Source organism: Streptomyces sp. NPDC058525, from assembly GCF_042719495.1.
GTDB lineage: Bacteria > Actinomycetota > Actinomycetes > Streptomycetales > Streptomycetaceae > Streptomyces.
Genome location: NZ_JBHXNP010000021.1, coordinates 1 through 57146, shown reverse-complemented (window position 1 = coordinate 57146; position 57146 = coordinate 1). Strand labels below are relative to the sequence as shown.

General features: G+C 71.8%; 46 protein-coding genes, 1 tRNA gene and 1 riboswitch (1 of these 48 running past the window's edge). Of the genes, 20 read left to right on the top strand and 27 right to left on the bottom strand.

All coding sequences use genetic code 11. From position 1 onward, the window contains the following. Positions 1–712, top strand: partial view of a slipin family protein gene (locus ACFWP3_RS13310; protein ID WP_384219829.1) — the 3' portion only. Its footprint begins 242 nt before the window's first position; 712 of the gene's 954 nt are visible here — the last part of the coding sequence; its start codon lies off the left edge, out of view; the stop codon is at positions 710–712. Positions 713–937: 225 nt separating this feature from the next. Here ACFWP3_RS13310 and ACFWP3_RS13305 read toward each other — a convergent pair whose 3' ends face one another. From ACFWP3_RS13305 to ACFWP3_RS13270, 8 genes are all read right to left on the bottom strand, one after another. Beyond that, a complete protein-coding gene (locus tag ACFWP3_RS13305) occupies positions 938–2638 on the bottom strand; it encodes a proline--tRNA ligase (protein WP_384219761.1) in 1701 nt (566 codons plus the stop codon). 66 nt (positions 2639–2704) lie between these two features. Further along, positions 2705–3247 (bottom strand): GNAT family N-acetyltransferase, encoded by a 543-nt coding sequence (locus tag ACFWP3_RS13300; RefSeq protein ID WP_384219759.1) that lies wholly within the window; start codon positions 3245–3247, stop codon positions 2705–2707. Between the two features lie 50 nt (positions 3248–3297). Further along, entirely contained in the window at positions 3298–4143 is an 846-nt protein-coding gene (locus ACFWP3_RS13295; RefSeq protein WP_384219757.1) for a GNAT family N-acetyltransferase, read from the bottom strand. 139 nt (positions 4144–4282) lie between these two features. Further along, a complete protein-coding gene (gene ispG / locus ACFWP3_RS13290) occupies positions 4283–5440 on the bottom strand; it encodes a flavodoxin-dependent (E)-4-hydroxy-3-methylbut-2-enyl-diphosphate synthase (RefSeq protein WP_384219755.1) in 1158 nt (385 codons plus the stop codon). A gap of 174 nt (positions 5441–5614) precedes the next feature. Beyond that, positions 5615–6916, bottom strand: coding sequence for a M50 family metallopeptidase (locus ACFWP3_RS13285; RefSeq protein ID WP_384219752.1), 1302 nt, complete (start codon positions 6914–6916; stop codon positions 5615–5617). Further along, on the bottom strand, positions 6913–8166 hold the full coding sequence (gene dxr, locus ACFWP3_RS13280; RefSeq protein ID WP_384219749.1) for a 1-deoxy-D-xylulose-5-phosphate reductoisomerase: 1254 nt from the start codon (positions 8164–8166) through the stop codon (positions 6913–6915). The genes ACFWP3_RS13285 and dxr overlap by 4 nt, the downstream gene beginning before the upstream one ends. 21 nt (positions 8167–8187) lie before the next feature. Continuing rightward, entirely contained in the window at positions 8188–9549 is a 1362-nt protein-coding gene (locus ACFWP3_RS13275; protein ID WP_384219746.1) for a hypothetical protein, read from the bottom strand. A gap of 38 nt (positions 9550–9587) precedes the next feature. Continuing rightward, positions 9588–11591: an acyl-CoA dehydrogenase family protein gene (locus tag ACFWP3_RS13270; protein ID WP_384219744.1), complete on the bottom strand. Its 2004-nt coding sequence runs from the start codon at positions 11589–11591 to the stop codon at positions 9588–9590. A 250-nt stretch (positions 11592–11841) separates the two neighbouring features. On the opposite strand from ACFWP3_RS13270, the gene ACFWP3_RS13265 reads away from it, so the two are divergent. Together ACFWP3_RS13265 and ACFWP3_RS13260 are read left to right on the top strand one after the other, a co-directional pair. Beyond that, entirely contained in the window at positions 11842–12837 is a 996-nt protein-coding gene (locus ACFWP3_RS13265) for a helix-turn-helix domain-containing protein (protein ID WP_384219741.1), read from the top strand. 166 nt (positions 12838–13003) lie between these two features. After that, positions 13004–15022 (top strand): PKD domain-containing protein, encoded by a 2019-nt coding sequence (locus ACFWP3_RS13260; RefSeq protein WP_384219739.1) that lies wholly within the window; start codon positions 13004–13006, stop codon positions 15020–15022. 90 nt (positions 15023–15112) lie between these two features. Here the strand turns inward: ACFWP3_RS13260 and ACFWP3_RS13255 are convergent, their stop codons facing one another. From ACFWP3_RS13255 to ACFWP3_RS13245, 3 genes are all read right to left on the bottom strand, one after another. After that, positions 15113–16558, bottom strand: a complete 1446-nt coding sequence (locus ACFWP3_RS13255) for an aldehyde dehydrogenase family protein (protein ID WP_361753438.1) — start codon at positions 16556–16558, stop codon at positions 15113–15115. A gap of 133 nt (positions 16559–16691) precedes the next feature. Next, on the bottom strand, positions 16692–18272 hold the full coding sequence (locus ACFWP3_RS13250; RefSeq protein WP_384219737.1) for a PucR family transcriptional regulator: 1581 nt from the start codon (positions 18270–18272) through the stop codon (positions 16692–16694). Between the two features lie 130 nt (positions 18273–18402). Further along, entirely contained in the window at positions 18403–20502 is a 2100-nt protein-coding gene (locus ACFWP3_RS13245) for an ATP-binding protein (protein WP_384219735.1), read from the bottom strand. A 250-nt stretch (positions 20503–20752) separates the two neighbouring features. Between ACFWP3_RS13245 and gabT the strand changes: the two genes are divergently transcribed. Together gabT and ACFWP3_RS13235 are read left to right on the top strand one after the other, a co-directional pair. Further along, positions 20753–22087: a 4-aminobutyrate--2-oxoglutarate transaminase gene (gene gabT / locus ACFWP3_RS13240; protein ID WP_384219732.1), complete on the top strand. Its 1335-nt coding sequence runs from the start codon at positions 20753–20755 to the stop codon at positions 22085–22087. A gap of 394 nt (positions 22088–22481) precedes the next feature. Further along, positions 22482–23018, top strand: a complete 537-nt coding sequence (locus tag ACFWP3_RS13235) for a phosphatase PAP2 family protein (protein ID WP_384219731.1) — start codon at positions 22482–22484, stop codon at positions 23016–23018. Here ACFWP3_RS13235 and ACFWP3_RS13230 read toward each other — a convergent pair. The 8 genes from ACFWP3_RS13230 to ACFWP3_RS13195 form a co-directional block, all read right to left on the bottom strand. Beyond that, entirely contained in the window at positions 22975–24789 is a 1815-nt protein-coding gene (locus ACFWP3_RS13230) for a chitinase (RefSeq protein ID WP_384219728.1), read from the bottom strand. The genes ACFWP3_RS13235 and ACFWP3_RS13230 overlap by 44 nt on opposite strands. A 94-nt stretch (positions 24790–24883) precedes the next feature. Then, positions 24884–25348, bottom strand: coding sequence for a hypothetical protein (locus ACFWP3_RS13225; RefSeq protein WP_384219725.1), 465 nt, complete (start codon positions 25346–25348; stop codon positions 24884–24886). Positions 25349–25480: 132 nt separating this feature from the next. After that, positions 25481–26899: an NAD(P)/FAD-dependent oxidoreductase gene (locus tag ACFWP3_RS13220; protein WP_384219723.1), complete on the bottom strand. Its 1419-nt coding sequence runs from the start codon at positions 26897–26899 to the stop codon at positions 25481–25483. A 23-nt stretch (positions 26900–26922) separates the two neighbouring features. Then, on the bottom strand, positions 26923–27717 hold the full coding sequence (locus ACFWP3_RS13215) for an ABC transporter permease (RefSeq protein WP_384219720.1): 795 nt from the start codon (positions 27715–27717) through the stop codon (positions 26923–26925). Next, a complete protein-coding gene (locus ACFWP3_RS13210) occupies positions 27717–28655 on the bottom strand; it encodes an ABC transporter permease (protein WP_384219718.1) in 939 nt (312 codons plus the stop codon). Before ACFWP3_RS13210 ends, ACFWP3_RS13215 begins: the two co-directional genes overlap by 1 nt. Beyond that, positions 28652–29818, bottom strand: coding sequence for an ABC transporter ATP-binding protein (locus ACFWP3_RS13205; RefSeq protein ID WP_384219716.1), 1167 nt, complete (start codon positions 29816–29818; stop codon positions 28652–28654). Before ACFWP3_RS13205 ends, ACFWP3_RS13210 begins: the two co-directional genes overlap by 4 nt. Before the next feature lie 127 nt (positions 29819–29945). Further along, a complete protein-coding gene (locus tag ACFWP3_RS13200; protein ID WP_384219713.1) occupies positions 29946–31196 on the bottom strand; it encodes a spermidine/putrescine ABC transporter substrate-binding protein in 1251 nt (416 codons plus the stop codon). A 70-nt stretch (positions 31197–31266) separates the two neighbouring features. Then, entirely contained in the window at positions 31267–32784 is a 1518-nt protein-coding gene (locus tag ACFWP3_RS13195) for a gamma-aminobutyraldehyde dehydrogenase (protein WP_384219828.1), read from the bottom strand. Positions 32785–32978: 194 nt separating this feature from the next. On the opposite strand from ACFWP3_RS13195, the gene ACFWP3_RS13190 reads away from it, so the two are divergent. The 3 genes from ACFWP3_RS13190 (at position 32979) to ACFWP3_RS13180 (ending at position 35627) form a co-directional block, all read left to right on the top strand. Next, positions 32979–33527 carry an NADAR family protein gene (locus ACFWP3_RS13190; protein ID WP_384219711.1) on the top strand — a complete coding sequence of 183 codons (549 nt, stop codon included), beginning with the start codon at positions 32979–32981 and terminating at the stop codon, positions 33525–33527. A 78-nt stretch (positions 33528–33605) separates the two neighbouring features. After that, positions 33606–33667 (top strand) — tRNA-Ser (locus ACFWP3_RS13185). 361 nt (positions 33668–34028) lie between these two features. Further along, a complete protein-coding gene (locus tag ACFWP3_RS13180) occupies positions 34029–35627 on the top strand; it encodes a TROVE domain-containing protein (protein ID WP_384219709.1) in 1599 nt (532 codons plus the stop codon). Positions 35628–35649: 22 nt separating this feature from the next. On the opposite strand, the gene ACFWP3_RS13175 is transcribed toward ACFWP3_RS13180, so the two are convergent. Then, positions 35650–36387 (bottom strand): DUF4190 domain-containing protein, encoded by a 738-nt coding sequence (locus tag ACFWP3_RS13175; protein ID WP_384219706.1) that lies wholly within the window; start codon positions 36385–36387, stop codon positions 35650–35652. 110 nt (positions 36388–36497) lie between these two features. Between ACFWP3_RS13175 and ACFWP3_RS13170 the strand changes: the two genes are divergently transcribed. Together ACFWP3_RS13170 and ACFWP3_RS13165 are read left to right on the top strand one after the other, a co-directional pair. Next, complete coding sequence (locus ACFWP3_RS13170; RefSeq protein ID WP_384219704.1) at positions 36498–37523, top strand: adenosine deaminase; 1026 nt, start codon at positions 36498–36500, stop codon at positions 37521–37523. Positions 37524–37560: 37 nt separating this feature from the next. Beyond that, on the top strand, positions 37561–38265 hold the full coding sequence (locus tag ACFWP3_RS13165; protein ID WP_384219702.1) for a glycerophosphodiester phosphodiesterase: 705 nt from the start codon (positions 37561–37563) through the stop codon (positions 38263–38265). A 33-nt stretch (positions 38266–38298) separates the two neighbouring features. Here the strand turns inward: ACFWP3_RS13165 and ACFWP3_RS13160 are convergent, their stop codons facing one another. The 3 genes from ACFWP3_RS13160 to ACFWP3_RS13150 all read right to left on the bottom strand — a co-directional run bounded on the left by ACFWP3_RS13160 (position 38299) and on the right by ACFWP3_RS13150 (position 41607). Then, a complete protein-coding gene (locus ACFWP3_RS13160) occupies positions 38299–38820 on the bottom strand; it encodes a hypothetical protein (RefSeq protein WP_384219699.1) in 522 nt (173 codons plus the stop codon). A 75-nt stretch (positions 38821–38895) separates the two neighbouring features. Further along, complete coding sequence (locus tag ACFWP3_RS13155; protein ID WP_384219697.1) at positions 38896–40074, bottom strand: PotD/PotF family extracellular solute-binding protein; 1179 nt, start codon at positions 40072–40074, stop codon at positions 38896–38898. Positions 40075–40167: 93 nt separating this feature from the next. Further along, the gene (locus tag ACFWP3_RS13150; protein WP_384219695.1) at positions 40168–41607 is read right to left on the bottom strand and encodes a gamma-aminobutyraldehyde dehydrogenase; all 1440 of its coding nucleotides are present in this window, start codon (positions 41605–41607) and stop codon (positions 40168–40170) included. A 170-nt stretch (positions 41608–41777) separates the two neighbouring features. On the opposite strand from ACFWP3_RS13150, the gene ACFWP3_RS13145 reads away from it, so the two are divergent. The 10 genes from ACFWP3_RS13145 (at position 41778) to ACFWP3_RS13100 (ending at position 51674) form a co-directional block, all read left to right on the top strand. Beyond that, positions 41778–42281: an Lrp/AsnC family transcriptional regulator gene (locus ACFWP3_RS13145; protein WP_069922162.1), complete on the top strand. Its 504-nt coding sequence runs from the start codon at positions 41778–41780 to the stop codon at positions 42279–42281. Between the two features lie 3 nt (positions 42282–42284). Continuing rightward, positions 42285–43646, top strand: coding sequence for an aspartate aminotransferase family protein (locus ACFWP3_RS13140; protein WP_384219693.1), 1362 nt, complete (start codon positions 42285–42287; stop codon positions 43644–43646). Positions 43647–43827: 181 nt separating this feature from the next. Then, positions 43828–44601 (top strand): ABC transporter ATP-binding protein, encoded by a 774-nt coding sequence (locus ACFWP3_RS13135; protein ID WP_384219690.1) that lies wholly within the window; start codon positions 43828–43830, stop codon positions 44599–44601. After that, positions 44583–45653, top strand: a complete 1071-nt coding sequence (locus tag ACFWP3_RS13130; protein WP_384219688.1) for a hypothetical protein — start codon at positions 44583–44585, stop codon at positions 45651–45653. The genes ACFWP3_RS13135 and ACFWP3_RS13130 overlap by 19 nt, the downstream gene beginning before the upstream one ends. Before the next feature lie 26 nt (positions 45654–45679). Next, positions 45680–46786 carry an LOG family protein gene (locus tag ACFWP3_RS13125; protein ID WP_384219685.1) on the top strand — a complete coding sequence of 369 codons (1107 nt, stop codon included), beginning with the start codon at positions 45680–45682 and terminating at the stop codon, positions 46784–46786. A gap of 80 nt (positions 46787–46866) precedes the next feature. Further along, positions 46867–47772, top strand: a complete 906-nt coding sequence (locus ACFWP3_RS13120; RefSeq protein WP_384219682.1) for a hypothetical protein — start codon at positions 46867–46869, stop codon at positions 47770–47772. Positions 47773–47908: 136 nt separating this feature from the next. After that, on the top strand, positions 47909–48565 hold the full coding sequence (locus tag ACFWP3_RS13115; protein ID WP_384219681.1) for a hypothetical protein: 657 nt from the start codon (positions 47909–47911) through the stop codon (positions 48563–48565). Positions 48566–48687: 122 nt separating this feature from the next. Continuing rightward, positions 48688–48945 (top strand): ferredoxin, encoded by a 258-nt coding sequence (locus tag ACFWP3_RS13110; protein ID WP_384219677.1) that lies wholly within the window; start codon positions 48688–48690, stop codon positions 48943–48945. After that, on the top strand, positions 48942–50348 hold the full coding sequence (locus ACFWP3_RS13105; protein ID WP_384219675.1) for an NAD(P)/FAD-dependent oxidoreductase: 1407 nt from the start codon (positions 48942–48944) through the stop codon (positions 50346–50348). Before ACFWP3_RS13110 ends, ACFWP3_RS13105 begins: the two co-directional genes overlap by 4 nt. A 75-nt stretch (positions 50349–50423) precedes the next feature. Beyond that, positions 50424–51674 carry a cytochrome P450 gene (locus tag ACFWP3_RS13100; protein WP_384219672.1) on the top strand — a complete coding sequence of 417 codons (1251 nt, stop codon included), beginning with the start codon at positions 50424–50426 and terminating at the stop codon, positions 51672–51674. Here the strand turns inward: ACFWP3_RS13100 and ACFWP3_RS13095 are convergent. From ACFWP3_RS13095 to rlmN, 4 genes are all read right to left on the bottom strand, one after another. Further along, positions 51671–52762, bottom strand: a complete 1092-nt coding sequence (locus ACFWP3_RS13095; RefSeq protein WP_384219670.1) for an ABC transporter ATP-binding protein — start codon at positions 52760–52762, stop codon at positions 51671–51673. The two genes, ACFWP3_RS13100 and ACFWP3_RS13095, sit on opposite strands and share 4 nt — an antisense overlap. After that, positions 52762–54378 (bottom strand): ABC transporter permease, encoded by a 1617-nt coding sequence (locus tag ACFWP3_RS13090; RefSeq protein WP_384219826.1) that lies wholly within the window; start codon positions 54376–54378, stop codon positions 52762–52764. The genes ACFWP3_RS13095 and ACFWP3_RS13090 overlap by 1 nt, the downstream gene beginning before the upstream one ends. A gap of 95 nt (positions 54379–54473) precedes the next feature. Then, on the bottom strand, positions 54474–55574 hold the full coding sequence (locus ACFWP3_RS13085; RefSeq protein WP_384219668.1) for a thiamine ABC transporter substrate binding subunit: 1101 nt from the start codon (positions 55572–55574) through the stop codon (positions 54474–54476). A gap of 84 nt (positions 55575–55658) precedes the next feature. Continuing rightward, positions 55659–55768: riboswitch (TPP riboswitch) on the bottom strand. Positions 55769–55826: 58 nt separating this feature from the next. Continuing rightward, positions 55827–56942, bottom strand: a complete 1116-nt coding sequence (rlmN, locus tag ACFWP3_RS13080) for a 23S rRNA (adenine(2503)-C(2))-methyltransferase RlmN (RefSeq protein WP_384219665.1) — start codon at positions 56940–56942, stop codon at positions 55827–55829. Between the last annotated feature and the right edge of the window lie 204 nt (positions 56943–57146).

The following is a 57146-nucleotide window of genomic DNA, read 5'->3' as shown; positions in this document are numbered from 1 at the left end:
CAACGTCACGGTCCGGGTGGACGCCGTCGTGTACTTCAAGGTCGTCGACCCGGCGAACGCGATCGTGGCGGTGGAGGACTACCGGTTCGCCGTCTCGCAGATGGCGCAGACCTCGCTGCGGTCGATCATCGGCAAGTCGGACCTGGACGACCTGCTGTCCAACCGGGAGATGCTCAACCAGGGGCTGGAGCTGATGATCGACAGCCCGGCGGTGGGGTGGGGCGTGCAGATCGACCGGGTCGAGATCAAGGACGTGTCCCTGCCGGAGACGATGAAGCGGTCGATGGCACGGCAGGCGGAGGCGGACCGGGAGCGGCGGGCGCGGGTCATCAACGCGGATGCCGAGCTCCAGGCCTCGCACAAGCTGGCCGAGGCGGCCGGGGTGATGGCGGAGCAGCCGGCGGCTCTGCAGTTGCGGTTGCTGCAGACCGTGGTCGCGGTGGCCGCGGAGAAGAACTCGACGCTGGTACTGCCGTTTCCGGTGGAGCTCCTGCGCTTCCTGGAACGCGCCGCGCCGACCCCTGCGGGGAGCCAAGCCCCTCCCGCCTCCCCGACCGGCCCGGGCCCGTCGGCTCCGCCCTCCCGACCCCCGGCCCTGACCGAAGCCCCGGCCCCGGCCCCGGCCGACGCCGATCCCCCACCCCCGCCGGCCGACTTCGCCCTGGACGGCCCGCCCCCGCCCCCGGAGGACCCGGACAACCTCCGCGCCTAGGCGTGGGGGCAAAGACCTGGGGCTCCGCCCCAGACCCCGCGCCTCAAACGCCGGCGAGGCTGAAATTGCGCTCCGCGCAATCCAGCTCGCCAGGCGGCACCCGTGAGCGCACATCAGCCAAATCCAGCCCCGCCGGCGTTTGAGGCGTGGGGGTCCCCCCGGACGGAGTCTGGGGGAGGGTCCGGGGCGGAGCCCCGATTCGTAAGCCGCACCCGGGGGCCTGGGTCAGGTCAGGTGGGTGAGGGCTTCGGGGAGGGGGAGTTCCTCGCGGTGGCCCGTCGCGCGGTGTTGGAGTTCGACGATGCCCTCGGCCGAGCGCCGGCCCGCGACCAGGATCCACGGCACGCCGATCAGCTCCGCGTCGGTGAGCTTCACGCCGGGCGACAGCCCGGCCCGGTCGTCCAGCAGGACCCGCCGCCCCGCCTCCGCGAGGGCCTGCGCCGCCTGCTCGGCCAGCGCCAGCGCCAGCGGCACGGCCTTGCCCGCCGCCACCACGTGCACGTCGGCCGGAGCCACGGCCGCCGGCCAGGACAGGCCCCGCTCGTCCGCCGTCTGCTCGGCCAGCGCCGCCACCGCCCGGGAGACGCCGATGCCGTACGAGCCCATCGTGACCCGGACCGGCTTGCCCTCCTTGCCGAGCACGTCCAGGCCGAAGGCGTCGGCGTACTTGCGGCCCAGCTGGAAGATGTGGCCGATCTCGATCGCGCGGTCCAGCCGGAGCCCCGCGCCGCAGGACGGGCAGGGGTCGCCGGGCTCCACGACGACCACGTCCAGGTACCGGTCCACCTCGAAGTCCCGGCCGCAGACCACGTTGCGCGCGTGCGTGTCGGCCTTGTTGGCCCCCGTCACCCAGGCCGTGCCGGGCGCCACCCGGGGATCGGCCAGGTAGCGGACCTTGTCCAGGCCCTGCGGGCCCACGTAGCCGCGTACCAGATCGGGCCGGTCCTCGAAGTCCTCGGCGGTGACGAGCTCGACGGCAGCGGGGGCCAGGTGTTCGCCCAGCTTGCCGAGGTCCACCTCGCGGTCGCCCGGCACGCCCACGGCCACGATCTCGCCGTCCACCTTGACCAGGAGGTTCTTCAGCGTCGCCGAGGCCGGGACGCCGAGATGCGCCGCCAGGGACTCGATCGTCGGGGTGTCGGGGGTGTCCAGCTCCTCGACCGGGCCGTGGTCTGCGGCGGCCGGGACCAGCGCGAAGGTCACCGCCTCGGTGTTCGCCGCGTAGTCGCAGGAGGGGCAGTCCGCGAAGGTGTCCTCGCCGGCCTCCGCGGGCGCCAGGAACTCCTCGGATGCCGAGCCGCCCATCGCCCCCGACACGGCCGAGACGATCCGGTGGTCCAGGCCGAGCCGGGTGAAGATGCGCTGGTACGCGGCGCGGTGCAGCGCGTACGACTCCGCGAGGCCCTCGTCGGACACGTCGAAGGAGTAGGAGTCCTTCATCTGGAACTCGCGGCCCCGCAGCACGCCGGACCGGGGCCGCGCCTCGTCCCGGTACTTCGTCTGGATCTGGTAGAGCATGACCGGCAGGTCCTTGTACGAGGTGCACTGGTCCTTCACCACCAGGGTGAAGATCTCCTCGTGGGTGGGGCCGAGCAGGTAGTCCGCGCCCTTGCGGTCCCTGAGCCGGAACAGCAGGTCCCCGTACTCCGACCAGCGCCCGCTGACCTCGTACGGCTCCTTCGGCAGCAGCGCGGGGAGCAGCACCTCCTGGGCCCCGATCGCGTCCATCTCCTCGCGGACGATGCGCGAGACGTTGTCCAGGACCCGCTTGCCGAGCGGCAGCCACGTCCACACGCCCGCCGAGGTGCGCCGGACGTAGCCGGCGCGGACCAGCAGCCGGTGGCTGAGGGTTTCGGCGTCGGCCGGGTCCTCGCGGAGGGTCTTGGCCATGAGACGGGACATGCGCTGCACGTGGTGAGTGGACATGCCGGGAGATTACCGGCGGCCGCACGGGCCTGGGTACCGCGTTTCTCCGGAGGCGCGGGCCGCGGCTCAGGGCCTGGGCAGGGGCAGCGGGGCGCCCATGACGGCGTACGGGAGGCTCGCGCTCGGGAAGTGGACCTGGCGGGCGAGGTCCGCGTAGCCGAGGGCCCGGTAGAGGCCGCGGGCGGGGCTGTCGGTGTCGATGGCGGAGAGGATCGAGCGGGGTTCGGCGGCGCTGTCGGTGATCTCGGTGATCAGCGCGCGGCCGACGCCGTGGCCCTGGAACCCGGGGTGGACGTGCAGTTCGGTGATCACGAAGGAGCCGTCGAGCCAGTCCTCGTGGCCGCCCGCCCGCAGGTAGGGCTCGACGATGGTGGACCACCAGTGGGTGCGGTCGTTGGGCATCCCGTAGACGAATCCGGTGAGGGCGCCGTCCTCGGCGAAGGCTCCCAGCGCGCGGGCGCCGCGGCAGGTCATGTGGCGCTGCACGATGTAGCGCCGGATGCCCACCTCCTCCTCGCTGAGGCCGAAGGCGACGGCCTGCACGCGCAGGGCCTCGTCCACCCGGGCGGCGAGGTCGAGGGGGCCGATGCGGACTCCGGAAGGCAGCATGCGGCGACCTTACTTCGCGGTAGGGAGGGGCCGGAACGGGTTGGGCGGGTTCAGAACAGGACGCTCATGAAGGCGCCGACCTCGCGGAAGCCCACCCGCCGGTACGAGGCCCGGGCGGCGGTGTTGAAGTCGTTCACGTAGAGGCTGACCACGGGTGCCACGTCGCGCAGCGCGTAGGCGACGACGGCGGCCATCCCGGTCTCCGAGTAGCCGCGGCCGCGGAACTCGGGGGCCACCCACACGCCCTGGATCTGGCAGGCGCCGGCGGTGGCGGCGCCGATCTCGGCCTTGAAGACGATCTTCCCGTTCTCGATGCGGGCGAAGGAGCGGCCGCTGCCGACGAGTTCGGCGACCCTGGCCTGGTAGAGCAGTCCGCCGTCACCGGCCATCGGCGAGATGCCGACCTCCTCGGTGAACATGGCCACGCAGGCGGGCATGATCAGGTCCATCTCGTCCTTGCGGACGCGGCGGACCAGCGGGTCGGCCGCGACCGTGGCGGACGGGCTCTCGATGATCATGAGCGGCTGGTGGGAGCGCACGTCGCGGGCGGGTCCCCAGCTGGGCTCCAGGAGCTGCCACAGCAGCCGGGTGGGCTCGGAGGGGCCCACGATGGAGGAGCAGCGGCGGCCGGTGCGGCGGGCGCGGTCGGCGAAGGCGCGGACGGCGTCGGGTTCCGCGCACACGGGGACCAGGTTGGCGCCCGCGTAGCAGAGGGACCGGAGCTCGCCGTCGGCGTACCACCCCCACATCTCGCCGCCCAGGCGCCACGGGTCGAGCCCGGCGACCTGGACCCGGGAGGTGACGAACGCGTTCTCGACCGGCTCGCGTCCGAGGACGTCGAGCGCGGCGTCGAGATCACCGGGCTCAAGGACCCGGGTGGTGGTCTGCGTCAACACTGGGGCCTCACCGTACAAGTCTGCTGATCTCCGCACTGTACCCGCCGGGGCGGACGGATGCCCGGTCTCCCAGGTCACGAAAAAGCCCCGGCCCCGCCCGCGAGCTGCGGGAACGGGGCCGGGGCACTGCTCGTGCGGATCAGACGCCGATGGCGACCGTCGGCTCGCCCGATGCCACGCCGTCCTTCTCCATCTGCTCTGCGATCTTCATCGCCTCTTCGATGAGGGTCTCGACGATCTTCGACTCGGGGACGGTCTTGATGACCTCGCCCTTCACGAAGATCTGGCCCTTGCCGTTGCCGGAGGCCACGCCCAGGTCGGCCTCGCGGGCCTCGCCGGGGCCGTTGACGACGCAGCCCATGACCGCGACGCGCAGCGGGACCTCCATGCCCTCCAGGCCGGCCGTGACCTCTTCGGCCAGCTTGTAGACGTCGACCTGGGCGCGTCCGCAGGACGGGCAGGAGACGATCTCCAGGCGGCGCGGCTTGAGGTTCAGCGACTCCAGGATCTGGTTGCCGACCTTGACCTCCTCGACCGGCGGCGCGGAGAGGGAGACGCGGATGGTGTCGCCGATGCCCTCGGAGAGCAGGGCGCCGAAGGCGACGGCGGACTTGATGGTGCCCTGGAAGGCGGGGCCGGCCTCGGTGACGCCGAGGTGCAGCGGGTAGTCGCAGGCGGCGGCGAGCTGGCGGTAGGCGTTGACCATGACGACCGGGTCGTTGTGCTTGACCGAGATCTTGATGTCGCCGAAGCCGTGCTCCTCGAAGAGGGAGGCCTCCCACAGCGCGGACTCGACCAGCGCCTCGGGGGTGGCCTTGCCGTACTTCTTCAGCAGCCGGGCGTCGAGGGAGCCGGCGTTCACACCGATGCGGATCGGCGTGCGCGTCTCGTTCGCGGCCTTCGCGATCTCCTTGACCTTGTCGTCGAACTGCTTGATGTTGCCCGGGTTCACGCGGACGGCGGCGCAGCCGGCGTCGATCGCGGCGAACACGTACTTGGGCTGGAAGTGGATGTCGGCGATGACCGGGATCTGCGACTTCTTCGCGATGACGGCGAGGGCGTCCGCGTCGTCCTGGGTGGGGCAGGCCACCCGGACGATGTTGCAGCCGGAGGCGGTCAGCTCGGCGATCTGCTGGAGCGTGGCGCCGATGTCGGAGGTGCGGGTGGTGGTCATCGACTGCACCGAGATGGGCGCGTCGCCGCCGACGGCCACCGATCCGACCTGGATCTTGCGGCTGACCCTGCGGTCGGCAAGCTTCGTCGGCACGGCCGGCATTCCGAGAGAGATGGCAGTCATCTGCTGTGCAACCCCAAGGTGTGGATCAAGGTCCCGAGATCGGCGGGCTCCAGGCTTCGAGATTACGCCAATCACGGTGCGGCCCTCGCATCCGAGGGGTGGTGCCACCCGAACGTAGGGAGCCGGGCACGATGGGTGCCCGGCTCCCCGGTGTGTCGTGTAGGCCCCGCCGGCTCAGGTGATCTTGATGGGGTTGACCACGTCCGCCACCATCACCAGCAGCGTGAAGCAGATGAAGAGCCCGGCCACCACGTAGGCCACCGGCATCAGCTTGGCCACGTCGAACGGGCCGGGGTCGGGGCGCCGGAAGACCCGGGCCACGTTGCGCCGGACCGACTCCCACAGGGCGCCCGCGATGTGCCCGCCGTCGAGCGGGAGCAGCGGCAGCATGTTGAACAGGAACAGCGAGAGGTTGAAGCCGGCCAGCAGGTTGAGGAAGAACACCAGCTGGTGCTGGGCGGGGATGTCGAGGGTGAAGATCTCACCGCTGACCCGCGCCGCGCCGACCACGCCCATGGGGCTGTCCTGGGCGCGCTCGGCGCCGTTGAAGGCCGCGTTCCACAGGTCGGGGACCTTGGACGGCAGGTCGATCAGGGACTGCACGCCGGCCGCCATCATCTCGCCCATGCGGTCCACGGACTGGCCGAAGGACTGCGGGACGTAGCCGGAGGCGGGGGCGAAGCCGAGGAAGCCGGCCGTGACGTACTGGTCCTTGACGTACGCGCCGTCGCCGTCGGTCTTGGCGACCTTGTTCTCGATCAGGTTCGCCGTGAGGGCGACCTTCTCGCCCGCCCGCTCCACGGTGATCGTGGCGGGGCCGACGGTGGCGCGGATGTCCTTCTGCAGGGCGGACCAGTCCTCGACCGGGCGGCCGTTGAAGGCGACGATCTTGTCGCCGGCCTTGAGGCCCGCCGCCTTGGCGGGGGCGGCCGGGTCGCCGGGGACGCACTTGTCGCGCTTCTCGCTCTGCTGGATGACGCAGTCCGAGACGGTGGCGACCGTGGTGGTCTGGGTGTTCAGCCCGAAGGTCATCAGCGTGGTGAGGAAGATCGCCACGGCCAGGACCAGGTTCATGAACGGCCCGGCGAACATCACGATCACGCGCTTCCACGGCTTGCGCGTGTAGAAGAGCCGGCTCTCGTCCCCGGGCTGGAGCTCCTCGTACGCGGCCGAGCGCGCGTCCTCGATCATCGACCGGAACGGCGAGGTGGATCGGGCGGTGACCTTGCCGTCCTCGCCGGGCGGGAACATCCCGATCATGCGGATGTAGCCGCCCATCGGGATGGCCTTGATCCCGTACTCGGTCTCGCCCTTCCTCCGCGACCAGATGGTCGGGCCGAAGCCCACCATGTACTGCGGCACCCGGATGCCGAAGAGCTTGGCCGTGGAGAGGTGTCCGAGCTCGTGCCACGCGATGGAGACCAGCAGGCCGACCGCGAAGATCACGATCCCGAGCACCGTCATCAGCAGTGTCATGCGCTCGCCTCCACGGCGGCCCGCGCCGCCATCTCCCGCGCCCGGGCCCTGGCCCAGGCCTCTGCTTCAAGGACGTCCCGGACGGTCAGGGAGGTTCCCGACTCCGGTGTCCCGTGCTCGTCGACCACGGCAGAGACGGTATCCATGATTGCTGTGAACGGCAGCCGACCTGCCAGGAACGCCTCGACGCACTCCTCGTTGGCCGCGTTGAACACGGCCGGTGCGGTGCCGCCGAGGGTGCCCACGTGCCGGGCCAGGCCGACCGCCGGGAAGGCCTCGGTGTCCAGCGGGAAGAACTCCCACGTGGACGCCTTGGTCCAGTCGAAGGCGGGGGCCGCGTCCGGGATCCGCTGGGGCCAGCCGAGGCCGATCGCGATGGGGCCGCGCATGTCCGGCGGGGTGGCCTGGGCGAGCGTGGAGCCGTCGGTGAATTCGACCATCGAGTGCACGTAGGACTGGGGGTGGACCACGACCTCGATGCGGTCGAAGGGGATGTCGTAGAGCAGGTGCGCCTCGATGACCTCGAGGCCCTTGTTGACCAGTGTGGCGCTGTTGACCGTGATGACCGGTCCCATGGCCCAGGTGGGGTGCGCGAGGGCGTCCTGGACGGTGACGCCGGCCAGCTGGGCGCGGGTGCGGCCGCGGAAGGGCCCGCCGGAGGCGGTGACGACGAGCTTGCGGACATCGGCCCGGGTCCCGGCGGCGAGCGCCTGGAAGAGCGCGGCGTGCTCGGAGTCCACCGGGATGATCTGGCCGGGCTTCGCCAGGGCCTTGACCAGGGGGCCGCCGACGATCAGCGACTCCTTGTTGGCCAGTGCCAGCGTCCGGCCCGCCCGGAGCGCGGCGAGGGTGGGCGCGAGGCCGATGGAGCCGGTGATGCCGTTGAGGACGGTGTGGCACTCGGAGGCCGCGAGCTCGGCCGCCGCGTCCGGCCCGGCCAGGATCTCGGGCAGCGGCTCGGACGCGCCGTAGCGGGCGCTCAGCGCCTCTTTCAGGGCCGGTACGACGTCCTCGCGGGCGACGGCCACCGCGTTGACCCCGAGCTGCCACGCCTGCTCGGCCAGCAGCTCGACGCGGCCGCCGGCGGCGGACAGCGCGGTCACCCGGAACCGGTCCGGGTGGCGCAGGGCCAGGTCGATGGCCTGGGTGCCGATGGAACCGGTGGACCCGAGGATGACGATGTCCCGGCGGCCGGCCGCGGGGTCGAAGAGGAGGTGCGGATCGGCGAGGGGGGCTGGGCGGTCGCTCATGCCCCCCATTGTTGCCGGAAGTCAGGAGCGGCCCGACACGGAGCCCCCTTCGGTGACCCGCAGGAGGAGGTGCGGCAGCGTTCCGGCGAAGTCGGGGAGCGTGACGGCGACGCGCCACCAGGCGTCCGGATCGGCGCCCAGGGCCAGGGCGAACAGCCGGTCGGCCTCGGCCCGGGCGGCGAGCACCGGTTCGGCCCGGTCGTGGCGGTCGGGGTGGTCCACCTCGCCCAGCCAGTGGCCCTCGTCCAGGGCCCAGCAGGCGGGCGCCTTGTGCCGGATCACGTCCTCGCCGGTGAGCAGCCCGCGGGCCAGGCAGTCGCGCACCCAGCGGATGTCCTCCTCGACGGACGGCATGGGCACGGCGAGGCTGGCCAGGGCGAGTTCGCGGTCCACGCCCCCGGCGGGCCGGACGGCCTGCGGGGCCAGGGAGCGCACCGCGTCGGCGAGCCCGGGCACGTCCGGTCCGGCGGCGGCTTCCGGCAGGGTGCCGCGCACGATCCGGGCCACGAGGACCGGCAGGGTGCCGCGGAAGGCGGGGGCGCGGCGCAGCAGCTCCGACCAGAGCCGGGGGTCGTCCCGCAGCGGGCGCAGGGCCCGGGCGACGGCCGTGCGCATCCCGGCCCGTTCGGGCAGGGACCAGCGCAGGCCCCTGGTGGCGGGCAGGGCCGTGAGCAGCAGCGTGCGGTGCGCGGGGGCGACGCAGGCGACGAGTTCGTCGCAGGTGAGCAGCCCCATCCGGACGGCACGGACGGCGGGCCGGTGCCACCCGGGCACCGCCGTGTCCCGCGGGCCTGCGTCGAGCAGCGCCCGGCAGGTCTCCCGGGGCAGTGCGCCGGCCAGCAGCAGGGCCTCGACCGCGCCGGGCGGCAGGGGGTCCCGGGCGTGCTCGGCGAGCAGCGTCCCGGGGTCGAGGGGGTCGTGCGGCATCCGCAGCAGGGTGAGCGGGATCCGGGGCCTGCGGCGGTGCCGGCGCAGCAGCGCGATCAGCTCGTCGGTGGTGAACGGCCCGGGGCCGAGCTCCCGCAGCAGTTCGGGCGACGGGCCGGGGCGGGCCGCGTACCGGGCCGGTCCGGGCAGCCCGGGCAGCGGGCGTCCGACGACGTGGGGGTTTCGGGCGACGTACTGCCGGTCCTCCCCGGTGCCGTGGCGCAGCAGCAGGCTGACGGTCGAGGCCGACAGCCACTCGTCGCGGCACAGGTACTTGCGGGCCGGCGCGTCGAGCCGGCCGATCAGGTCGGCGACGACATGGTCCGGTGCGTGGCGCAGCAGGTGCGCCGCGCTCCTGGCCAGCCGCCGGCTGGCACGGTCTTCCTCGGCCGTCGGCATCGTTCTCTCCGCCTTGCCCGTGCTGGTGCGCGTACGGCTGTCCGTACGCGCACTCATCCTCGTACGCCTGTCCGACGTCCGGCGATGATCGCAGGTCAGCGGAGCGGGCGGTGCACGTTTTTCCGTGTCGAGGGGCCGGGGGCGGCGTCCGCGATCCAGGGGCCGTCGCCGGAGGGGTCGATGATGCCCTCCTCCAGCCAGGTGTAGGTGCCGCCCAGCACCCCCTCGACGACCTTCCGGTCGACGGTGTCGGTGTTGGTCCAGAGCCGGCCGAAGAGCTCCTCGACGCGGATCCGGGACTGCCGGCAGAAGGCGTCGGCCAGCTGGTAGGCCTCGCGGCCGTGGTCTCCGGTGGCGCGCAGGTGCTCGGCGCGGACACAGGCCGCGCTCATCGCGAAGAGCTCGGCGCCGATGTCGACGATCCGGCCGAGGAAGCCCTGCTTGGTCTCCATGCGGCCCTGCCAGCGGGACATGGCGTAGAAGGTGGACCGGGCGAGTTTGCGGGCGCCGCGCTCGACGTAGCGCAGGTGGGTGGCGAGGTCGGGGTGGCCCGCGGGGTGGAAGGCGCGGTAGGTCCCGGGCACCTGGCCGGCGCCGGTGGCCAGCTTGGGCAGCCAGCGGGCGTAGAACCCGGCGGCGCGGGCTCCTGCCTTGGCCTTGTCGCCGAGGTCCTTGTCGGGGTCGATGAGGTCGCCGGCGACCGACAGGTGGGCGTCGACGGCCTCGCGGGCGATCAGCAGGTGCATGATCTCGGTCGAGCCCTCGAAGATCCGGTTGATGCGCAGGTCGCGGAGCATCTGCTCGGCGGGGACGGCGCGTTCGCCGCGGGCGGCGAGGGACTCGGCGGTCTCGAAGCCGCGGCCGCCGCGGATCTGGACCAGTTCGTCGGCCATCAGGCAGGCCATCTCCGAGCCGTAGAGCTTGGCGAGGGCGGCCTCGATGCGGATGTCGTTGCGGTCCTCGTCGGCCATCTGGGAGGCGAGGTCGACGACCGCTTCGAGGGCGAAGGTGGTGGCGGCGATGAAGGAGATCTTGGCGCCGACCGCCTCGTGCTTCGCGACCGGCCGGCCCCACTGCTCGCGCACCCCGGACCATTCGCGGGCGATCTTCAGGCACCACTTGCCGGCGCCGACGCACATGGCGGGCAGCGACAGCCGTCCGGTGTTGAGCGTGGTCAGGGCGATCTTGAGGCCGGAGCCCTCGGCTCCGATGCGCTGGGAGGCCGGGACCCGGACCTGGTGGAAGCGGGTGACGCCGTTCTCCAGACCGCGCAGGCCCATGAAGGCGTTGCGGTGCTCGACGGTGATCCCGGGCGAGTCGGCCTCGACGACGAAGGCGGTGATCCCGCCGCGGTGGTTCTCGCTCCGGGGCACCCGGGCCATCACCACGAGCAGGTCGGCGACCACCCCGTTGGTGGTCCACAGCTTCACCCCGTCGAGGACGTACGCGTCCTCCCCGTCCGGAACGGCCGTGGTGGCCAGCCGCGCCGGGTCGGATCCCACGTCCGGCTCGGTGAGCAGGAAGGCGCTGATGGCGGTGGTGGCGCAGCGCGGCAGGTAGGCGTCCTTCTGCTCCTGCGTGCCGAAGATCTTCAGCGGCTGGGGGACGCCGATGGACTGGTGGGCGGAGAGCAGGGCTCCGATGGCCGGGCTGACCGAGCCGACCAGGGCGAGTGCCTTGTTGTAGTAGACCTGGGTGAGGCCGAGGCCGCCGTACTTGGGGTCGATCTTCATGCCGAGGGCGCCGAGCTCTTTCAGCCCGCGCACGGTCTCGTCTGGGATCTTCGCCTCGCGCTCGATGCGGGCCCCGTCAATCTCGTTCTCGCAGAAGGCCCGCAGCCGGGCGAGGAAGGCCTCGCCGCGCCGGACGTCCTCGTCCGCGGGGAGCGGGTGGGGGTGGATCAGGTCGAGCCGCAGCCTGCCGAGGAAGAGCTCCTTGGCGAAGCTGGGCTTGCGCCAGTCCTGTTCCCGGGCCGCTTCCGCGACCTGCCGTGCCTCGCGCTCGGTCACCTTGGGCCGGGCGCCGGGCTGCGTCGCACCGGCGGGCTGCACGGGCTGTGCGGGCTGCGGTGCGGGCTGTGCGGGCTGTGGTGCGGACATGAGGGGGCTCACCTCACCGCCGAGTCGGGTGGCCGGCCGGGCTACCGGCCGGTGCTACCTGTGAGTCGTACCCATTGCGGGCGGTCCGGAAAAGGGGGACGGCCGGAGCCCCCGCACAGTGGACTCCGCACAGGGCCCCTGACCTGCGATTTTCTCCTCCCGTCTGCACAAATACGCAGCGATTCAGCCCGCCTTTTCACTCATCTGCCCGAACGGGCGATCCTCCAATGGATCACGTGGTACAACCCTGGTGGGTGGGTCCCATCGGAGGGGTGGCGATGCGGTGACCGGGTTATTGGAGCCGTTGGGTGTAGGTGCTGCGGAGAGTGCGGTCTATCTGCGGACGATCTCCGCACCAGGCAGCACGGTGGCCGAACTGGCGGACTGTCTCGGGATGGCTCCCGGCCGGGTTCGCGGGCTGCTGGCCCGTCTGGTGGAGGCCGGGCTGATAACACGGGTGACTGGCAGGCCGGTTCGCTATCTGCCCGCGCCCCCGGATGTGGCAGTGGACGCTCTGGTCCGGCGCCGTCAGGAGGAGCTGGAGCAGGTGCGGGGCTACGCTCGCACGTTGGCCCGGAGGCTGGAGGAAGCTCCGCGCCAGGGTGTCGCCGGCATGATCGACCTGATCGAGGGTGAACAGGCGGTGGTGGAACACGCGGTGAGGCTCCAGATGGGGGCACGGCAGGAGGTGCTGATCGTCGACTGCCCGCCCTACCTCTACAGTCCCGCCCCCGGAAACCAGCAGGAAGCGCAGTCGATGCGCCGCGGTGTGCAGTACCGGGCCGTCTATCACGCACCGATCCTGGACGAACCCGGCCGGATGGAAGACCTGTTGGCCAATGCCGCCGTGGGCGAGGAAGCGCGGGTCCTGCCGTCGGTCCGCATGAAGATGCTCATCGCCGACCGCCGGCAGGCGCTGATCCCGGTGAGTTTCGAGGCCACCGAGCTGCGCAGTGTGATCCTGGTCCATGCGTCGCCGCTGCTGTCCGCTCTCGTGACCTCGTTCGAGCATCTGTGGGAGCAGGCTGTCCCGCTGTCCGGGTGCCGGAACGCCGAGGGCCCGGACAAGTCCGACCGCGACATGCTCACCATGCTCGCCGCCGGGATGAAGGACCGGGCGATCGCACGGGCGCTGGGCATCACCGAGCGCAGCGTCACCCGGCGCATGGCCCGGCTACTGAACACCCTCGGCGCGGAGACCCGGTTCCAGGCCGCACTGCAGGCGGCCAAGCGGGGCTGGCTGTAGCCGCGCCGCGCCCCCTGTCCGGTTCCGGCATCCCCTTCGGGCCACGTCCACTAACCGTCGAACGTCTGCTTTCAGACGCGCGCGACGGCCTGACCGGTACCTGACAGCGTGGCTAGAGTGCGCTTCGCCCCGACATCCCCACGCCTTCGGGAAGGAACGCAACGGCATGATACGAAGAGTGCTCGCGTGCTGCGTCACCACGGCTGTGGCCTGCCTGATCCCCCTCACCTGGGCCGCCCCCGCGCAATCACAGCCGGCGCCGCAGTCGGCTCAGCGGTCGAACTACATCGTGACGTTCAAGAGCTCGGTCGAGAATCCGGCCGGTGTCGCCGACCAGCAGGCCCGGAAGCTGGGCGGCGAGGTCAAGTCCGTCTACCGGAATGCGCTGAAGGGTTATGCCGCGACGCTGCCCGACTCCGAGGTCGCCCGCCTGCGGTCCGATCCCCAGGTCGCCTCGGTCGAGCCCGACCAGGTCGCCAGGATCACTGAACAGACCGTGCCGACCGGTGTCCAGCGCGTCTTCGCCGACGAGAATGCCGCCCTCGACATCGATGGCGTGGACGACGTGCGCACCGATGCCGACATCGCGATCCTGGACACCGGCGTCGACCACGACCACCCCGACCTCGACGTGGTCGGCCGCACCAACTGCGCCTACGGATTCGCGGGCTGCGACGACAACGACAACGACCAGAACCTGGACGACAATCACGGGCACGGCACCCACGTGGCCGGCTCCGCGGCGGCGATCGACAACGGCACGGGAGTAGTCGGCGTCGCGCCGGGCGCCCGGCTGTGGTCGGTCAAGGTGCTCAACGATTCGGGCAGCGGCTCCTTCAGCGACATCGCGGAAGGCCTCGACTGGGTGGCCGCCCGTTCGACGACGATCGAGGTCGTCAACATGAGCCTGGGCTGCGAGTGCACCAGCGACGCCATCTCCACCGCCATCACCAACCTCGTCGACAAGGGCGTCGTGGTCGTCGTGGCCGCGGGCAACAGCAGCAAGAACGCGTCCACCTTCTTCCCGGCCAACCACCCCGACGTGATCACCGTCTCGGCGCTGGCCGACTTCAACGGCGCTCCCGGCGGCGGGGCCCCCTCGACCTGCCGGGCCGAAACCGACGACACCCTCGCCGACTTCTCCAACTTCGGCTCCACCGTGGACATCGCCGCACCCGGCACGTGCATCTACTCGACGTCTCTGGACGGCGGCTACGCCACCCTGTCCGGAACCTCGATGGCCAGCCCGCACGTGGCCGGCGCAGCCGCCTACTACGCCGCCCTGGACAACCCGGCCGGCCGCGCCGACGTGATGAAGATCCGCGACGACCTGCTCTCCACCGCGAACTCCGGCTGGACCGACGACTCCGGCGACGGCATCAAGGAACCCCTCCTCGACGTCGCGGCGCCCGCCGACCCCACCAAACCCAGAGCCGGCTTCACCGCCGGCTGCGGGCCGACGACATGCAGCTTCGACGCTTCGAGCACCACCGATGACGGCACCATCACCTCGTATCGGTGGACGTTCGGCGACGGCACCACCGGTACCGGAAAGACCGTCTCGCACACCTACGCACCCGACAAGGTCTACACCGTCACCCTGACCGTCACCGACAACACCGGCAAGACCGACGACACCAGCCAAGGCGTCATCGTCGGCAACCCGCCGCCCACCGCGTCCTTCACCCACAGCTGCGGCAGCCCGCGCACCTGCTCGTTCGACGCCTCCGCCTCGGCAGACCCCGGCGGCTCGATCAGCACCTACGCGTGGACGTTCGGTGACGGGACCACCGGCACCGGCAAGGTCCTCTCGCACACCTACCCCGCCCCCGGCGGCGGCACGTACACGGTGAAACTGACCGTGACCGACAACCAGGGCAAGACCGCCACCATCAGCAAGACGATCACCGCGCCGCCCAACAAGCTCCCCGTACCGGTGATCAAGCACGGTTCGTGCAGCGCGACCTCGCACAACTGCTTCCTGGACGGCTACCAGACCCGTGACCCCGACGGCGGCATCTACAGCACCTTCACCTACATGTGGGACTTCGGCGACGGCACCACCGCCACCGGGATCATCCACAACCACCGGTTCCCCGCAGCCGAAACCTACACCGTGAAACTTACCGTCACCGACGACGAGGGCACCAGCGCGACCACCACCAAGTCCGTCACGGCGCCGTAACCCACCGGTCACCTGCACCCTGGGATACGGAAAGACGGCCGGAGCCCCCGCACAGTAGGCTCCGGCCGTCGGCTTTTCGGCCGTACGAGATCAGATGTCGAGGCCGGTCAGGACCAGGACTCGCTCGTACGTGTAGTCGTCCATCGCGTAGCGGACACCCTCGCGGCCCACACCGGACTGCTTGACGCCGCCGTAGGGCATCTGGTCGGCGCGGTAGGACGGCGCGTCGCCGACGACCACGCCGCCGACCTCGAGCTCGCGGTGGGCGCGGAAGGCGACCTGGATGTCGCGGGTGAAGACGCCGGTCTGCAGACCGAACTTGGAGTCGTTCACCGCGGCGAAGGCCTCGTCGGTGTTCTCGACCCGGGTCAGGGTGAGGACCGGCCCGAAGACCTCCTCGGTCGCGAGCTTGACGCCCGCCGGGACCTCCGCGAGCACGGTGGGCTCGTACGAGGCACCCTCGCGCTTGCCGCCGGTGAGCAGCTTGGCTCCGGCGGACACGGCCTCGTCGACCCAGGTCTCGACGCGCTTGGCGGCGTCCTCGGAGACGAGGGGGCCGACGTCGGTGGCGGAGTCGGACGGGTCGCCGGTGACCTGGGCCTGTACCTTCGCGACGACCTTCTCGACGAGGCGGTCGTAGACGGAGGCGTCGGCGATCACGCGCTGCACGGAGATGCAGGACTGGCCGGCCTGGTAGTTCGAGAAGGTCGCGATACGGGTCGCGGCCCAGTCGAGGTCGGCCTCGGAGGACCAGTCGGCGAGGACCACGGCCGCGGCGTTGCCGCCGAGCTCCAGCGTGCAGTGCTTGTGGGGCACCGACTGCTGGATGGCGTAGCCGACGGTGTCGGAGCCGGTGAAGGAGATGACGGGCAGGCGCTCGTCCTTGACCAGGGCGGGCATCTTCTCGTTCGCGACCGGCAGGACCGACCAGGAGCCGGCCGGGAGGTCGGTCTCGGCGAGCAGCTCGCCCAGGATCAGCCCGGACAGCGGCGTGGCCGGCGCGGGCTTGAGGATGATCGGCGCGCCGACGGCGATGGCCGGGGCCACCTTGTGGGCGCACAGGTTCAGCGGGAAGTTGAAGGGCGCGATGCCGAGGACGGGGCCCTTGACGAAGCGGCGGGTCAGCGCGAGACGGCCGACGCCGCCGGCGTCGGTGTCGAGGCGCTGGGCCTCTCCGCCGTTGAAGCGGCGGGCCTCTTCGGCGGCGAAGCGGAACACGGACACCGCACGGCCGACCTCGCCGCGCGCCCACTTGATGGGCTTGCCGTTCTCGGCGGAGATCAGCTGGGCGATCTCCTCGGTGCGCTCGGCGAGCCGCTTGGACACGTGGTCCAGGGCGGCGGCACGCACGTGGGCGGGGGTCGCGGAGAACTCCGCCGTCACGGCGTACGCCGCGGCCACGGCCTCTTCGACCTGGGCGTCGGTGGGCACGCTGACCGTGCCGACCAGGCGTCCGTCCCACGGGGAGTGGACGTCGAAGCTGTCCTCGCCGGTGGCCAGGCGGCCGGCGAGCCAGAAGGCGTGGGTGGAAGTCATGCGAATCCCGGCCCTTCGAGTGTGCGGTGGGGGCTTGTCCCCTCCACCGTAGGACTCGGCGGGGCTTTCGGCGTTTAGCCGGGGTGGAGCGGCCGCCGTCCCGGCTTCGCCGGTTTGTCACTGTCGGTCGGGTTCAGCCGGTGTTCGGGGAGGCCTTGAGGGCGAGCCACAGCTCCATCCGGACGTCCGGATCGTCCAGGGAGCGGCCGAGGATCTCCTCGACCCTCTTCATCCGGTAGCGCAGGGTGTGCCGGTGCACGCCGAGGTCGGCCGCGGCCGCGTCCCACTGGCCGTGGCGGGAGAGCCAGGCCTGCAGGGAGGCCACCAGGTCGCCGCGGCCGGTCGCGTCGTGCTCCCGCAGTGCGCGCAGGGTGCCGTCCGCGAAGGCCCGTACGGCGTCGTCGGCCAGCAGGGGCAGGACCGAGCCCGCCGCCATCTCCTCGTGCTCCACCATCGGCCGGCCCCGCCGCCGGGCCACGGCCAGGGCCTGGTCGGCCTGTTTCAGGGCGGCCGCGACGGTCGCCGGCCCGGCCGGCGCGGACAGGCCGACCACCAGTTCGTCGGGCTCGGGACCGGCGGCGTCCCGGCCGCGCCGCGCCTCCAGCGACTCCGCGTGGTCCATGCACGCCTGTACGGCCGCTCCGCCGTCGGCGGCCAGCACGACGAGCCGGCCCGGCTCCGGGACCAGCAGCAGCGGCTCCCCGGTGCGGGACGCGGCCGACTCCACCGTGTCGGCCAGCAGGGCCAGCCCCTCCGGCTGGGCGGTGCCCGGCAGCGCCGCCTCGGCCGTGATCAGCCGGAACGGCGCTTCGAGCAGGGCCCCGTACAGGTCCCCGGCGACGGCCCGCGCGTGCTCCGCCTCCCCGGCCAGCAGCATCCGCAGCACCGCGGCCCCCAGCCGGGACTCGGCGTCGTGCAGCGAGCGGGAGCGCTCGGTGGTGAGGGTGAGCAGCGCGACCGCGGAGTGCACGGCGTACCGCTCGGCCGTGCCCAGCGGGGCTCCGGTGCCGACGGCCAGGGCGCCGCGCGCCCGCCGCCCCGTGCCCAGCGACTGGAGTTCGACGCGGTCCTCCGAGCCTCCGACGACGGCGCTCGCGGGCGCGGGCCGCTCCCGCAGCCGCTCCACGTCCGGGGTGAGCCGGGCGGCGCGCCGGGCGGCCCAGTCGGGGGCGGCCGCCACGACCGAGCCCGAGGCGTCGTACAGCGCGGCCCAGCCGTGCACGTGCGCGGCCAGCCTGGCCAGCAGCTCGGCGGGCCCGTCGGCGGACAGCGCGGCCCGGGTCAGCTCGCGCTGCGCCTCGAAGCCGGCGGTGACGGCCCGGTACTGGTCGGCGGCGAGCGCGGCGGAGACGGCCTTGCTGATGGCGAGGAAGGGGGTGCGCCGCGGCACCTCCAGCAGCGGCATGTCCTCCTTGCGGGCGGCCTCGACGAGGGCTTCGGGGATGGCCTCGTAGTTGACGCCGACCGCGAAGCCGATGCCGACGACCCCGGCCGCGGCGAGGCGGCGCACGTAGGGGCCCATCTCCCGCGGGTCCTCCGCGTCCAGCTTCATCGCGGTGATCAGGAGCAGCTCCCCGCCCTCCATGTAGGGCACGGGGTCGGCGAGCTCGCTGACGTGGGCCCAGCGGACGGGGGTGTCGAGGCGGCCCTCCCCCGCCCGGACACTGAGTTTGAGGGCCGAGTGCTGGACGAGCGAGGCGAGGGTGAGCGGCATCGTTACCGGGGGCCTTAGCGGGAGGGGACGGCGGAAGGGGTCCGGCTGAAGGGCATCAGAGGGGCCGCACCCGATTTCGCCGTGTCGTATGAACGGCTCCCCTCGATTCTGCCACCTCGTACGGGTCTGTTCAGGTCGTTCCGCCGAGCCGGACCAGCAGCGGAGCCGCCCGCTCCCCTTCGATCGAGGTCAGCGACAGCACCGCGTGCCCGGGCGGTACGGCGTGCGCCAGGTCGGAGGCGGACCACCGCTCGCGCTCCACCTGGCGCACGGTGACCGCGTCGGTGGTGACGGCCTTGCCGGTGACGAGCTTGCGGAAGGCGTGGATCAGCCGGGTCAGGGGCTGGTCGGCGAAGACCGTGCGGTGGGTGACGTCGCGCGTCTCCACCCATTCGGTGCCCCAGGCCTCGGCGAAGCGCTTGCCGTCCCAGGTGGTGACCCCGGAGAAGGCCATGCGGCAGCCGACCGCGCCGAGCAGCGGCGTCCGCAGTTCCTCCGGTACGTCGTCCAGCGTGCGCAGCGTGAGCAGGACTCCCGCGTTCGCCGAGCGCAGCCGCTGTACGCCCCGGACGGTCTGCGGGGTCAGGGTGTGCGAGGCGTCGTCGAAGGCGAGGTACGCGAAGAGGGAGCGGTCGGTGCGGGCGGCCGCGGCGGCGTTGAACTGGGCGAGCAGCAGCCGGGCCAGCATCCGGGAGGCGTCGGCGTGGCCGCGCTCGGGCAGGTCGACGCGGACGCGGATCGGGTGTTCGAGGGTGCGCAGGGAGAACGGCCGGTTCTGGCCGGTGGTGTCGAAGAAGGCGGCGAAGGCGGGCCGGTCGAGCAGCGCCACCCGGTCGGCGAGGGCCGGTCCGGGATCGCCGGGGGCCCGGTGCTGCCGCTCCCGCGCGTCGAGCTCGCGCAGCATCGCGTGCTGTCCGGCCGCGGCCAGTTCCCGGCGCAGCGCGCCGAAGGCGTCGGGCAGCGGGTCGAGCAGTTCGCGCAGCTCGGGCACGGCGGGGAAGCGGCCGCGGGCGGCCTTGAACGGGCCGAGCAGCTGGGCGAGCGCGGTCGCGGCCCGGCGCACCTCGATGCCGGGGACGTCCCCGACGAAGGCTTCGGCGAGGAGGGTGGCGGCCTCGTCGGGGTCGGTGGTGCCGCCGTAGAGGTCGAGGTCGTAGACGGACTCGGGGTCGCCGACGCGGACCACGACGTCGTACGCGGCGTCCGGGCCGAGCTGGGCCCCGGCCGCGCCGACGGCGACGACCGCGGCCTGCCCGGCGAGCGCCTGGAGCGCGAGGGACTCCACGACCGGCCGCACCAGGCGCAGGGTCTTGCCGGATCCCGAGGGCCCGACGGCCAGCAGCGAGGTGCCCAGGACGCCGGGGTCCAGGGCGAGCGAGGTGCCGCGCCGGACGTAGGGGTTGCGCGGGCCGTCCTCGACGGTGCCGAGCCTCACCTGCCGGGCCAGCAGGTCGTGGCGGGCGGCGCGCACGGGCAGGTCCCGCGCCCCGGACGGGTGCACGCAGGCCCCGGCGCCCTTGTCCCGCACGGCCTCGGCGAAGGCCCGCAGCCGGGACGGGTCGACGCGCACGGAGTCCCAGGCCCGCCGGATCCGGGTGTAGTCCACGTCGTTCATCCGCCCGGCCCCGGCCTCCCCCTCGAGCCGGTCGGCGGCCTCGTGCAGGCCGGCCGCCCGCAGCTGCGGCCAGCGCGCGGGGTCCTCGGCGCCGCCGGGCTCGGGCCGGGCCGGTGCCGCGGTGTGCACGGCGCGGACGGGGCGGCTGGTGAGGATCCGGCGGCCCAGTTCGGCCCAGCGGCCGAGCCGTCCGAAGCCGGTGAGGAGGATGGCGGCGACCACGCCGTACCAGATGTACGCGGCCACCACCGAGGGGAGCGTCCCGGCCCAGGAGTCGGGGGTGAACATGTAGAGGGGCCAGAGCCAGAAGCCGCCGAGGTAGCCGTTCCACAGCAGGGACCACAGGAGCAGCCCGGCGAGCAGGGCGATCAGGGCGCCGCTGACCAGTTGGCGGGTCGGGGTCTCGTCGGGCTCCTCGGCGGCCCGCGGCACGTGTCCGTACGACCAGACGCCGGGCCCGTCCGAGGCGCGCGGGACGCGCAGCCACTCCGCCAGCGAGGGGCCGGCGGCGGGCGCGTGGGCGGGCCGGGGCGGGAGACCTGGCGGCGGGCCGGCCGGCCGGGGGATGCGCCCGGTACCGGGCGGGCGCGTCTCGTGCGTGCCGTCGGTGTCCATGAAACCCCTGCCCCCTGCCCGTTCCTGCGCTGCGCCGCTCAATGTAGTTGCCCGGCGGCGGCCGTGGGCCGTACCCGCACAGGGTTTCGCCGCGCCGTCCGACAAGATCCCTCCGCGTCCTTCCTATGGCCGTCACGGACAAGGACACGCGGGCACCACTCCCGAACGGAGCATGCAGTACCCCCTCTGCCGGGCCTAGCCTGCGGACAAAGACACAAGTGCGTCCGAAAACACCCCCCAGGAGCCCTCTATGACCGCTGTCCCGCAGGAGCGCCGCATCGTCACCGCGATCCCCGGCCCCAAGTCGCAGGAGCTGCAGGCCCGCCGCCTCGAGACGGTGGCCGGCGGCGTGGGCTCCGTGCTCCCCGTCTTCACGGCCCGCGCGGGCGGCGGCATCATCGAGGACGTCGACGGCAACCGCCTGATCGACTTCGGCTCCGGCATCGCCGTGACCTCGGTCGGCGCCTCCGCCGAGGCCGTCGTGCGCCGCGCCTCCGCGCAGCTCGCGGACTTCACCCACACCTGTTTCATGGTCACCCCCTACGAGGGCTACGTGGAGGTCTGCGAGGCCCTCGCCGAGCTGACCCCCGGTGACCATGCCAAGAAGTCGGCGCTGTTCAACTCCGGCGCCGAGGCCGTCGAGAACGCCGTCAAGATCGCCCGTTCGTACACCAAGCGCCAGGCCGTCGTCGTCTTCGACCACGGCTACCACGGCCGTACGAACCTCACGATGGCGCTGACCTCGAAGAACATGCCGTACAAGAACGGCTTCGGTCCGTTCGCCCCCGAGGTCTACCGCGTCCCGGTCGCCTACGGCTACCGCTGGCCCACCGGCGCCGAGAACTGCGGCCCCGAGGCCGCCGCCCAGGCGATCGACCAGATCACCAAGCAGATCGGCGCCGACAACGTCGCCGCGATCATCATCGAGCCGGTGCTCGGCGAGGGCGGCTTCATCGAGCCGGCGAAGGGCTTCCTCCCGGCGATCGTGAAGTTCGCCAAGGACAACGGCATCGTCTTCGTCGCCGACGAGATCCAGTCCGGCTTCTGCCGCACCGGCCAGTGGTTCGCGTGCGAGGACGAGGGCATCGTCCCCGACCTGATCACCACCGCCAAGGGCATCGCGGGCGGTCTGCCGCTCGCCGCCGTGACCGGCCGCGCCGAGATCATGGACTCCGCGCACGCGGGCGGCCTGGGCGGCACCTACGGCGGCAACCCGGTGGCCTGCGCCGGTGCGCTCGGCTCCATCGAGACCATGAAGGAGCTCGACCTCAACGCCGCGGCGAAGAAGATCGAGTCCGTCATGAAGACCCGCCTGACGGCCATGCAGGAGAAGTACGAGATCATCGGCGACATCCGCGGCCGCGGCGCCATGATCGCGATCGAGCTCGTCAAGGACCCCGCGTCCAAGACCCCGTTCCCGGAGGCGGCCGGCGCGCTCGCCAAGGCCTGCCACGCCGAGGGCCTGCTCGTCCTCACCTGCGGCACCTACGGCAACGTGCTCCGCTTCCTCCCCCCGATCGTCATCGGCGAGGACCTGCTGAACGAGGGCCTGGACATCCTCGAGGCCGCGTTCGCGGGCATCTGATCGAACAGCGGGAACAAGCGAGCGGAGCGCCCGATTTCTACCGCCGGTAACGGTCGGACGCTGTGAAGAAGGTGTGGGGGGCCGATGGCGGGTGCGCGTTCCCGCTGTCGGCCCCCCTCTCGCTGCCGTACGGTTTCTGCAGATGAGTGAAACACCCCGCTCCCGGGCAACCGAGGGCGATTCCGGTACCGGGCTTCCCCAGCGCCGTACTGGGCATGCGTTCGCGCACACTCCTCACCGATCGGACAGCCGACCGCCCCAAACCCCCCGGGGCGAGCGGCAACCCGATCCGGGCGGCCGTCCCGGAACCATCCCCCCTGTTCCGGGACGGCCGGCCACTCCTCTCCTCGCCGCCGCGCTCTGCGGCCTGCTCTTCTCCCTGATCACCTGGCAGGTGCTGGTCTCCGGCCCGCTGCTGGAGCCGGACCACGCGCTGAGCCGCGCCCTGGTCCGCACGGTCCCGGACTCCGTCACCGAGCGCCTCTCGGACCTCGGCAACGTCCCCGTCGCCGTGCCCGTCCTCGCCCTGGCCATGGCCTACGCCGCCTGGCGCGGCCGGCGCCTGGCGGCCGGGGCCGCCGCGCTGGCGATGGCCCTGGTGCCGGCCCTGGTCATCCCGTTCAAGCTGTGGACCGCCCGCCCGGGCCCCCTGGAGCCCTGGGCCGCCGGCTACTTCCCCTCGGGCCACACCGCCACCGCGGCCGTCGCCTACCTCGGCGCGGCCCTGCTCGTGCGCCCGTACACCCGCCGGGCATGGCCGACGGCCGCCGCCCTGGTCCTCACGGGGGCGACGGCCGTCGGGCTGGTGCTGCGGGGCTGGCACTGGCCGCTGGACGTGGTGGCCAGCCTGCTGATGTGCGCGCCCCTGCTGCTCGGCGTCGGGTGGGTCAGCCGGCGGACCCCGGGAAGTACGCGTCGAAGTTCCGGCTGAACTCCCATCCCCCGAAGCGGTCCCAGTTGATCGACCACGTCATCAGGCCGCGCAGGGCGGGCCAGGTGCCGTGCGTCTGGTAGGCGCCGCAGTTCGTCTTCTTCGTCAGGCAGTCCAGGGCCTTGTTCACCTCGGCGGGCGGGGTGTGGCCGTTGCCCGCGTTCGTCGTGGCCGGGAGGCCGATGGCCACCTGCTCGGGGCGCAGCGGCGGGAAGACCCGGGCGGTGTTGCCGGCGACCGGGAAGCCGGTGAGCAGCATGTCGGTCATGGCGATGTGGAAGTCGGCGCCGCCCATGGAGTGGTACTGGTTGTCCAGGCCCATGATCGGGCCCGAGTTGTAGTCCTGGACGTGGAGCAGGGTGAGGTCGTCGCGCAGGGCGTGGATGACCGGCAGGTAGGCGCCGGCGCGCGGGTCCTGGCCGCCCCACGGGCCGGAGCCGTAGAACTGGTAGCCGAGCTGGACGAAGAAGGTCTCGGGGGCCATGGTCAGGACGAAGTCCGGGCCGTACCTTGCCTTCAGGGTCTGCACGGCCGAGATCAGGTTGACGATGACGGGGGTGGTGGGCGCCCGGAAGTCGGTGTCGCCGGTGGCAAGCGAGAGGGAGTGGCCCTCGAAGTCGATGTCGAGGCCGTCGAGGCCGTACTCGTCGATGATCCTGCCGACCGAGGAGACGAAGGTGTCGCGGGCGGCCGTGGTGGCGAGCTGTACCTGGCCGTTCTGGCCGCCGATCGAGATCAGCACCTTCTTGCCCGCGGCCTGCTTGGCCTTGATGGCCGCCTTGAACTCGGCCGGGGTCTCCACGTTCGGGCACTCGGCGACCGGGCAGAGCTGGAAGCGGATGTCGCCGGAGGTCACCGAAGTCGGTTCGCCGAAGGCGAGGTTGACGACGTCCCAGGAGGCGGGCACGTCCGCCATCCGCACGTAGCCGGAGCCGTTGGCGAAGCTCGCGTGCAGGTAGCCGACCAGCGCGTGCGCGGGCAGGCCGCCACCGCCGCCACCGCCACCGCTCGTCGTGGTCACGGAGACGGGCGCGCTCTTCGGGGACTCGCCCGCCGCGTTCACCGCGCTGACCCGGAAGGTGTAGGTCGTGGACGCGGCGAGGCCGGTCACGCCCGCCGAGGCGGAGGGGACGGACACGGGCGCCGCGCCATCCCGGTGGACGGTGTACGAGGTGGCACCGGGCACCGAGGACCAGGACAGGGAGACCGAGGTCGACGAGGTGGCGCTCGCGCTCAGGCCGGTGGGGGCGGCCGGGGGCTGGGGCTGGCCGGGGCCGCCGGGGTCGGGGCCGACCAGGGTGAGGTCGTCGGTGAAGTGGGCGGGCTGGCCGTACCAGCCGTGCGTGTACACCGTCACGGAGGTGGTCGACGGGCCGGTGCGGAAGCCGGTCGTCAGCTGCTTCCAGGCGCCCGGGGTCTGGGTCCAGGTGGACACGTCCGTGGTGCCGGTGCCGGTCACGCCGAGGTACACGTACGCGCCCTGCACCCAGGCGGCCAGCGTGTAGGCGGAGTCGGGCTTGACGGTGACGGTCTGGGCGCAGCGGGCGTTGTCCTGTCCGGCCGGGGTGGCCTTGAGGGCCGAACTCCCGCCGTGCGCCGGGGTGGTGACGGTCGTTCCGCTGCCCGCCGAGCAGCTCCAGCCGTCGAGGCCGGCCTCGAAGCCGCCGTTGCGTACGAGGTCGGCGTCGGCCGCGGCGGCCGGCGGGCCCGCGGCGAGGAAGCCGGCCGCCGCCAGGGCGGCGGCCGTGAGGAGGGACCAGGCTCTGCGCACAACTGCCTCCGGGACATGGGGGGATGGAGGGGATCTGGGGGCGCTTCCCGGCAGTGGCCGGGGGCGCCCAAGATGGTCCAGACCAATACCCTTGTCAAGGCTTCCGTCCCTCCTGCGCCACCACGCGCGCGGCCGCCTCGTGCATCGCGAGCTCCAGCACGGCCGGATCGGTGAGCGTCCCCTGCCCGTCGGGGAGCACCAGCCAGCGCACCCCGCCGGTCACCCGGCCGGGGTACGGGACCACGATCCAGCTGCCGCGGCCCGCTCCCCGTACGCCCGTGCCGATCCAGCGGGACGCCGTGCCCGGGGGCACGAAGAAGCCCGTCCTGGAGTCGCCGAAGTCGGCGAGCACCGGGCCGGGCCGTTCGATGATCAGGTTCAGTACGTCGAGGGTGGCCTGCCCCAGCTCCCCGGGCAGGATCAGCACGTCCCAGCGCCGGCCGGCGGGCAGGAGGACCACCCCGAGGGGGTTGCGCTCCCATTCCCACCGGCTGGCGTCGGGATCCGGCGCCACCGATACGAGCCATTCCACTGCCGTCTTGTCCCCCGGGGTCGTCATCGCCCGGCCTCCGTTCGTCTCGTGCGGTGAAGGGTTCTCACCGGGAGAGAGCGCGGCCGGGCGCGGCTATGACGCGGGTTCCGTTACTCCGTGGTGGTGAAGCAGGTCACACGGCGGGCGGGCGGTGGCGGGTCAGCTGTCGAAACCGAGGCCGAACCGGTCGAGCGTGCGCAGCCAGAGGTTGCGGTGCCCGCCGTGGCTGTCGGCGCGGGCCAGCGACCACTTGGTGAGGGTGATCCCGGTCCAGGCGAAGGGCTCGGGCGGGAACGGCATCGGCTTGGACTTCACCATCTCCAGCCGGGTGCGCTCGGTGGACAGCCCGTCGAGCAGGTCCAGCATCACGTCCGCGCCGAAGCGGGTGGCGCCCACGCCGAGCCCGGTGTAGCCGGCGGCGTAGGCCACCTTCCCGGAGTGCGCGGTGCCGAAGAAGGCCGAGAAGCGCGAGCAGGTGTCGATCGCCCCGCCCCAGGCGTGGCTGAACCGGAGGCCCTCCAGCTGCGGGAAGGCGGTGAAGAAGTGCTCCGCGAGCTTGAGGTAGGTCTCGGGGCGGTGGTCGTACTCGGAGTCGAGCTTCCCGCGGTAGGGGTAGATCGCGTCGTAGCCGCCCCACAGGATCCGGTGGTCCTTGGTGATCCGGAAGTAGTGGAACTGGTTCGCGCTGTCGCCCAGGCCCTGCCGGTTCTTCCAGCCGATGGCGGCGAGCTGGGCCTCGTCGAGCGGCTCGCTCATCAGCGCGTAGTCGTAGACCGGCACGGTGAACGGGCGGATGCGGCGCACCAGCGAGGGGAAGATGTTGGTGCCCAGGGCGACCCGGCGCGCCAGGATCGTGCCGTACGGGGTCTGGACGGTCATCCCCCGGCCCGCCGAGGCCATCTTCAGGCCGCGGGTGTTCTCGTAGATCCGCACCCCGAGGTCCAGGCAGGCATGCTTGAGGCCCCATGCGAGCTTGGCCGGGTTGAGCATGGCGACGCCGTCGCGGTCCCAGAGGCCGGCGAGGAAGGTCGGGGAGTCGACCTCGGCGCGCAGGGCCTCGCCGTCGAGCCATTCGCTGCGGCCGGCGAGACCGAGCCGCTGGGCCTCCTCGTGGAGTTCCCGCAGCTCCTCGACCTGGTGGGGCTCGGTGGCGACGTCGATCTCACCGGTGCGCTCGAAGTCGCAGTCGATGCCGTAGCGGGCGACGGCCTCCTCGATGGCGTCGAGGTTGCGGGCGCCCAGCTCCTCCAGCTTGGCGAGCTCGCCGGGCCAGCGGGCCAGCCCGTTGCCGAGCCCGTGGGTGAGGGAGGCGGCGCAGAAGCCGCCGTTGCGGCCGGAGGCGGCCCAGCCCGCCTCCTTGCTCTCGATCAGGACCACGTCCCGGCCGGGGTCGCGCTCCTTGGCGAGCAGCGCGGTCCACAGCCCGCTGTAGCCGCCGCCGACGACGAGCAGGTCGCAGCGCTCGTCGGTGGTGAGCGCCGGCTGCGCGGCGGGCTTGCCGGGGTCGTCCAGCCAGTACGAGACGGGCTTGGCTCCGGAAAGGGATTTCGCAACACTACGCATGGCGACTGGGGCCATGGCTTCCAACTCCCTACAGGGGTCTACTTCGGTTGTGCCTTCTTGCGGCGGTTGCCGACCATCTGGCCGACGAGGACCACCAGTACGGCGATGACGAACATCGCCGTGCCGATGACGTTGATCTGCACGGGCGTACCGCGCTGGGCCGATCCCCACACGAACATGGGGAAGGTGACGGTGTTGCCCGAGTTGAAGTTGGTGATGATGAAGTCGTCGAAGGAGAGCGCGAAGGAGAGCAGCGCTCCCGCCGCGATACCGGGTGCGGCGATCGGCAGGGTGACCCGTACGAAGGTCTGCACCGGGCCGGCGTAGAGGTCGCGGGCGGCCTCCTCCAGCCGCGGGTCCATCGACAGGACGCGTGCCTTGACGGCGGCGACGACGAAGCTGAGGCAGAACATGACGTGGGCGATCAGGATCGTCCAGAAGCCCAGCTGGATGCCCATGTTGAGGAAGAGCGCGAGCAGCGAGGCCGCCATCACGATCTCGGGCATGGCCATGGGCAGGAAGATCAGCGAGTTGACCGCGCCGCGCGCCCGGAAGCGGTAGCGGACGAGCGCGAAGGCGATCGCGGTGCCCAGGGCGGTGGCGCCTATGGTGGCCCACAGGGCGATCTGGAGCGAGAGCGAGAGGGAGCCGCACAGGTCGGCGACCCCGCAGGGGTCCTTCCACGCGTCGAGCGAGAACTCCTGCCAGGCGTAGTTGAACCGCCCGGTGGGGTTGTTGAAGGAGAAGACCGTCACGACCACGTTCGGCAGGATCATGTAGGCGAGCGTGCCGAGACCGGCGATCACTACGAGATTGCGGCGAAGCCAACGCATCAGACCAGGTCCTCCGTCCCCGCTCGGCGGATGTAGATGGTGACCATGATCAGCACAATGGCCATGAGGATGAAGGACAGCGCGGCCGCCGTCGGATAGTCCAGGATCCGCAGGTACTGCGACTGGATGACGTTGCCGATCATCCGGGTGTCCGTGGAGCCGAGCAGTTCGGCGTTGACGTAGTCGCCGCTCGCCGGGATGAAGGTGAGCAGGGTCCCGGAGACCACACCCGGCATGGACAGCGGGAAGGTCACCTTCCGGAAGACCGTCGCGGGGCGGGCGTACAGGTCCCCGGCCGCCTCGTGGAGGCGGGTGTCGATGCGCTCCAGCGAGGAGTACAGCGGCAGGATCATGAAGGGGAGGAAGTTGTACGTCAGACCGCAGACGACCGCGAGGGGCGTGGCCAGGACCCGGTCGCCCTGGGTGAGGCCGAGCCAGCTGGTCACGTCGAGGAAGCCGACGTTGTTGAGGACGGCGACCACCGGTCCGCCGTCGGCCAGGATCGTCTTCCAGGCGAGGGTGCGGATCAGGAAGCTGGTGAAGAACGGCGCGATGACCAGGACCAGCAGCAGGTTGCGCCAGCGGCCCGCCTTGAACGCGATCAGGTAGGCCAGCGGGTATCCCAGCAGCAGGCACAGCACGGTGGCGGTGCCCGCGTAGAGCAGGGAGCGCAGGAACTGCGGGTAGTACTCGGTGAAGGCGTCCCAGTAGGTCTGGAAGTGCCAGGTGACCTGGAAGCCCTCTTCGAGCGAGCCGGTCTGCACCGAGGTGGAGGCCTGGTAGACCATCGGCAGCACGAAGAACACCAGCAGCCACAGGATGCCGGGGAGCAGCAGCCAGTACGGGATGAGCCGCTTGCGCAGCGACGCCTGGTGCACCGGGGGTTCGGCGGGGGCGGGCGCCTGGGGCGGCGCTGTTTCCACGGCGGGCCCGGTCACGCGGACTCCTCGACCGTCTCGATGCCCGCGTCGCCCATCGTCCCTGCAAGCATGGACTGGGCGGCGTCGAGGCCGAAGGTGTGCTCCGGGTTCCAGTGCAGGATCACCTCGGCGCCGGGCACGAGGCGGCCGTCCCGCTCGATGTTCTGGGCGTACACCTCCAGCTCGGGGCAGACCTGGCTGTCGATGACGTACTGGGTGGAGACGCCGATGAAGGAGGAGTCCGCGATCCGGCCCGGGACCTTGTTGCGGCCGGCCGCGATGGTGTGCTCCTCGTCGGCGTGCACCAGGGAGATCTTCTCCGGGCGCACCCCGACCAGCAGCTTGCCGCCGCCGCGCGGGGTGGTGGCGCAGCGGGCCGCGGGCAGCCGCAGCTTCGTGCCGGAGGCGGAGACGACCACCTCGGAGCCGGCGGACTCCACCGAGGCCTCGATGAGGTTGGAGGTGCCGAGGAAGTTGGCGACGAAGGTGGTGCCCGGGTTCTCGTACAGCTCGGCGGGTGCGCCCAGCTGTACGACGCGGCCGCCGTTCATCACGGCGACCGTGTCGGCCATCGTCATGGCCTCCTCCTGGTCGTGCGTGACGTGCACGAAGGTGATGCCGACCTCGGTCTGGATGCGCTTGAGCTCCAGCTGCATCTGCCGGCGCAGCTTGAGGTCGAGGGCGCCGAGCGGCTCGTCGAGGAGGAGCACCTGCGGGTGGTTGATCAGGGCGCGGGCGACGGCCACGCGCTGCTGCTGGCCGCCGGAGAGCTGGTGCGGCTTGCGCTGGGCGAACTGGCCGAGCTGGACCAGCTCCAGCATGTCGTCGACCTGCTTCTTGACCGACTTGATGCCGCGGCGGCGCAGGCCGAAGGCGACGTTCTCGTAGATGTTCAGGTGCGGGAAGAGGGCGTAGCTCTGGAAGACCGTGTTGACCGGGCGCTTGTACGGCGGCAGGTCGGTGACCTCCCGGTCGCCGAGGCTGACCGTGCCGGTGGAGGGCTCCTCCAGGCCGGCGATCATGCGCAGAGTGGTGGTCTTCCCGCAGCCCGAGGCGCCGAGCAGGGCGAAGAAGGAGCCCTGGGGAATGGTGAGATCCAGCGGGTGCACGGCGGTGAAGGTGCCGTAGTGCTTGCTGATCCCGGCGAGGCGGACGTCGCCGCCCGCGGTCTTCTCAGTCATGGGTGGGTCCCGGGGTTGGGTGGGGGAAGGGTCAAGGGGGGCTGGGCCGGGAGGAGCCGGCCGGGGTGCGGTCGCCGGGGCCGTCCGGTGGCCCGTGCCCCGGTGCGCCGCGGCCCGCCGCGGGGCGTCAGGCTCCGATGAGCTTGGCGAACTTCTCCTCGTACGCCGTCTCTTCTTCGCTGGTCAGGGAGCGGAAGGCGTGGGCCTTCGCGGACATGGCCTTGTCCGGGACGATCAGCGGGTTGTCCGCGAGTGCGGGGTCGATCTTGGCGAGCTCGTCCTTGACGCCCTCGACCGGGCAGACGTAGCTGATGAACGCGGCCAGCTGGGCGGCGACCGGGGGCTCGTAGTAGTAGTCGATGAGCTTCTCCGCGTTGGCCTTGTGCCGGGCCTTGGCGGGGACCAGCAGGTTGTCGCTGGAGGTGATGTAGCCGGGGGCGGGGATGGCGTACTGGATGTCCGGGTTGCCCGCCTGGAGCTGGATGACGTCGCCGGCCCAGGCCAGACAGGCGGCGAGGTCGCCCTTGTCGAGGTCCGCGGTGTAGTCGTTGCCGGTGAAGCGGCGGATCTGCTTCGAGTCCACGCCCTTCTGCAGGCGGCCGATCGCGCCGTCGAAGTCGGCGGTGGTGAAGTTCGCCGGGTCCTTGCCCTGGTCGAGCAGGGTCATGCCCACGCTGTCGCGCATCTCGGTGAGGAAGCCGACCCGGCCCTTGAGGGTGGGGTCGTCCAGCATCTGCGTGACGGAGTCGACCTTCTTCCCGTCGGTGGCCTTGGCGTTGTAGGCGATGACCGTGTCGATGCCGGTCCACGGGTAGCTGTAGGCGCGGCCCGGGTCCCAGTCGGGGCTGCGGAACTGCGGGATCAGGTTGGCGTAGGCGTGCGGCAGGTGGGAGGGGTCCAGCCGCTGCGCCCAGCCGAGGCGGATGATGCGCGCGGCGAGCCAGTCCGTGACGACGATCAGGTCGCGGCCGGTGTCCTGGCCGGCGGCGAGCTGCGGGCGGATCTTGCCGAAGAACTCGACGTTGTCGTTGATGTCCTCGGTGTACTTGACCTCGATCCCGGTCCGCTTGGTGAACTCCTCCAGGGTGGGCCGGGTCTTCTCGTCGTCGCTGGTGTCCATGTACTCGGTCCAGTTGGAGAAGTTGATCTCCTTCTCCTGCGCCGAGTGGTCGTCGGACGCGACGGCCGAGTCGCCCTCGCGCTTGGCGGGCGGGATGCCGCACCCGGCGAGGGTGGACAGGCCCGCGAGGGTGAGCGCTCCGACTCCGGAGGCGCGCAGCAGCGAGCGGCGGGTGAGGGCGCCGCGCCCGCTGGTGAGGCTGCGCCGCATCGCGGCGAGTTGCGCCGCCGAGAGGCGGTCGGGCTCGAACTGCTCCATGCGCTGTGCCCTTTCGGGAGGTGTACCGCTGGTCGGGCGGTGGTTGGCACGCGGCGGCAGCCGCAAATGGTTACGGTCGGTCCCCGAAGATCGTGCGGTGCCAGTCCTTCGCGGCCACCGCGGTGTTGTCGTACATCACGTGCTTGACCTGCGTGTACTCCTCGAAGGAGTAGGCGGACATGTCCTTTCCGAAACCGCTGGCCTTGTAGCCGCCGTGGGGCATCTCGCTGATGATCGGGATGTGGTCGTTGACCCAGACGCAGCCCGCCTTGATCTCGCGGGTGGCACGGTTCGCGCGGTAGACGTCGCGGCTCCAGGCGGAGGCGGCGAGCCCGTACGGGGTGTCGTTGGCCAGCGCGATGCCCTCGTCGTCGGTGTCGAAGGGCAGGACGACGAGGACCGGGCCGAAGATCTCGGACTGGACCACCTCGCTGTCCTGGGCGGCTCCGGAGATGAGGGTGGGCCGGTAGTAGGCCCCATCGGCGAGCTCGCCCCCGGGGATCTCGCCGCCGGTGACGACGGTGGCGTAGGCACGGGCCCGCTCGACGAAGCCGGCGACCCGGTCGCGCTGGGCGTGGGAGACCAGCGGGCCGAGGTCGGTGTCGGACGCGAAGGGGTCGCCGACGCGGACGGTCTCCATCAGCTCGGCGACGCGGGCGACGAAGGCGTCGTGGAGGGGGCGCTGGACGTAGGCACGGGTGGCGGCGGTGCAGTCCTGGCCGGTGTTGATGAGGGAGGCGGCGACGGCGCCGTGCGCGGCGGCCTCCAGGTCGGCGTCGTCGAAGACGAGGAAGGGGGCCTTGCCGCCGAGCTCCAGGTGGAGCCGCTTGACGGTGGCGGTGGCGATCTCGGCGACGCGCTTGCCGACGGCGGTGGAGCCGGTGAAGGAGGTCATGACCACGTCGGGGTGGCCGACGAGGTGCTCGCCGGCCTCCCGGCCGGCGCCGGTGACGATGTTGACCACGCCGTCGGGCAGGCCCGCCTCCTTGGCGGCCTGCGCGAACATCAGGGAGGTCAGCGGGGTGAGCTCGGCGGGCTTGAGGACGATCGTGTTGCCCGCGGCGATGGCCGGGAGGATCTTCCAGGCGGCCATCTGGAGCGGATAGTTCCAGGGGGCGATGGAGCCCACCACGCCGATGGCCTCGCGGCGTACGTAGGAGGTGTGGTCTCCGGAGTACTCGGCGGCGGCCTGTCCCTGGAGGTGGCGCGCGGCCCCCGCGAAGAAGGCGGTGTTGTCGACGGTCCCGGGGACGTCGAACTCCGTGGACAGCTTGATCGGCTTCCCGCACTGGAGGGACTCGGCGTACGCGAAGTCCTCGGCCTGCTCGGCCAGGACGGCGGCGAGCCGGTGCAGGGCGTCCGACCGCTCCGCGGGGGTGGCGGCCGACCAGCCCGGGAAGGCCCTCTTGGCGGCGGCGACGGCCTCGTCCACGTCCGCCGTGCTCGCGAGTTCGTAGGTGAGGACCTCGTCCCCGGTGGCCGGGTCGACCACGGTGTGTGACCGGCCCGAGGTGCCGGACCTGAGCTGTCCGTCGATGTACTGCGCGCCGTCTGCGAAGCGGTCCTTGACCTGGAAGCGGTTGCCCATCACGCTCTCACGCTCTCCGTAGCTACAGTTCGAGCTACAGCTCGAATTGAGTGCCGATCCTGGCAGAGGAGACTCCCCTGTCCAAGTGATTCCGTTGTTGCCTTTTGATTACGCGACGGATTCGGTCGACCAAGTGTCGAGGCACGCCCGAAATCCCGTACGAGTTGTCCGTGGCGACTGTCAGACTCGCGTGCATGGAGATGATCGACAAGCTGATCAAGCAGGTCAGCCGTGGTGAGCGAGTGAAGTTCCTGCCGTTCTGGGGACACCGCCCGCGGCCGGACGGCAGCCTGGGCCCGAGCTGCCTGAGCCAGTGGTGGCCGGCCGAGTTCACTGTGGGTGATGTCCGGTACGCAACCGCCGAGCACTGGATGATGGCCGGGAAGGCCCGTCTCTTCGAGGACGCCGACGCGGAGCGGGCGGCCCTCGCGGCCCCTACCCCGGCCCAGGCGAAGAACGCCGGACGGCTCGTGCGCGGCTTCGACGACGCCGTGTGGGAGCGGGAGCGCTTCGCCCTGGTGGTGGAGGGCAGCGTGCACAAGTTCGACTCCGACCCGGCGCTGCGCTCCTACCTGCTGTCCACCGGGGACCGGGTGCTGGTCGAGGCGAGCCCCCTGGACCGGATCTGGGGCATCGGCCTGGCCGCCGACGACGAACGCGCCCTGGACCCGGCCCGCTGGCAGGGCCTGAACCTGCTGGGCTTCGCCCTGATGGAGGCACGCGAACGGCTGCGGCGCAGCTGAGCGGCAATTGCGTGGCTGATCGGTAATTGCGTGGCGGAGCGCCCGGCCCGCCGCCTAACGTGATCCTCGTCCAGGTGCGCAGGCGAGACATACTTCCACTGTTAATGGGGCGGCCGCGGGTTCGAGTCCCGTCACCGGCTTCGGGCCGGTGTAGCTCAGTCGGTAGAGCACCACGTGGTTTCGCCGAACTCGATCTCTGGACACCTACGTCACGCACCTCCCGGTGCGCGGGCAGCGGCTCCTTCTTTTCCGAAGACACCAGGCCGCCGCCCCTTCGATCTCGGGAGGCACGCGTGGGGGATGCCCGGTGCGCAGGCGACGGCTACTTCCGGGACCCGGAGGTCGTGGGTTCGAATCCCACCCGGCCCGTCACCCGCGAGGGAACGGGCCGGTGGAGCAGCGCGGTAGCTCGCCGGGCATAAAGTCCGCCGCCGACTTCTGATCTCGGGCATCCCCCACGTCACGCCTCCCCCGCTTTGCTTTGAATTCGGGGGGATTCACATGGCTCGATTCAACCTGCGCCGAGCGCCCAAGTCCGCGCCCGCCGCGCCCACTTCGCCCGTCCGCTCCGCCGGCCGCGCCCGCACCCGCGAGGGCGGGCCGGGCCACCTGCGCGACCCGCGCTCCGAACTGTTCCTGCTGGCGGTCGCCAACTTCGTGACCCAGCGCACCGCGTACGAGAGCGGCGAGGCCCGCGACGACCGCTTCGCGGCCCTGGTGCGGCGGCTCGCGGTCGAGGACCCCGCGTGGACGGCCGGCCTCCTGGGCTGGCTCCGCGGGGAGGCCAACATGCGCACGGCCTCGCTCGTCGGCGCGGCCGAGTATGTGAAGGCACGCCTCGACGCGGCTGCCGCCGACGGGCCTTCGAACCGACGGGTCGTGGACTCCGTACTGCGGCGCGCGGACGAGCCCGGCGAGCTGCTGGCCTACTGGACGGCGACGTACGGGCGGAACGTGCCCAAGCCCGTGAAGCGCGGCATCGCCGACGCCGTGCGCCGGCTCTACTCCGGCAGCTCGCTGCTGAAGTACGACACCGACTCCAAGGGCTACCGCTTCGGCGACGTCCTCAACCTCGTGCACGCCTCCCCCGACCCGGCCAAGCCCTGGCAGGGCGAGCTGTTCCGCTACGCCCTGGACCGCCGGCACCACCCGGAGGAGGCCGAGGTCCCGGCCGGCGACCGTACCCTCGCCGCGCACCGGGCACTGATGGCGCTCCCGGTGTCCGAGCGGCGCGGTGTGGTCACCGCGCCCGACGGCGCCGAGCGGCTCGCGCGGGCCGGCATGACCTGGGAGGCGCTGGCCGGCTGGCTGCAGGGGCCCATGGACGCGGCCGCCTGGGAGGCGGTCATCCCCTCCATGGGCGCGATGGCCCTGCTGCGCAACCTGCGCAACTTCGACCAGGCCGGTGTCTCGGACGAGGTGGCCGCGGCCGTCGCGGCGAAGGTCTCGGATCCCGAAACCGTCGCCCGGGCGCGGCAGTTCCCCTTCCGCTATCTGGCCGCCCACCAGCACGCGCCCTCGCTGCGCTGGGCGTATCCGCTGGAGCGGGCGCTCGGCCACTCGCTGGCCAACGTGCCTTCGCTGCCCGGGCGGACGCTGGTCCTGGTGGACCGGTCCGGCTCCATGTGGTCCCCGCTCTCGGACCGCTCGCAGCTCAACCGGGCCGACGCGGCCGCCGTGTTCGGGGCGGCGCTCGCGCTGCGCGCCGAGCGGGCGGACCTGGTGCAGTTCGGCACGACCAGCGCGGTGGTCCCCTACGGTCCCGGCGAGTCCGTGCTGAAGGTGCTGGAGCGGTTCGGGCACCTCGGAGGCACCTATACGGCCAAGGCCGTCAAGGAGCACTACCGCGGCCACGACCGGGTGCTGATCGTCACCGACGAGCAGGCCGCCTCGTACGGCTACGGCGGCGACCCGACGGCGGAGGTTCCGCAGACGGTGCCCGTGTACACCTGGAACCTGGCGGGCTACCGGGTGGGCCACGCGCCGTCCGGCTCCGCGAACCGGCACACCTTCGGCGGGCTCAGCGACGCGGCCTTCCGCATGGTGTCCCTGATCGAGCGCGGCCAGGACGCCGACTGGCCCTGGGAGTCCGGCGCCTGAGCTCCGGGCCTGAGCCCGGGGCTCATATCTTCTCGCGCTCCCGGGAGTCCGAATACGGGCTGTCGAAGCGGGAGTCGCCGCTCCAGTCGCCGTCCAGGAACGGGGCGAACATGGCCAGCAGCATCAGGGCGCCCAGCACGATGCCGATCGCCCCGAGGATGATGCCGGCCAGCGCCATCCCGCCGTTGTCGGCCTCGCCGCGGTTGGCCTTGCCCTTGCCGAGGGCGCCGAAGACGACCGCACCGATGCCGAGCCCGATGGCGAGGACGCTGGTGATGCAGCCGACGACGGACAGGATGCCGAGGACGAGGGCGGTGACGCCGAAGCCGTTGCTCTGAGGCGTCGCGTACAGCGGGTATCCGGAGGTGCTCGGATATCCGGACGGGCCGCCCGGGTACCCGGGGTATCCGGGCACGGCCTGGTAGCCCGTGTCCCCCGGGTATCCGTACCCCGGCACGGCGGACGGGGCGGCGGGATATCCGTAGCCGCCCGGGTCCGGCTGGGCCGGATACCCGTACGCGGGCGGCACGCCGGGTGTCGGGGCCGGCGCCGGAGCGGACTGCGGGGCGGCGGGCTGCAGGGCGGGCTGCGGGGCGGCGGGCTGCGGCGCTCCGGCCCCCGGCATCCCGGCGACCGTCTGCTGGTCGTGCACGGACGGCGGGCCCTGTACTCCCGGCGCGGCCTGCTGCTTGCCCAGGTCCACGGCCGGCCGCTCCGGCGGCGCCCACGGATCCCTCGGCTCAGGGCTCTGGTCGGTCATGCGGCGCCCCCCTCTCGTACGGCCATGCTAAGCGCTGCCACCGACAGTCACGGGGGTGCCTACGATGAAGGCCGACCTGACCGCACGCGCGTCCTCCCGGAGGCACCTTCATGACCGACCTGCACCCCTTCATCGCGGGGCTGCCCAAGGCGGAACTCCACGTCCACCACGTCGGCTCGGCGTCCCCGCGCATCGTGGCCGAGCTCGCCTCCCGGCACCCCGACTCGAAGGTCCCGACCGATCCCGAGGCGCTCGCCGACTACTTCACCTTCACCGACTTCGCGCACTTCATCGAGGTCTACCTGTCGGTCGTGGACCTCGTCCGCACCCCCGACGACGTACGCCACCTCACCTTCGAGGTGGCCCGCGACATGGCCCGGCAGAACATCCGCTACGCCGAACTCACCATCACCCCCTACTCCTCCACCCGCCGCGGCATCGAGGAGAAGGCCTTCATGGAGGCCATCGAGGACGCCCGCAAGGCCGCCGAGGCCGAGCTCGGCGTCATCCTGCGCTGGTGCTTCGACATCCCGGGCGAGGCCGGCCTGGAGGCCGCCGCCGAGACCGCCCGGCTCGCCGTCGACCTGCGCCCCGAGGGCCTGGTCTCCTTCGGCCTGGGCGGCCCCGAGATCGGCGTGCCGCGCCCCCAGTTCAAGCCGTACTTCGACCGGGCCCGCGCCGCCGGCCTGCACAGCGTGCCGCACGCCGGCGAGACCACCGGCCCCGAGACGGTGTGGGACGCCATCCGCGAGCTGGGCGCCGAGCGCATCGGCCACGGCACCAGCTCCACCCAGGACCCGGAGCTGCTCGCCTACCTGGCCGAGCACCGCATCGCGATGGAGGTCTGCCCGACCTCCAACATCGCCACCCGCGCGGTGACCGACCTGGACCTGCACCCCGTCAAGGAGATGGTGGCCGCGGGCGTCCTCGTCACCATCAACAGCGACGACCCGCCGATGTTCGGCTCCGACCTGAACAACGAGTACGCGGTGGCGGCGCGCCTCCTCGACCTCGACGAGCGCGGTCTGGCCCAGCTCGCCAAGAACGCCGTCGAGGCCTCCTTCCTCGACGAGGCCGGCAAGGCGCGGCTCACCGCGGAGATCGACGCGTACACGGCCGAATGGCTCGCGCGCTGAGGTCCCGCCGGACGCGCCGGCCCCTGAGAATGGGGCCATGCGCACCCTGACTGCCGTCGGCCACCGCGGCGATCCCTACCGTGTCCGTGAGAACACCCTGGCCTCGATCCGCTCCGCGTTCGCGCGCGGGGCGGACGCGGTCGAGATCGACGTACGGCTGACCCGCGACGGGGTGCCGGTCCTGCTCCACGACGAGACGCTGGACCGGCTGTGGGGCCATGACGTGCGGCTCGACGCCGTCACGGCCCCGCAGCTCAAGGAGCTGACCGGGGGCGGGGTGCCGACGCTGCGCGAGGCGGTGCTGGCGGCGGGGGCGGGACGGCTGATGATCGACCTGCCGGGTGCCTCGTACGAGGCGGTACGGACGGTCGTGGGCCAGGTCCGCGAGTGCGGGGCGCGCGAGCGCACCTTCTACTGCGCCGGCCCGAACACCATGCTGGCGGTCCGCGCCGCCGATCCGGGCGCGGAGATCGCGCTCACCTGGACCACGCTGTCCCCGCCGCGCCGGGTGCTGATCGACGCGGTGACCCCGCGCTGGCTCAACTACCGCTTCGGCCTGGTGAGCCGGGAGCTGACGGACGCGCTGCACCGGGACGGCCTGCTGGTGTCGGCCTGGACCGCGGACACCCAGCGGACGATGCGGTCGCTCGTCAGGGCCGGCGTCGACTCGATCACCACGAACCGCGTGGACGCGCTGACCGCCGTGCGGTCCCGCCTCGGCGTACCTGCCGTGCCGCGCTGAACACCCGCCCGCCCACGATGGTCCCGGCCCGGCTCAGACGGCGGCCGGGGCCGGCGCCGCGGGCACGGGCGCCGCGGGCGCGGCGGAAGCGGCGGCCTGCAGGGCTTCCAGGCGCTTGATCATGCGGCGCAGGAGCAGCAGGGGGATCACTCCGAAGACGCCGAAGGCCATGTCGATGACGGACCACCAGACGGGGATCCCCCGGATCGGGCCGCAGATCAGGGCCAGGGGGATCACGCCGGCGCAGGCGATCATCCCCGCTTCGACGATCCAGATGTTGCGGACCGGGTCGCGGTACACGCCGTAGAAGAAGACGGCGATGACGAGGTGGGCGAAGGCCAGCCAGTCGGTGCCGTACAGCAGGAAGGGGTACTCGGAGTCGGCCTGCTCCAGGCCGTCGCCGACGCGCCGCAACCAGTCGTTCTCCACCAGGGCGTTGGCCCAGCGGAGTTCGCTGACCAGGGGGAAGGCGGTGAGGCCGCTGAGCACGAGGCAGACGAGGAACAGGGTCAACCAGGCACGGATCCGCCGCTGAAGGGCGCTTCTCTCGCTCATGGGAAGAAGCCTACGCAGGTTTCTGAACACGTTCAAGCGATTGCCTGAACGTGTTCAATTCAGCGTGGGCGGCGGTCAGAGTCCGACGATCGCGTTCCAGCGCCTGGCGAACTGGCGGCGTTCGGCCGAGGAGATGTCCCGGGCGACGACCAGCCGCTCGCGCATCTCGTCGTCGGGGAAGATCAGCGGGTTCTCGGCCAGTTCGGCGGTCTCCGCGTCGTCGGAGGCGGCCAGGACCTCGCGGGCGGCCGGGACGGGGCAGACGTAGTTGACGGAGGCGGCGAGCTCCGCGGCCACCTCGGGGTCGTAGTAGTGGTCGATCAGGGCCTCGGCATTGGCCTTGTGCCGGGCCAGGTTGGGCACGAGCAGGCTCTCCGCCCAGAGTTCGGCCCCCTCCTCCGGGACCACGAACTCGATGTCGGGGTTGTCCGCCTGGAGCTGGATGGCGTCGCCCGAGTAGGCCTGGCACGCCAGGACGTCGCCCTTGCTCAGGTCGGAGGTGTAGTCGTTGCCGGTGAAGCGGCGGATGTGCTTCTTCCTCACCATGCTCTCGACCCGGTCGCACATCCGGTGGAAGTCGGACTCCGTCCAGCGGGTGACGTCCACCCCGTCGCCCTGCATCAGGAGGGCGAAGGACTCGTCGAGGCCGGAGAAGAGGGTGACCCGGCCCGCGAGGTCCGGCTGCCAGAGGTCCTTGACGGACCTGATCTCCCGGCCCAGGGCCTTGCGGTTGTAGGCGATGCCGGTGATCCCCGACTGCCAGGGGACGGTGTGCAGCCGGCCCTCGTCGAAGGCGGGGGACCGCAGTTGGGGGTCCAGGTAGCGGTCCACGTTGGACTGCGCCGAGCGGTCCATCTTCTGGGCCCAGCCGAGGTGGACGAAGCGGGCCGCCATCCAGTCGCTGACCACCACCAGGTCGTGGCCCGTCTCCTGGTGGTTCATCAGGGCGGGGCTGACCTTGCCGAAGAACTCGTCGTTGTCGTTGATCTCCTCGGAGTACAGGACCTCGATGCCCGTCCGCTCCGAGAAGGCGTCCAGCGTCGGCCGGCGCTCCTCGTCCTCCTCGTCGGTGTCGATGTACAGCGGCCAGTTGGAGAAGGAGAGGGTCCGGTCGCGCTCGGACCGGTCGAGCCCTTCACGCCGGCCCTCGGGGACGTAGGCGGCGGGCACTCCGCAGCCGGCGAGGGCGGCCAGCAGGCCCGTGGCACCGAGGCCGCGCAGTGCGGCGCGGCGGGAGAAGGCGAGTTGAGGCATGGCCTCAGCGTCGGGGAAACGCGAAGGGGCGGGCAATAGACATGTTGTCTACCGCCCGCCCCGTCAACGGCGTGCTCTGACCGATGCGGCCCGTCAGCCGTCGAGCGAGGTCATCACGTGCTTGATGCGCGTGTAGTCCTCGAAGCCGTAGGCGGAGAGGTCCTTGCCGTAGCCGGACTTCTTGAAGCCGCCGTGCGGCATCTCGGCGACGAGCGGGATGTGGGTGTTGATCCACACGCAGCCGAAGTCGAGGTTCTTGGACATCCGCATCGCGCGGCCGTGGTCCTTGGTCCACACGGAGGAGGCGAGGGCGAACTCGACGCCGTTCGCGTACGCCACGGCCTGGGCCTCGTCCGTGAAGGACTGGACGGTGATGACGGGCCCGAAGACCTCGTTCTGGATGATCTCGTCGTCCTGCTTGAGGCCCGAGACCACGGTCGGGGCGTAGAAGTAGCCCTTCTCGCCGACCTGGTGGCCGCCCGCCTCGACCTTGGCGTGGGCGGGGAGGCGCTCGATGAAGCCCGCGACCTGCTTGAGCTGGTTCGGGTTGTTCAGCGGGCCGTAGAGCACGTCCTCGTCGTCCGGCTGGCCGGTCTTGGTGTCGGCGGCGGCCTTGGCGAGCGCGGCGACGAACTCGTCGTGGATCGACTGGTGGACGAGCACGCGGGTGGCGGCCGTACAGTCCTGGCCGGCGTTGAAGTAGCCGGCGACCGCGATGTCCTCGACGGCCTTGGCGAGGTCGGCGTCCTCGAAGACCACGACCGGGGCCTTGCCGCCGAGCTCCAGGTGGACGCGCTTGACGTCCTTCGAGGCGCTCTCGGCGACCTGCATGCCGGCGCGTACCGAGCCGGTGATGGAGGCCATCGCCGGGGTGCTGTGCTCGACCATGGCCTTGCCGGTCTCGCGGTCACCGCAGATGACGTTGAAGACGCCCTTGGGCAGGATCGAGTCGATGATCTCCGCCATCAGGACGGTGGAGGCGGGGGTGGTGTCCGAGGGCTTGAGCACCACGGTGTTGCCCGCGGCGATGGCCGGGGCGAACTTCCACACGGCCATCATCATCGGGTAGTTCCACGGCGCGACCTGGGCGCAGACGCCGACCGGCTCGCGGCGGATGATCGAGGTCATGCCCTCCATGTACTCGCCGGCCGAGCGGCCCTCGAGCAGGCGGGCGGCGCCGGCGAAGAAGCGGATCTGGTCCACCATCGGCGGCAGCTCCTCGCTGGCCGTGAGGCCCAGCGGCTTGCCGGTGTTCTCCGACTCGGCGGCGATGAGCTCGTCCGCGCGCGCCTCGAAGGCGTCCGCGATCTTCAGCAGCGCCTTCTGCCGCTCGGCGGGGGTGGTGTCGCGCCAGCCGGGGAAGGCGGCCGCGGCGGCGGCCATGGCCGCGTCGACGTCGGCCTGGCCCGAGAGGGGGGCGGTGGCGTACGCCTCGCCGATGGCCGGGTTGACCACCTCGGTGGTCCGCCCGTCGGCGGCGTCCTTGAACTCTCCGCCGATGTAGTTGCGCAGACGACGCAGTTCGGTGGTCACTACAGCCACTCTCCTGATCACATGTCCAACGATTGAGACGATCCCCAAAGAGTAGCTCCTTGGCGGAGGCTTTCGACAGAGCCAGACACCATGAACTACGAAATCAGTGAGATCCGGCTCGTCAAACAACGGATTTCATCGATTCCACCTTGCGGAACAGACGACTCCTCGTGCACAGTGTGGTCGTGGTCAGTCGAAGCGCAGATTCCAGGAACAGACAACCGTCCCCTTCGGTCGATGCTGTGTCCCTGGCGATCATCGAGCAACTGCAGGAGGACGGCCGCCGTCCCTACGCAGCGATCGGCAAGGCCGTCGGCCTGTCGGAAGCGGCCGTGCGCCAGCGCGTACAGAAGCTGCTCGACCAGGGCGTCATGCAGATCGTCGCCGTCACCGACCCGCTCACCGTGGGCCTGCGACGCCAGGCCATGGTCGGCATCAACGTCGAGGGAGACCTCGACCCGGTGGCGGACGCCCTGACCGCCATGGCCGAGTGCGAGTACGTGGTGATGACCGCAGGGTCGTTCGACCTGATGGTGGAGATCGTCTGCGAGGACGACGACCACCTGCTCGAAACGATCAACAAGAAGATCCGCGCGCTCCCCGGCGTGCGATCAACCGAAAGCTTCGTTTACCTGAAGCTGAAGAAGCAGACCTACATGTGGGGAACTCGATAACCCGTGAGCCAGGACCTCTCCAAAACCGCGTACGACCACCTGTGGATGCACTTCACCCGCATGTCGTCCTACGAGAACGCGCCCGTGCCCACCATCGTGCGTGGTGAGGGCACCTACATCTTCGACGACAAGGGCAAGCGCTACCTCGACGGCCTCGCCGGCCTGTTCGTGGTCAACGCCGGTCACGGCCGCAAGGAACTGGCCGAGGTCGCCTACAAGCAGGCCCAGGAACTCGCGTTCTTCCCCATCTGGTCGTACGCGCACCCCAAGGCCGTGGAGCTCGCCGAGCGCCTCGCCGACTACGCCCCGGGCGACCTGAACAAGGTCTTCTTCACCACCGGTGGCGGCGAGGCCGTCGAGACGGCCTGGAAGCTCGCCAAGCAGTACTTCAAGCTGCAGGGCAAGCACACCAAGTACAAGGTCATCTCGCGTGCGGTCGCCTACCACGGCACCCCGCAGGGCGCCCTGTCCATCACGGGCCTGCCGGCCCTGAAGGCCCCCTTCGAGCCGCTGGTCCCCGGCGCGCACAAGGTGCCGAACACGAACATCTACCGCGCCCCGATCTACGGCGACGACCCCGAGGCCTTCGGCCGCTGGTGCGCCGACCAGATCGAGCAGGAGATCCTGTTCGAGGGCGCCGACACCGTCGCCGCCGTCTTCCTGGAGCCGGTGCAGAACGCCGGCGGCTGCTTCCCGCCGCCGCCCGGCTACTTCCAGCGCGTCCGCGAGATCTGCGACGAGTACGACGTGCTGCTCGTCTCCGACGAGACGATCTGCGCCTTCGGCCGTCTCGGCACGATGTTCGCCTGTGACAAGTTCGGCTACGTCCCGGACATGATCACCTGTGCCAAGGGCATGACCTCGGGCTACTCCCCGATCGGTGCCTGCATCGTCTCGGACAAGCTCGCCGAGCCGTTCTACAAGGGCGACAACACCTTCCTGCACGGCTACACCTTCGGCGGCCACCCGGTCTCCTCGGCCGTCGCGCTGGCCAACCTCGACATCTTCGACAAGGAAGGCCTCAACCAGCACGTGCTGGACAACGAGGACGCCTTCTTCTCGACGCTGAAGAAGCTGCACGACCTGCCGATCGTGGGCGACGTCCGCGGCAACGGCTTCTTCTACGGCATCGAGCTCGTCAAGGACAAGGCCACCAAGGAGTCCTTCACGGACGAGGAGACGGAGCGCGTGCTCTACGGCTTCCTCTCCAAGGCGCTCTTCGAGAACGGCCTGTACTGCCGGGCCGACGACCGAGGCGACCCGGTCATCCAGCTGGCCCCGCCGCTGATCGCCGACCAGGGCACCTTCGACGAGATCGAGGGCATCCTGCGCTCGGTGCTCACCGAGGCGTGGACCAAGCTCTGATCAGCCGCCGGACCAGGGCTTAAATAGTCCGATCACACGGCCCGGATCCCCCGTTCGAGTGAGAACGAGGGGGTCCGGGCCGTGTGCTGTCACCATCCAAGACGTTCATCTCTTTACATCTCATTGCGGCGCCAGTGACCGAACCGGTTCCGCTTCGTTCCCCCGGACGGAGGTGTACGCCATGGTGGCTCCACCGGACACCGCCCCACCCGACAATGACGTCCTGTGGGCACGGTCCCTTCACTACTCCCACTGGGGGTCCCCCGGACTCATCGGGGTCTCCGTCGGGGTCCGCCAGGGCGAGATCCTGGCCCTGACCGGCCCGCGCGGCAGCGGCAAGACCACCCTGCTGCGCTGCCTCTCCGGACAGCTCCGCCCCGAGCAGGGCGAGGTCTGGTTCAACAGCGTCCCCGTCCACACGATGGGCGTCCTGGCCCGCGAACGGCTGCGCCGCGACCGGTTCGGCTGGATCGGCCCCGAACCGCAGCTGCTGCCCGAGCTCAAGGTGTGGGAGAACGCGGCCCTGCCGCTGCTGCTCGCCGGCGCCTCGCACTGCGGTGCCAAGCACGCCGCCTGCGAATGGCTGGAGCGCCTGGACATCGGCGGCTTCGCCCGCAAGCGCCCCACCGCCCTCAACCGGGCCGAGTGCCAGCGGGTCGCGCTGGCCCGGGCCCTGGTCAACGAGCCCGCGGTGATCTTCGGCGACGAGCCCACGGCTCCGCTGCACCGGGCCGAGCGCGCCCTGCTGCTCCGTACGCTCACCACCGCGGCCCGCTCGCACGGGATCACCGTGGTGCTGGCCACCCACGACGAGGAGACCGCGGCCGTCGCCGACCGCCGCGTGCCGCTGCTCGACGGCCGGCCCGCCGCCACGGCCGGGGCCGCCCCGGGCCCGGCGGGACCCCCGGCCGCCGAGACCACGGAGGGGCAGGCCGCGTGCTCGCTCTCCGCCTAGCTCGCGGCTCCCGGCCGCTGGTCCAGCTGCGCCGGCTGCTCGTGGCCGCCGCCTCCGCCGGTACCGGGTTCCTCCTCCTGTACGTGCTCGCCGGGGCGGTGGCCCGCCCCGGCGGATCGTTCCCTCGCCTGCTGTGGGCACTGGTGCCGCTGGCCGCGACCGTCCAGTTCGCCGTCGCGGTCGCCCGTACCGACCCGGCGACCCGGCCCCGGGCGGGCCTGGACGCCGCCGGGCTGGGACCCGTACGGCTCAGCCGGGTCGCGGCGATCTCCACCGCCGTCGCCTGCGGCCTGGGCAGCGCGCTCGCCCTCGCCGCCTTCCTGCACCTGCGCGGGGACCTGGCCGGGCTGCCCTTCGACGGAGCCGGCGCCGCACTGCTGCACGCCGACCAGCCGCTGCCCGTGGCGGCCGCGCTCACCCTGCTGGTCCTGGTCCCGCTCACGGCGGCGGCCGCCGTCCTCACCCTGCCCCGGCGCAAGCCCCTGGCCCCGCAGACCGGGCTGCCGTGGGGCATCGCGATCACCGCCTGCGGCCTCGCGGTCGAGGCCTACGCCGGGCCGGCCGGACCGGGGATGCTGGCCGGCTGGTCGCTCACCGCCGCCGGGCTGGCCCTGGCCGGGCCCGGCCTGGCCTACGCCAGCGGCACGCTGGTCCAGGCCGCGCGCCCCGGCGCGCTGCGGCTGCTGGCCGGGCGGGCCCTCCAGGAGGAGGCGCCCCGGGTCGGGCCGCCGCTCGGCATGCTCTGCGCCGTCGGGGCGGGCGCCCTCACCGCCCTGGCCCTGCGGGACCACAGCGGGGCGCTGCTCCCCCTCGGTCCGCTGACCGGACCGGCCGCGGCGCTGGTCGCCCTGTGCGCCGCCGCGACCCTTCTCACATCCGCGGTGGAGGCCCGGCAGGGCCGGGCCGCCGGCCGCGAGGCCCTGACGGACCTCGGCGCTCCGGCCAAGGTCCTGCGTACGGCCGCGAGTTTGCGGGCCACCGCACTGGTGGCGGTGTGCGTACCCCTCAGCTGGGGTGTGGCGCAGCTGACGTCACTGGCCCTGACCCGCTGACGCGGGCAGCCCTTAGGGTGGGCCGAATGGTCAACCGATACGTCGACTACACCGTCACCGAGATCGAGACGCTCGCCGAATTCGACCAGGTGGTGGCTCGCGGCTCGCTCAGCGGCTACCGGATCCAGTCGGTCAACCTGCTGGAGCGGACCTTCGCGCTGCTGTCCGCCGACACCTCGTCCGCCGTGTTCCTGGGCTGTGCGATGGAGCCGGACGCCTCGGTGAAGGTCCGCGCCGACGGCGCACTGGTCTTCCCGCCCGTCCCCGACCTGCCGTTCAACCCCTACCGGGGCCTGCTGTACACGCCCGAGGAGCTGTTCGCCGGGCTGCCCGCAGGGTACGAGTACACCCCGGACGCCCAGGCCTACGCGTGGTTCCAGGAGACCAAGGCCGACGGCGACATCTTCTCCTCGATGCTCCGCTCCATCCACGACGACGCCGTCTCCGACGCCCTCGACGAGCACCTCCAGGGTGCCCGGGTGGTCGGCGTCATGGGCGGCCACGCCATGTCCCGGGGCGGTACGGAGTACCGCGGCGCGGCGGAGCTCGGCCGCGCGCTGACCCGGTCCGGGCTCACCGTGGCCACCGGCGGCGGACCCGGCGCGATGGAGGCCGCCAACCTCGGCGCCTACCTGGCCCCGGCCCCGGACGAGGCCCTCGCCGAGGCCCTGGAGCTGCTGGCCAAGGCCCCGTCCTTCACCCCGTCGGTCTCCGACTGGGCGCGGGCGGCGTTCGCCGTACGGGACCGGTGGCCGGGCGGCGGCGACTCGGTGGGCATCCCGACCTGGTTCTACGGGCACGAGCCGCCGAACGCCTTCGCGGCCCACATCGGCAAGTACTTCGCGAACGCCACCCGCGAGGACGGGCTGCTGGCCCGGTCGACGGCGGGCGTGGTGTTCCTGCCGGGCGCGGCGGGCACGGTGCAGGAGATCTTCGACAGCGCGACGCCGAACTACTATGCGTCGCGGGGCGAGCCCGCGCCGATGGTCCTGGTCGACCGGACGCACTGGACCGAGCACCTCCCCGCCTGGCCGCTGCTCCGGGCACTGGCGCGCGGCCGGGCCATGGAGTCGAAGATCGCCCTGGTGGACTCGGTGGACGAGGTCCCGGACGCGCTGGCGTCAATGGCCTGACACCGGGAGGCAACTTCCCGGCCCGTTCTGACGTCTGGCAGTGGTACCGCATTACCTGCCAGACGTGAACGGAGCCATCGGTGCTCATAGGCCTGCTGACTGCTGTCGCGGCGTCCATCTGCTACGGGACGGGATCCGTCCTGCAAGCCGTCGGATCGCGCCGCGCCGCCCGGATGTCCCCGCCCGCCGCCGGGGTGACGGCGCACGGCGGCCCCAACCTGGCGTCGACCGCGAAGGCGGCGATGACCTGGGAGTTCATCGTCGGCACGATCCTGGACTTCGTGGGCTTCGGGCTGGGCGCGCTGGCGGCCCGCCTGCTGCCGCTGTTCCTGTCCCAGACGGTGATCAGCGCCAACCTGGTGATCACGGCCGTGCTCAGCGTCAAGATGCTGGGCATCCGGCTGAGCCGCAAGGAGTGGACCTCGATCGGCGTCGTCTGCACGGCGCTGGTGCTGCTGGCCACGGCCGCGGGCCACGAGGGCGGCCACCACGCCCCGATGTCCACGCACTGGTGGCTGCTGGGCATCACCCTGCTGCTGATGGTGGGCGGCACGGTCGCCGTACGCCTCCTCGGCGGCGGCGCGGCGATCCTGGCGGGCCTGCTGTCGGGCCTGGGCTTCGGCGCGCTGGGCGTCGGCGTCCGGATCCTGGACGGCGTCGACCCGTTCGACCTGGGCACGCTGCTGGCCGACCCGGCCCTGTACGCCATCCTCGTGGCGGGCTTCGGCGGCATGTACCTGCACACGGTCGCCCTCCAGATCGGCTCGGTGAACGGCGCGACGGCCGCCCTGGTGGTCGGTGAGACGGTCCTCCCGGGCGCGATCGGCGTGCTCTGGCTCGGTGACGCCTCCCGGCCGGGGCTGGCCTGGCTGGCGATCTTCGGCTTCGTGCTGGCGGTGACCGGCGCGGTGGCGGTCGCCTGGTACGGCAAGCACGAGGGGTCCGACGAGGGCGCCCCGGCCCCCGTACCGGAGCCGGTCGGCTGACCCGTGGGCCGGCCGGCCGACCCCTCGGGTCCGCCGGCCGACCCGTGGCCGGCCGGTGTCACCCGGTCGGCCGCCCCCGGTGGTGGCGCGGCGGCGGCTGCCGCTTGCTGGACCGGGGGGAGAGAGCGAGGGGCCCATGGAGCCCACGACCGATCGGCTGAAGACACCGCGCGCGGCCGGGCTCGCCGGAATCGCCTTCGCCCTGTTGCTCGCGGCGGCGATCGTGCTGATGCGGATCGCCGTCCCGTCGGGCGACGCCGCCGAAGCGCCCATCGCCCCGGACCGGCGCTGGGCCGTCCGGGTGGCCCTGGAGATCGTGCCCTTCGCCGGCATCTTCTTCCTGTGGTTCATGGGCGCCCTGCGCGCGCACACGGGCGAGGCCGAGGACCGGTTCATCGCCACCGTGTTCCTGGGCAGCGGCTTCGTCTTCGTGGCGACGCTGTTCGCCTCCGCCGCGGCGGCGGGCACCGTGCTGGAGGAGAGCACGCCCTCCGATTTCGGCCGCCACTTCGCCTACACGCTGCTGTCGACGTACGCGATGCGGATGGCCTCCGTATTCGTCCTCGCGACCTCGACCATCGGGCGGCTGCTCGGTGTCTTCCCCCGGTGGCTGGCCCTGCTGGGCACCGTCGTCGGCCTGGTCCTGCTCGTCGTGGGCTCCGGCATGCCCTGGTCCGAGCTGTTGTTCCCGGCCTGGGCGCTGATCGTCAGCGTGCACGTCCTGCGGGCCCGGCGCGGCACCGCCCGTACGGCCCCCGCAGCGACCCGCCCGGACCCTCCCGCCCCATCCTGACCTGCGCGTTCACACTCCGGCGGGCAGCCTAGGGGCCCCGCGTGCATGCTGGTGGGAAGGGGAGGACCCGCGGGGGTACGGGGGTGACGGGGAAGTACGGCCGAGGGAAAGGCAGAACCGTCATGAGGCTTGTCGTCGACCTCAACCGCTGCCAGGGATACGCCCAGTGCGCCTTCCTCGCTCCCGACGTCTTCGCCATGCACGGCGACGAGTCCCTCCTCTACAACCCGGAGGCGGCCGCCGAGCATCGGGAGAACGTCGAACGCGCCGTGGCCGCCTGCCCGGTCGGTGCGATCCTCCTCGAGCTCACGGACGAGGACATGGCCGACGTGCCCTCGCCGGACGCCGTGGCAGGGGCTCCCTCCGGAGGCGCGCGGTGAAGGGTGGAGGAGCACACGACGGGGCCCTGGAGCGGCTCAAGCGCGACGGGCGCATCGTCGTCGTCGGCGCTTCGCTGGCCGGTCTGCGGGCTGCCGAGACCATGCGCGAGAAGGGCTTCACCGGTTCGCTGACGATGATCGGCGACGAACCGTACGAGCCGTACGACCGCCCCCCGCTGTCCAAGCAGGTCCTGCTGGGCAACGCGGTCGCCGACCACACGGCGCTCCCCCGCCGCCGGGCCATCGACGCCGACTGGCGTCTCGGGGTCCCCGCCACCGGCCTGGACATGGCCGCCCGGCGGGTCCGCCTCGGCAACGGCGACGAGGTCGAGTACGACCGGCTGCTGATCGCCACCGGCGTCCGTGCGCGGCCCTGGCCCAACGCGGAGGAGGGCGCCCTCAAGGGAGTCTTCGTGCTGCGCACCCGCGACGACGGCGAAGGGCTGCAACAGGCCCTGGCCGCCGGCCCGCGCCGGGTGCTCGTCATCGGAGCCGGCTTCACCGGGTCCGAGATCGCCTCCGCCTGCCGGGAGCGCGGCCTGGACGTCACCGTCGCCGAACGCGGCGCGGCGCCGCTGGTCGGCGCGCTCGGCGGGGTGATCGGCGAGATCGCCGCCGGGATGCACCGCGAGCACGGCGTGGACCTGCGCACCGGGGTCATGGTGACCGGGCTGGAGGGCGACCCCTCCGGACGGGTCCGCGCCGCCCACTTCTCCGACGGGTCCACCGTCGAGGCCGATGTGGTGGTCGTCGGGCTCGGCGCGCAGCGCAACACCGAATGGCTCGCCGGGTCCGGACTGGGTGCGGGCCCCCGGGGCATCGCCTGCGACGCGGGCTGCCGGGCCTTCGACATCCGGGGCATCGTCACCGACGACATCTATGTGGCGGGTGACGTGGCACGTTCCCCGCACGCCCTGTTCGGCTACCAGTTCCTGTCCCTGGAGCACTGGGGCAACGCCGTCGCCCAGGCCGACACCGCCGCGCACAACATGCTCAGCGAGAGCGCGGACCGCCGCCCCCACCTGTGGGTCCCGGCGTTCTGGTCCTCGCAGTTCGGGGTGAACATCAAGTCGGTCGGCGTACCGCCGATGGGCACCGAACTCCTCGTCACGCAGGGCTCGCTCGCGGAGCGCAGGTTCGCGGCCGTGTACGGGTACCAGGGGCGCGTGATCGCCGCCGTGACCTTCGACAACTGCCGGTGGCTCCCGTTCTACGAGCAGCAGATCGAGGCCAACGCGCCGTTCCCGCCGGAGTTCTCGACGGTGGACCGCAGGCCGGAGGGGAGCAAGCCGGTTCCGGCGGAGTTCCCGGACCCCTCGGTGCCGACGCACGGACCGAACATCATCCTCAGCGGCTACTCGCCGGCCGACCGGAAGATGACCTTCGTCCCCGGGCGCCCCTGACCCTGCCCCGCCCCCGACCGCGCCCGAGCCCACCGCGCCCTCCCCCGAGGATCACGAGGATCACGAGGACCCGTCATGACACAAGCCATCCTGCGGGAGATCATCGACTACGCGAACCGCGCGAACCCGTACCCGCTGTACGAGGAGCTCCGCAAGACCCCGGTGTCCCACGACGGGGACGGCCCCTACGTGGTCAGCACGTACTACGAGATCCAGAGCCTGCTGCACGACCCGCGGATCAGCTCCGACGCCAAGAACCTGAAGTCGACCGGGGACGACCCGCTGGGCCAGTCCGAGGACGAGGGGACGGGCACGTCCCTGCCGCCGTCCTTCCTCAAGCTCGACCCGCCGGACCACGACCGGCTGCGGCGCATGACGAACCGTCCGTTCGGTCCCCCGCACGCCCCCCACCGGGTGCACGACATGCGCGAGGAACTCGGCGGGCTGGTCTCCGGGCTGATCGACTCCATCGCCACCAACGGGAACCTGGACCGCGTCGACCTGGTCGACCAGTTCGCGTACCCCTTCCCGGTCACGGTCATCTGCCGGCTGCTCGGCGTGCCCCGCGAGGACGAGCCGAAGTTCCACGTCTGGGCGGAGACCCTCGCCGCGAGCCTGGACCCCGACCCGGACGCGGACCCCACCCAGCACGGCAAGGGCGCCATGGACGCCCGGATGGAACTGGGCATGTACCTGGCCGGGCTGATCGAGGAGCGCCGCAAGAACCCGGGCGACGACATGCTGTCGCAGCTGGCGACCGATGACGGCCCGGACGGATCGATGACCACCATGGAGGCGCTCAGCACCTCGGCGCTGCTGCTGATCGCGGGCCACGAGACCACGGTCAACCTGATCACCAACGGCATGCTGACCCTGCTGCGCCACCCGGACGTCCTCGACCGGCTCCGCGTGGACCCGGGCCTGTCGGTCCCCATCGTCGAGGAACTGCTGCGCTACGAGCCGCCCGTGCAGCTGCTCCCCCAGCGCACCACCCTCTCCGACATCGAGGTCGCCGGCGTCACCATCCCCAAGGGCGCTTCCCTGTGGCTGATCCTGGCGTCCGGGAACCGCGACCCGAAGCGGTTCGAGAACCCGGACCGCTTCGACCCCGACCGCAAGGACATCCAGCACCTCGGCCTCGGCAGCGGCATCCACAGCTGCTTCGGGGCGCCGCTCGCCCGCCAGGAGGCGCAGCTCGCCCTGAGCGAACTCGCCCGCCGGCTGGAGAACCCCCGGCTGCTGGAGGACCCGCCGCCGTACCGTCAGAACGCGGTCCTGCGCGGCCCGCGCCACCTGCCGATCGCCTGTGACGGCATCCGTCCCTAGTCTCCCCGGCCCTGCCCCGGGTCCTGCCGCGAGTCCTGGCCCTGGTCACGGCCCTGGTCACGGCCCGGGTCCGCCGGGAGGAGGACGACCTCGGACGGGGTGAAGGACACCGCGACCCGGTCCCCCGCGGCCGGCGCCCCCTCCAGCCCGCACTCCGCCTCCAGCAGCGGACCCGCCTCCGGCCGCAGCAGCAGGGCCACGTGCGTGCCGCGGAAGGTGCGGGAGACCACCTCGCAGCGCAGGCCGGCCGCACACAGCACCACCCCGGCCGGACGGATCAGCAGCCGCTGCTCCCCCTCGGGGGATCCCTCCGGCACCGGGACCTCGCCCCACGGGGTCCCGGCCGCAGTGCCCGTGACCACGGCCGGGACCACGTTCTCGAAGCCGAGGAACCGTGCCACGAACTCCGACGCGGGCCGCTGCCACACCTCCAGCGGGCTCCCGGCCTGCGCGATCCTGCCGTCCCGCATCACCACCACCCGGTCGGCCAGCGCAAAGGCCTCCCCCTGGTCGTGCGTGACGGCGAGCACCGTCGTGCCCAGCCGGGCGAACAGCTGCCGGAGCTCCGCCACGAGCCGCTCCCGCAGCCCCCGGTCCAGCTGGCCCAGCGGTTCGTCCAGCATCAGCAGCCGCGGCGACGGGGCCAGCGCGCGGGCCAGCGCGACCCGCTGCTGCTCGCCTCCGGACAGCGAGGCCACCGCGCGGTCCTGGGCCCCGGGGAGGCCGACCAGCTCCAGCAGCTCCGCGACCCGGGCCTCGTACGAACCGCGTCCCGCGCCCCGCATCCGCAAGCCGAAGGCGACGTTCCCGCCGACGTCCCGGTGCGGGAAGAGCTGGTGGTCCTGGAACATCAGGCCCACGCCCCGCCGGTGCACGGCCACGCCGGCCTGGTCCGCCCCGCCCAGCGACACCCGGCCCGCGGACACCGGCTGGAGCCCGGCGACCACCCGCAGCAGGGTCGACTTGCCGCTCCCGCTCGGCCCCAGCACGCACACGGTCTCGTGCTCGGCGACCTCCAGGTCCACCTCGTCCACGACCGCCCGCTCACCGAAGCGGACCGACACCCCGTCCAGCCGGAGCAGTGTCATCAGAATTCTCCCGAGGTCTTGTCGGGACGCAGTCGCTCCAGCACCAGCAGGGACACCGCGCACACCAGCATCAGAATCGTGCTCAGGGCCATCGCCTGCCCGTAGTTCATCTCCCCGGCCCGCCCCAGCAGCCGCGCCACGGCCACCGGCAGCGTCGGATGGTCCGGCCGGGCGATGAAGACGGTCGCGCCGAACTCCCCGAGCGAGACGGCGAAGGCGAAGCCCGCCGCGATCAGCAGCGCACGCCGCACCAGCGGCAGGTCCACCTCCCGCCAGGCCCGCAGCGGGGACGCGCCGAGTACGGCCGCGGCCTCCCGCAGCCGCCCGTCGACCGCGCGCAGCACCGGCAGCATGGTCCGCACGACGAACGGCACGCCCACCAGGGCCTGAGCGAGCGGCACCAGGATCCACGAGGTCCGCAGGTCCAGCGGCGGCTCGTCCAGGGTGATCAGGAACCCGAAGCCGACGGTCACGGCGGACACCCCGAGCGGCAGCATCAGCAGCGCGTCGAAGCCCCGTACGAACCGCCCTCCGCGCCTGGTCAGGGCCGCGGCCGCGAGTCCGCCGATCAGCAGGGCGATGGCGGTGGCGGCGAGCGCGTACTGCAGGGAGTTCCAGATCGCCTCCAGCGGCGGCACCAGGAAGGTTCCGCCGCCCGCGCCCACCTCCTGGAGCGCCCGGTAGAAGCCGAGGCCGTACCCGCCGGGCGCGTCGAAGGACCGCTCCACCAGCACCGCCAGCGGGGCCACGATCAGCAGGGCGACCGTCAGCAGCACCCCGCCCAGCAGGGTGCGCTGCGCCCAGCCGCGCGGCCGGTGCGTGGTGCGCCCCGGGTCGACCAGCCGCAGCGCGGTCTCCCGCCTGCGCACCGTCCGGGCGTGCACCGCGAGGATCCCGCCGATCGCCGCGAACTGCACCATCGTCAGCACCGCGGCCGTGGGCAGGTCCAGGAGCTGCGCGGTCTGCCGGTAGACCTCCACCTCCAGGGTGGAGTACGCGGGCCCGCCCAGGATCAGTACGACGCCGAAGGAGCTGAAGGTGAACAGGAACACCATCAGCGAGGCGGCGGCCACGGCCGGGGCCAGCGCGGGCAGCGTCACCCGCCGCCAGGCGGCGAACCGTCCGGCGCCGAGCACCCGGGCGGCCTCCTCCTGCCGCGGGTCCAGCTGGGCCCACAGCCCGCCGACCGTCCGTACGACGACGGCGTAGTTGAAGAAGACGTGCGCGAGGAGGATCGCCCAGACCGTGGTGTCCAGCCGGACCCCGGCCAGTTCGTCGAGCAGCCCGCCCCGGCCGACCAGCGCGAGGAAGGCGGTGCCGACGACCACGGTCGGCAGTACGAACGGGACGGTCACCAGGGCCCGGAGCAGCTGCTTGCCGGGGAACTCGAAGCGCGCGAAGACGTAGGCGCCGGGGAGCGCGATCAGCAGCGTGAGCGCGGTGGAGGCGAGCGCCTGCCAGGTGGTGAACCACAGCACGTCCGCGATGTCGGGCCGGGCGAGCACCTCGCCGATCCGGCCGAACTGCCAGCCGGCGTCGGTCTTCAGCCCGCGGCCGACGATCGCGGCCACGGGGTAGGCGAAGAACAGCCCGAAGAAGGCGAGGGGCACGGCCATCAGGGCGAGCCGTACGGCCACGGCCCGCCCGCCTTCGCGGGCGCCGGGGACCGGCGCGGCGCCCCCCGGCGCCGCGCCCGTGCCCTTGGTGCCGCCTACTTCACGACGAGCGAGGTCCATGCCTTGACCCACTGCTCACGGTTCTTGGCGATGGTCTCGGGAGCCACGTTCTCGGGCTTCTCGACCACCACGCCGTGCTTGGTGAACAGCTCCGGCAGGGCGGCGTCCTTCGTCACGGGGTTCACGAACATCTGGAGCGGCATGTCCTCCTGGAACTTCTTGCTGATCAGGAAGTCCAGGAGGGCCTTGCCGCCCGCCTCGTTCTTCGCGCCCTTGAGCAGGCCCGCGAACTCGGTCTGGCGGAAGCAGGTGCCGGTGGCGACACCCGTCGGGGCCTCGGCCGGCTGCGGCTCGGCGTACAGCACCTCGACCGGCGGGCTGGAGGCGTAGGAGACGACCAGCGGGCGGTCGCCCTTGGCCTTCTTGCCGCCCGCGGAGCCGGAGAAGCGCTCGTTGTAGGCCTGCTCCCAGCCGTCGACGATCTCGACGCCGTTGTCCTTGAGCTTGCTCCAGTAGTCCTTCCAGCCCTCGTCGCCGTATTTGCCGACGGTGGCGAGCAGGAAGCCGAGGCCGGGCGAGGAGGTCGCGGCGTTCTCGGCGACCAGCAGGTTCTTGTACTCCGGCTTGATCAGGTCGTCCAGCGTCTGCGGCGGGGCGATCTTCTTGTCGGCGAAGTAGGCCTTGTCGTAGTTGACGCAGATGTCGCCGGAGTCGATCGGGGTGACCCGGTGCTCCTTGTCGAGGACGTACTCGGGCTTCACGTCGGCCAGGCCCTTGGCCTCGTACGGGGTGAAGATCCCGTTGTCGAGGGCGCGCGAGAGCAGGGTGTTGTCCACGCCGAAGAAGACGTCTCCGCGCGGGGAGCCCTTGGTGAGGATCTCCTGGTTCAGCGCGGCGCCGGCGTCCCCGGACTTCAGCACCTTGACGGTGTAGCCGCTCTGCTGCTCGAACTCCTTGAGGACCGACTCGGTCACGTTGAAGGAGTCGTGCGAGACGAGCGTGACGGTCGTGGACTTCGGGGCGTCGCTCGCTCCGGCGGTCTTGTCCTTGGCGTCGCCGCCGCCGCAGGCGCTGAGCGTGGTGACGCCCAGCGCGGCCGCGAGCGCCGCGCCCGCGATCTTCTTGGTGGTGCTCACTGGTGATTCCTCCTGGGATGTCCAGGAGAAGACGCGGCCCTGCCCGGCGCTCTCTCGGAGCGGACGCCGGGCAGGGCGCAACAGCATGAGTGGTGACCGAACTTCCTACCCCGAATGACCGGGGCGAGGTTCAGAGGGTCTGCGGATGACGGATACCGCACTCTCAGCGCTGTGGCGCTCCCCTGTCGGAATATGAAATTGGTTCGGCCACAGGGTACCTCGTGGCCGAATACGGACGTCCCGAGGCGGAAACTAGCGCTCCGAGGCCGCGAGCTGGCCGCAGGCGCCGTCGATCTCCTGGCCGCGGGTGTCCCGTACGGTCACGGGCACGCCGTGCCGGGCGATGGCCTCCACGAAGGCCTTCTCGTCCTCGGGCCGCGAGGCGGTCCACTTGGAGCCCGGCGTCGGGTTCAGCGGGATCAGGTTGACGTGGACGCGCTTGCCCTTGAGCAGCCTGCCCAGCAGGTCGCCGCGCCAGGCCTGGTCGTTGATGTCGCGGATCAGGGCGTACTCGATGGAGATCCGGCGGCCGGACTTCTCGGCGTACTCCCAGGCCGCGTCGAGGACCTCGCGCACGTTCCAGCGGGTGTTCACGGGGACCAGGGTGTCGCGCAGCTCGTCGTCGGGGGCGTGCAGCGAGACCGCGAGGCGGCACTTGAAGCCCTCGTCGGCGAAGCGCAGCATGGCCGGGACCAGGCCGACGGTGGAGACGGTGATGCCGCGCTGCGACAGGCCGAGGCCGTCGGGCTCGGGGTCGGTGAGCCGGCGGATGGCGCCGACCACGCGGTTGTAGTTGGCGAGCGGCTCGCCCATGCCCATGAAGACGATGTTCGACAGGCGCGCGGGACCGCCGGGGACCTCGCCGTCGCGCAGCGCGCGCATGCCGTCGACGATCTGGTGCACGATCTCGGCGGTGGAGAGGTTGCGGTCCAGGCCCGCCTGGCCGGTGGCGCAGAACGGGCAGTTCATGCCGCAGCCGGCCTGCGAGGAGATGCACATGGTGACCCGGTCGGGGTAGCGCATCAGCACGGACTCGACGAGCGTGCCGTCGTGCAGCTTCCACAGGGTCTTGCGGGTGGTGTCGTCGTCGCACGAGATGTGCCGGATGACGGACATCAGGTCGGGCAGCAGCTCCTGCTGGAGCTTGTCGCGGGAGCCGGCCGGGATGTCGGTCCACTCGGCCGGGTCGTGCGCGTACCGCGCGAAGTAGTGCTGGGAGAGCTGCTTGGCCCGGAACGGCTTCTCGCCGATCGCGGCGACCGCCTCGCGGCGCTCGGCCGGGGTCATGTCGGCGAGGTGCCGGGGCGGCTTCTTGGCCCCGCGAGGGGCGACGAAGGTGAGCTCACCCGGAACGGGGCGGGGGGCCATGCGGTACTCCTCAGTACGACGAGGTGGGGGTCACCCCGCGCGTGCAGGGCCGGTCCGCGGCTCGGCCGCGAGACGGAAAGGGGGCGCCGCCGAAAAACCGCCCCGCCCCCCACAAAAACCCCACCAAGGCAAGAAAAAAAAAAAAAAAACCACCAAAAAAGTGGGTTTTTTATACGTGGTGGGGGGGAAAATAAAAAAAAAGTG

What these genes read in the sequence shown, in the direction of transcription:
- ACFWP3_RS13305 (WP_384219761.1), bottom strand. Translation starts at nt 2,638, where the DNA reads ATGTCCACTCACCACGTGCAGCGCATGTCCCGTCTCATGGCCAAGACC.
- ACFWP3_RS13300 (WP_384219759.1), bottom strand. Translation starts at nt 3,247, where the DNA reads ATGCTGCCTTCCGGAGTCCGCATCGGCCCCCTCGACCTCGCCGCCCGG.
- ispG (WP_384219755.1), bottom strand. Translation starts at nt 5,440, where the DNA reads ATGACTGCCATCTCTCTCGGAATGCCGGCCGTGCCGACGAAGCTTGCC.
- ACFWP3_RS13285 (WP_384219752.1), bottom strand. Translation starts at nt 6,916, where the DNA reads ATGACACTGCTGATGACGGTGCTCGGGATCGTGATCTTCGCGGTCGGC.
- dxr (WP_384219749.1), bottom strand. Translation starts at nt 8,166, where the DNA reads ATGAGCGACCGCCCAGCCCCCCTCGCCGATCCGCACCTCCTCTTCGAC.
- ACFWP3_RS13275 (WP_384219746.1), bottom strand. Translation starts at nt 9,549, where the DNA reads ATGAGTGCGCGTACGGACAGCCGTACGCGCACCAGCACGGGCAAGGCG.
- ACFWP3_RS13270 (WP_384219744.1), bottom strand. Translation starts at nt 11,591, where the DNA reads ATGTCCGCACCACAGCCCGCACAGCCCGCACCGCAGCCCGCACAGCCC.
- ACFWP3_RS13260 (WP_384219739.1), top strand. Translation starts at nt 13,004, where the DNA reads ATGATACGAAGAGTGCTCGCGTGCTGCGTCACCACGGCTGTGGCCTGC.
- ACFWP3_RS13255 (WP_361753438.1), bottom strand. Translation starts at nt 16,558, where the DNA reads ATGACTTCCACCCACGCCTTCTGGCTCGCCGGCCGCCTGGCCACCGGC.
- ACFWP3_RS13250 (WP_384219737.1), bottom strand. Translation starts at nt 18,272, where the DNA reads ATGCCGCTCACCCTCGCCTCGCTCGTCCAGCACTCGGCCCTCAAACTC.
- ACFWP3_RS13245 (WP_384219735.1), bottom strand. Translation starts at nt 20,502, where the DNA reads ATGGACACCGACGGCACGCACGAGACGCGCCCGCCCGGTACCGGGCGC.
- gabT (WP_384219732.1), top strand. Translation starts at nt 20,753, where the DNA reads ATGACCGCTGTCCCGCAGGAGCGCCGCATCGTCACCGCGATCCCCGGC.
- ACFWP3_RS13225 (WP_384219725.1), bottom strand. Translation starts at nt 25,348, where the DNA reads ATGACGACCCCGGGGGACAAGACGGCAGTGGAATGGCTCGTATCGGTG.
- ACFWP3_RS13220 (WP_384219723.1), bottom strand. Translation starts at nt 26,899, where the DNA reads ATGGCCCCAGTCGCCATGCGTAGTGTTGCGAAATCCCTTTCCGGAGCC.
- ACFWP3_RS13215 (WP_384219720.1), bottom strand. Translation starts at nt 27,717, where the DNA reads ATGCGTTGGCTTCGCCGCAATCTCGTAGTGATCGCCGGTCTCGGCACG.
- ACFWP3_RS13205 (WP_384219716.1), bottom strand. Translation starts at nt 29,818, where the DNA reads ATGACTGAGAAGACCGCGGGCGGCGACGTCCGCCTCGCCGGGATCAGC.
- ACFWP3_RS13200 (WP_384219713.1), bottom strand. Translation starts at nt 31,196, where the DNA reads ATGGAGCAGTTCGAGCCCGACCGCCTCTCGGCGGCGCAACTCGCCGCG.
- ACFWP3_RS13195 (WP_384219828.1), bottom strand. Translation starts at nt 32,784, where the DNA reads ATGGGCAACCGCTTCCAGGTCAAGGACCGCTTCGCAGACGGCGCGCAG.
- ACFWP3_RS13190 (WP_384219711.1), top strand. Translation starts at nt 32,979, where the DNA reads ATGGAGATGATCGACAAGCTGATCAAGCAGGTCAGCCGTGGTGAGCGA.
- ACFWP3_RS13180 (WP_384219709.1), top strand. Translation starts at nt 34,029, where the DNA reads ATGGCTCGATTCAACCTGCGCCGAGCGCCCAAGTCCGCGCCCGCCGCG.
- ACFWP3_RS13175 (WP_384219706.1), bottom strand. Translation starts at nt 36,387, where the DNA reads ATGACCGACCAGAGCCCTGAGCCGAGGGATCCGTGGGCGCCGCCGGAG.
- ACFWP3_RS13170 (WP_384219704.1), top strand. Translation starts at nt 36,498, where the DNA reads ATGACCGACCTGCACCCCTTCATCGCGGGGCTGCCCAAGGCGGAACTC.
- ACFWP3_RS13165 (WP_384219702.1), top strand. Translation starts at nt 37,561, where the DNA reads ATGCGCACCCTGACTGCCGTCGGCCACCGCGGCGATCCCTACCGTGTC.
- ACFWP3_RS13160 (WP_384219699.1), bottom strand. Translation starts at nt 38,820, where the DNA reads ATGAGCGAGAGAAGCGCCCTTCAGCGGCGGATCCGTGCCTGGTTGACC.
- ACFWP3_RS13155 (WP_384219697.1), bottom strand. Translation starts at nt 40,074, where the DNA reads ATGCCTCAACTCGCCTTCTCCCGCCGCGCCGCACTGCGCGGCCTCGGT.
- ACFWP3_RS13135 (WP_384219690.1), top strand. Translation starts at nt 43,828, where the DNA reads ATGGTGGCTCCACCGGACACCGCCCCACCCGACAATGACGTCCTGTGG.
- ACFWP3_RS13125 (WP_384219685.1), top strand. Translation starts at nt 45,680, where the DNA reads ATGGTCAACCGATACGTCGACTACACCGTCACCGAGATCGAGACGCTC.
- ACFWP3_RS13115 (WP_384219681.1), top strand. Translation starts at nt 47,909, where the DNA reads ATGGAGCCCACGACCGATCGGCTGAAGACACCGCGCGCGGCCGGGCTC.
- ACFWP3_RS13110 (WP_384219677.1), top strand. Translation starts at nt 48,688, where the DNA reads ATGAGGCTTGTCGTCGACCTCAACCGCTGCCAGGGATACGCCCAGTGC.
- ACFWP3_RS13100 (WP_384219672.1), top strand. Translation starts at nt 50,424, where the DNA reads ATGACACAAGCCATCCTGCGGGAGATCATCGACTACGCGAACCGCGCG.
- ACFWP3_RS13095 (WP_384219670.1), bottom strand. Translation starts at nt 52,762, where the DNA reads ATGACACTGCTCCGGCTGGACGGGGTGTCGGTCCGCTTCGGTGAGCGG.
- ACFWP3_RS13090 (WP_384219826.1), bottom strand. Translation starts at nt 54,378, where the DNA reads ATGGCCGTGCCCCTCGCCTTCTTCGGGCTGTTCTTCGCCTACCCCGTG.
- rlmN (WP_384219665.1), bottom strand. Translation starts at nt 56,942, where the DNA reads ATGGCCCCCCGCCCCGTTCCGGGTGAGCTCACCTTCGTCGCCCCTCGC.